61 protein-coding genes and 2 tRNA genes (2 of these 63 running past the window's edge) are annotated in these 54,864 nt (G+C 59.7%); 45 read left to right on the forward strand and 18 right to left on the reverse strand.

Going from position 1 to position 54,864, the window contains the following annotated elements:
- From ACS4NR_RS00275 to recX, 33 genes are all read left to right on the forward strand, one after another.
- Positions 1-1,095, forward strand: the 3' portion of a protein-coding gene (locus tag ACS4NR_RS00275; protein WP_456018824.1) for a phage tail tape measure protein. Its footprint begins 891 nt before the window's first position; only the last 1,095 of its 1,986 coding nucleotides appear in the window; the start codon falls outside the window, past its left edge; it ends in the stop codon at positions 1,093-1,095.
- Positions 1,095-1,478: a phage tail protein gene (locus ACS4NR_RS00280; protein WP_047601251.1), complete on the forward strand. Its 384-nt coding sequence runs from the start codon at positions 1,095-1,097 to the stop codon at positions 1,476-1,478. The genes ACS4NR_RS00275 and ACS4NR_RS00280 overlap by 1 nt, the downstream gene beginning before the upstream one ends.
- Complete coding sequence (locus ACS4NR_RS00285; RefSeq protein ID WP_456018825.1) at positions 1,471-1,683, forward strand: tail protein X; 213 nt, start codon at positions 1,471-1,473, stop codon at positions 1,681-1,683. The genes ACS4NR_RS00280 and ACS4NR_RS00285 overlap by 8 nt, the downstream gene beginning before the upstream one ends.
- 9 nt (positions 1,684-1,692) lie before the next feature.
- Entirely contained in the window at positions 1,693-2,721 is a 1,029-nt protein-coding gene (locus ACS4NR_RS00290; protein ID WP_456018826.1) for a phage late control D family protein, read from the forward strand.
- A 158-nt stretch (positions 2,722-2,879) separates the two neighbouring features.
- Positions 2,880-3,464 carry a phage tail terminator protein gene (locus ACS4NR_RS00295; RefSeq protein ID WP_456018827.1) on the forward strand — a complete coding sequence of 195 codons (585 nt, stop codon included), beginning with the start codon at positions 2,880-2,882 and terminating at the stop codon, positions 3,462-3,464.
- Positions 3,461-3,640: a DUF2635 domain-containing protein gene (locus tag ACS4NR_RS00300; RefSeq protein ID WP_095138390.1), complete on the forward strand. Its 180-nt coding sequence runs from the start codon at positions 3,461-3,463 to the stop codon at positions 3,638-3,640. Before ACS4NR_RS00295 ends, ACS4NR_RS00300 begins: the two co-directional genes overlap by 4 nt.
- Entirely contained in the window at positions 3,640-5,136 is a 1,497-nt protein-coding gene (locus tag ACS4NR_RS00305) for a phage tail sheath subtilisin-like domain-containing protein (RefSeq protein WP_027611067.1), read from the forward strand. The genes ACS4NR_RS00300 and ACS4NR_RS00305 overlap by 1 nt, the downstream gene beginning before the upstream one ends.
- Before the next feature lie 67 nt (positions 5,137-5,203).
- Complete coding sequence (locus ACS4NR_RS00310; RefSeq protein WP_007964335.1) at positions 5,204-5,551, forward strand: phage tail tube protein; 348 nt, start codon at positions 5,204-5,206, stop codon at positions 5,549-5,551.
- Positions 5,548-5,844, forward strand: coding sequence for a phage tail assembly protein (locus ACS4NR_RS00315; protein WP_003222226.1), 297 nt, complete (start codon positions 5,548-5,550; stop codon positions 5,842-5,844). The genes ACS4NR_RS00310 and ACS4NR_RS00315 overlap by 4 nt, the downstream gene beginning before the upstream one ends.
- Positions 5,845-5,974: 130 nt before the next feature.
- Positions 5,975-7,873: a phage tail protein gene (locus tag ACS4NR_RS00320; RefSeq protein ID WP_456018828.1), complete on the forward strand. Its 1,899-nt coding sequence runs from the start codon at positions 5,975-5,977 to the stop codon at positions 7,871-7,873.
- Positions 7,860-9,095, forward strand: a complete 1,236-nt coding sequence (locus ACS4NR_RS00325) for a DNA circularization protein (protein WP_456018829.1) — start codon at positions 7,860-7,862, stop codon at positions 9,093-9,095. Before ACS4NR_RS00320 ends, ACS4NR_RS00325 begins: the two co-directional genes overlap by 14 nt.
- A gap of 3 nt (positions 9,096-9,098) precedes the next feature.
- Entirely contained in the window at positions 9,099-10,142 is a 1,044-nt protein-coding gene (locus tag ACS4NR_RS00330; RefSeq protein ID WP_456018830.1) for a phage baseplate assembly protein, read from the forward strand.
- 143 nt (positions 10,143-10,285) lie between these two features.
- Positions 10,286-10,795, forward strand: coding sequence for a phage baseplate assembly protein V (locus ACS4NR_RS00335; RefSeq protein WP_095138396.1), 510 nt, complete (start codon positions 10,286-10,288; stop codon positions 10,793-10,795).
- Positions 10,795-11,193, forward strand: a complete 399-nt coding sequence (locus ACS4NR_RS00340; RefSeq protein ID WP_095138397.1) for a phage GP46 family protein — start codon at positions 10,795-10,797, stop codon at positions 11,191-11,193. The genes ACS4NR_RS00335 and ACS4NR_RS00340 overlap by 1 nt, the downstream gene beginning before the upstream one ends.
- Positions 11,183-12,229, forward strand: coding sequence for a baseplate J/gp47 family protein (locus ACS4NR_RS00345; RefSeq protein WP_095138398.1), 1,047 nt, complete (start codon positions 11,183-11,185; stop codon positions 12,227-12,229). Before ACS4NR_RS00340 ends, ACS4NR_RS00345 begins: the two co-directional genes overlap by 11 nt.
- Positions 12,217-12,816 (forward strand): YmfQ family protein, encoded by a 600-nt coding sequence (locus tag ACS4NR_RS00350; protein WP_456018831.1) that lies wholly within the window; start codon positions 12,217-12,219, stop codon positions 12,814-12,816. Before ACS4NR_RS00345 ends, ACS4NR_RS00350 begins: the two co-directional genes overlap by 13 nt.
- A gap of 14 nt (positions 12,817-12,830) precedes the next feature.
- A complete protein-coding gene (locus ACS4NR_RS00355) occupies positions 12,831-13,706 on the forward strand; it encodes a gp53-like domain-containing protein (RefSeq protein WP_456018832.1) in 876 nt (291 codons plus the stop codon).
- Between the two features lie 17 nt (positions 13,707-13,723).
- Positions 13,724-14,143: a tail fiber assembly protein gene (locus ACS4NR_RS00360; RefSeq protein ID WP_456018833.1), complete on the forward strand. Its 420-nt coding sequence runs from the start codon at positions 13,724-13,726 to the stop codon at positions 14,141-14,143.
- Positions 14,144-14,214: 71 nt separating this feature from the next.
- Positions 14,215-15,366, forward strand: coding sequence for a phage tail protein (locus ACS4NR_RS00365; protein ID WP_456018834.1), 1,152 nt, complete (start codon positions 14,215-14,217; stop codon positions 15,364-15,366).
- A complete protein-coding gene (locus ACS4NR_RS00370; RefSeq protein WP_456018835.1) occupies positions 15,363-15,878 on the forward strand; it encodes a phage tail protein in 516 nt (171 codons plus the stop codon). Before ACS4NR_RS00365 ends, ACS4NR_RS00370 begins: the two co-directional genes overlap by 4 nt.
- A gap of 137 nt (positions 15,879-16,015) precedes the next feature.
- Entirely contained in the window at positions 16,016-17,110 is a 1,095-nt protein-coding gene (locus ACS4NR_RS00375; protein ID WP_456018836.1) for a phage tail protein, read from the forward strand.
- 8 nt (positions 17,111-17,118) lie between these two features.
- Positions 17,119-17,685: a tail fiber assembly protein gene (locus ACS4NR_RS00380; protein ID WP_456018837.1), complete on the forward strand. Its 567-nt coding sequence runs from the start codon at positions 17,119-17,121 to the stop codon at positions 17,683-17,685.
- Positions 17,686-17,707: 22 nt separating this feature from the next.
- Positions 17,708-18,634: a glycine-rich domain-containing protein gene (locus ACS4NR_RS00385; RefSeq protein WP_253149067.1), complete on the forward strand. Its 927-nt coding sequence runs from the start codon at positions 17,708-17,710 to the stop codon at positions 18,632-18,634.
- Complete coding sequence (locus tag ACS4NR_RS00390) at positions 18,634-19,101, forward strand: phage tail assembly chaperone (RefSeq protein WP_456018838.1); 468 nt, start codon at positions 18,634-18,636, stop codon at positions 19,099-19,101. The genes ACS4NR_RS00385 and ACS4NR_RS00390 overlap by 1 nt, the downstream gene beginning before the upstream one ends.
- Before the next feature lie 39 nt (positions 19,102-19,140).
- A complete protein-coding gene (locus tag ACS4NR_RS00395; RefSeq protein WP_456018839.1) occupies positions 19,141-20,061 on the forward strand; it encodes a gp53-like domain-containing protein in 921 nt (306 codons plus the stop codon).
- 2 nt (positions 20,062-20,063) lie between these two features.
- The gene (locus ACS4NR_RS00400) at positions 20,064-20,504 is read left to right on the forward strand and encodes a phage tail assembly chaperone (protein WP_456018840.1); all 441 of its coding nucleotides are present in this window, start codon (positions 20,064-20,066) and stop codon (positions 20,502-20,504) included.
- Positions 20,505-20,536: 32 nt separating this feature from the next.
- Positions 20,537-21,739, forward strand: coding sequence for a carbohydrate-binding protein CenC (locus ACS4NR_RS00405; RefSeq protein WP_456018842.1), 1,203 nt, complete (start codon positions 20,537-20,539; stop codon positions 21,737-21,739).
- A gap of 10 nt (positions 21,740-21,749) precedes the next feature.
- Positions 21,750-21,968 carry a hypothetical protein gene (locus ACS4NR_RS00410; protein WP_456018843.1) on the forward strand — a complete coding sequence of 73 codons (219 nt, stop codon included), beginning with the start codon at positions 21,750-21,752 and terminating at the stop codon, positions 21,966-21,968.
- A gap of 33 nt (positions 21,969-22,001) precedes the next feature.
- A complete protein-coding gene (locus ACS4NR_RS00415; RefSeq protein WP_204895024.1) occupies positions 22,002-22,568 on the forward strand; it encodes a glycoside hydrolase family 19 protein in 567 nt (188 codons plus the stop codon).
- The gene (locus ACS4NR_RS00420) at positions 22,547-23,065 is read left to right on the forward strand and encodes a lysis system i-spanin subunit Rz (RefSeq protein ID WP_456018844.1); all 519 of its coding nucleotides are present in this window, start codon (positions 22,547-22,549) and stop codon (positions 23,063-23,065) included. Before ACS4NR_RS00415 ends, ACS4NR_RS00420 begins: the two co-directional genes overlap by 22 nt.
- Before the next feature lie 68 nt (positions 23,066-23,133).
- Positions 23,134-23,634: a CinA family protein gene (locus ACS4NR_RS00425; RefSeq protein WP_095138620.1), complete on the forward strand. Its 501-nt coding sequence runs from the start codon at positions 23,134-23,136 to the stop codon at positions 23,632-23,634.
- Between the two features lie 83 nt (positions 23,635-23,717).
- A complete protein-coding gene (gene recA / locus ACS4NR_RS00430; RefSeq protein WP_003222269.1) occupies positions 23,718-24,776 on the forward strand; it encodes a recombinase RecA in 1,059 nt (352 codons plus the stop codon).
- Positions 24,777-24,784: 8 nt separating this feature from the next.
- On the forward strand, positions 24,785-25,255 hold the full coding sequence (gene recX / locus ACS4NR_RS00435; protein ID WP_003222270.1) for a recombination regulator RecX: 471 nt from the start codon (positions 24,785-24,787) through the stop codon (positions 25,253-25,255).
- A gap of 53 nt (positions 25,256-25,308) precedes the next feature.
- Here the strand turns inward: recX and ACS4NR_RS00440 are convergent, their stop codons facing one another.
- The gene (locus tag ACS4NR_RS00440) at positions 25,309-26,427 is read right to left on the reverse strand and encodes an LOG family protein (RefSeq protein ID WP_456018845.1); all 1,119 of its coding nucleotides are present in this window, start codon (positions 26,425-26,427) and stop codon (positions 25,309-25,311) included.
- A gap of 357 nt (positions 26,428-26,784) precedes the next feature.
- Between ACS4NR_RS00440 and ACS4NR_RS00445 the strand changes: the two genes are divergently transcribed.
- Positions 26,785-26,979 carry a hypothetical protein gene (locus tag ACS4NR_RS00445; RefSeq protein ID WP_095138412.1) on the forward strand — a complete coding sequence of 65 codons (195 nt, stop codon included), beginning with the start codon at positions 26,785-26,787 and terminating at the stop codon, positions 26,977-26,979.
- On the opposite strand, the gene ACS4NR_RS00450 is transcribed toward ACS4NR_RS00445, so the two are convergent.
- A complete protein-coding gene (locus ACS4NR_RS00450) occupies positions 26,980-27,405 on the reverse strand; it encodes a PA3611 family quorum-sensing-regulated virulence factor (protein WP_456018846.1) in 426 nt (141 codons plus the stop codon).
- Positions 27,406-27,594: 189 nt separating this feature from the next.
- Here ACS4NR_RS00450 and ACS4NR_RS00455 point away from each other — a divergent pair, with 189 nt between their 5' ends.
- From ACS4NR_RS00455 to ACS4NR_RS00465, 3 genes are all read left to right on the forward strand, one after another.
- A complete protein-coding gene (locus tag ACS4NR_RS00455; protein WP_177440015.1) occupies positions 27,595-28,341 on the forward strand; it encodes a tRNA-uridine aminocarboxypropyltransferase in 747 nt (248 codons plus the stop codon).
- Positions 28,342-28,564: 223 nt separating this feature from the next.
- Entirely contained in the window at positions 28,565-29,215 is a 651-nt protein-coding gene (gene erdR / locus ACS4NR_RS00460; protein ID WP_027611090.1) for a response regulator transcription factor ErdR, read from the forward strand.
- Between the two features lie 74 nt (positions 29,216-29,289).
- Positions 29,290-29,652, forward strand: coding sequence for a diacylglycerol kinase (locus ACS4NR_RS00465; protein ID WP_003222276.1), 363 nt, complete (start codon positions 29,290-29,292; stop codon positions 29,650-29,652).
- Here the strand turns inward: ACS4NR_RS00465 and ACS4NR_RS00470 are convergent.
- Positions 29,649-30,575: a LysR family transcriptional regulator gene (locus ACS4NR_RS00470; RefSeq protein ID WP_007964377.1), complete on the reverse strand. Its 927-nt coding sequence runs from the start codon at positions 30,573-30,575 to the stop codon at positions 29,649-29,651. The two genes, ACS4NR_RS00465 and ACS4NR_RS00470, sit on opposite strands and share 4 nt — an antisense overlap.
- Positions 30,576-30,708: 133 nt before the next feature.
- Here ACS4NR_RS00470 and fpr point away from each other — a divergent pair, with 133 nt between their 5' ends.
- Both fpr and ACS4NR_RS00480 read left to right on the forward strand, forming a co-directional pair.
- The gene (gene fpr, locus ACS4NR_RS00475) at positions 30,709-31,488 is read left to right on the forward strand and encodes a ferredoxin-NADP reductase (protein ID WP_003222277.1); all 780 of its coding nucleotides are present in this window, start codon (positions 30,709-30,711) and stop codon (positions 31,486-31,488) included.
- Between the two features lie 294 nt (positions 31,489-31,782).
- Positions 31,783-32,718 carry an IS110 family transposase gene (locus tag ACS4NR_RS00480; RefSeq protein WP_103369841.1) on the forward strand — a complete coding sequence of 312 codons (936 nt, stop codon included), beginning with the start codon at positions 31,783-31,785 and terminating at the stop codon, positions 32,716-32,718.
- Between the two features lie 106 nt (positions 32,719-32,824).
- Here ACS4NR_RS00480 and tsaA read toward each other — a convergent pair whose 3' ends face one another.
- The 5 genes from tsaA to rimO form a co-directional block, all read right to left on the reverse strand.
- Positions 32,825-33,523, reverse strand: a complete 699-nt coding sequence (gene tsaA / locus ACS4NR_RS00485; RefSeq protein WP_456018847.1) for a tRNA (N6-threonylcarbamoyladenosine(37)-N6)-methyltransferase TrmO — start codon at positions 33,521-33,523, stop codon at positions 32,825-32,827.
- Between the two features lie 202 nt (positions 33,524-33,725).
- Positions 33,726-34,193, reverse strand: coding sequence for a YehS family protein (locus tag ACS4NR_RS00490; RefSeq protein ID WP_027611093.1), 468 nt, complete (start codon positions 34,191-34,193; stop codon positions 33,726-33,728).
- 73 nt (positions 34,194-34,266) lie between these two features.
- Positions 34,267-34,977 carry an rRNA pseudouridine synthase gene (locus ACS4NR_RS00495; protein WP_123587001.1) on the reverse strand — a complete coding sequence of 237 codons (711 nt, stop codon included), beginning with the start codon at positions 34,975-34,977 and terminating at the stop codon, positions 34,267-34,269.
- A 188-nt stretch (positions 34,978-35,165) separates the two neighbouring features.
- Positions 35,166-35,639: a GNAT family N-acetyltransferase gene (locus ACS4NR_RS00500; protein ID WP_115986270.1), complete on the reverse strand. Its 474-nt coding sequence runs from the start codon at positions 35,637-35,639 to the stop codon at positions 35,166-35,168.
- Positions 35,640-35,861: 222 nt separating this feature from the next.
- Positions 35,862-37,199, reverse strand: coding sequence for a 30S ribosomal protein S12 methylthiotransferase RimO (gene rimO / locus ACS4NR_RS00505; protein WP_024011887.1), 1,338 nt, complete (start codon positions 37,197-37,199; stop codon positions 35,862-35,864).
- Positions 37,200-37,548: 349 nt separating this feature from the next.
- On the opposite strand from rimO, the gene ACS4NR_RS00510 reads away from it, so the two are divergent.
- On the forward strand, positions 37,549-39,390 hold the full coding sequence (locus ACS4NR_RS00510) for a potassium transporter Kup (protein ID WP_456020417.1): 1,842 nt from the start codon (positions 37,549-37,551) through the stop codon (positions 39,388-39,390).
- Positions 39,391-39,586: 196 nt separating this feature from the next.
- On the opposite strand, the gene ACS4NR_RS00515 is transcribed toward ACS4NR_RS00510, so the two are convergent.
- Positions 39,587-39,871, reverse strand: a complete 285-nt coding sequence (locus tag ACS4NR_RS00515; RefSeq protein WP_456020418.1) for a DUF3077 domain-containing protein — start codon at positions 39,869-39,871, stop codon at positions 39,587-39,589.
- A 469-nt stretch (positions 39,872-40,340) separates the two neighbouring features.
- Between ACS4NR_RS00515 and ACS4NR_RS00520 the strand changes: the two genes are divergently transcribed.
- The 3 genes from ACS4NR_RS00520 to ACS4NR_RS00530 are packed head-to-tail and all read left to right on the forward strand — an operon-like array spanning position 40,341 to position 42,503.
- Positions 40,341-41,135, forward strand: a complete 795-nt coding sequence (locus tag ACS4NR_RS00520; RefSeq protein ID WP_178083320.1) for a MarR family transcriptional regulator — start codon at positions 40,341-40,343, stop codon at positions 41,133-41,135.
- 1 nt (position 41,136) lies between these two features.
- Positions 41,137-41,835: a hypothetical protein gene (locus tag ACS4NR_RS00525; RefSeq protein ID WP_456018848.1), complete on the forward strand. Its 699-nt coding sequence runs from the start codon at positions 41,137-41,139 to the stop codon at positions 41,833-41,835.
- Complete coding sequence (locus ACS4NR_RS00530) at positions 41,832-42,503, forward strand: PP2C family serine/threonine-protein phosphatase (protein WP_115986266.1); 672 nt, start codon at positions 41,832-41,834, stop codon at positions 42,501-42,503. Before ACS4NR_RS00525 ends, ACS4NR_RS00530 begins: the two co-directional genes overlap by 4 nt.
- 126 nt (positions 42,504-42,629) lie before the next feature.
- Here ACS4NR_RS00530 and ACS4NR_RS00535 read toward each other — a convergent pair whose 3' ends face one another.
- From ACS4NR_RS00535 to ACS4NR_RS00550, 4 genes are all read right to left on the reverse strand, one after another.
- Positions 42,630-43,925: a virulence factor family protein gene (locus ACS4NR_RS00535; protein ID WP_456018849.1), complete on the reverse strand. Its 1,296-nt coding sequence runs from the start codon at positions 43,923-43,925 to the stop codon at positions 42,630-42,632.
- Positions 43,925-46,564, reverse strand: a complete 2,640-nt coding sequence (gene mprF, locus ACS4NR_RS00540) for a bifunctional lysylphosphatidylglycerol flippase/synthetase MprF (protein ID WP_095138422.1) — start codon at positions 46,562-46,564, stop codon at positions 43,925-43,927. The genes ACS4NR_RS00535 and mprF overlap by 1 nt, the downstream gene beginning before the upstream one ends.
- Positions 46,565-46,843: 279 nt before the next feature.
- Positions 46,844-46,920 (reverse strand) — tRNA-Met (locus ACS4NR_RS00545).
- Between the two features lie 220 nt (positions 46,921-47,140).
- Positions 47,141-47,217, reverse strand: a tRNA-Met gene (locus ACS4NR_RS00550).
- A 280-nt stretch (positions 47,218-47,497) separates the two neighbouring features.
- On the opposite strand from ACS4NR_RS00550, the gene dinB reads away from it, so the two are divergent.
- Positions 47,498-48,559: a DNA polymerase IV gene (gene dinB / locus ACS4NR_RS00555; protein WP_253149040.1), complete on the forward strand. Its 1,062-nt coding sequence runs from the start codon at positions 47,498-47,500 to the stop codon at positions 48,557-48,559.
- Positions 48,560-48,679: 120 nt separating this feature from the next.
- On the opposite strand, the gene ACS4NR_RS00560 is transcribed toward dinB, so the two are convergent.
- The 4 genes from ACS4NR_RS00560 to ACS4NR_RS00575 all read right to left on the reverse strand — a co-directional run bounded on the left by ACS4NR_RS00560 (position 48,680) and on the right by ACS4NR_RS00575 (position 53,452).
- On the reverse strand, positions 48,680-49,633 hold the full coding sequence (locus tag ACS4NR_RS00560) for a hypothetical protein (RefSeq protein WP_456018850.1): 954 nt from the start codon (positions 49,631-49,633) through the stop codon (positions 48,680-48,682).
- Between the two features lie 17 nt (positions 49,634-49,650).
- Positions 49,651-51,366, reverse strand: coding sequence for a proline--tRNA ligase (locus tag ACS4NR_RS00565; protein ID WP_095138425.1), 1,716 nt, complete (start codon positions 51,364-51,366; stop codon positions 49,651-49,653).
- A 129-nt stretch (positions 51,367-51,495) separates the two neighbouring features.
- Entirely contained in the window at positions 51,496-53,055 is a 1,560-nt protein-coding gene (locus tag ACS4NR_RS00570; protein ID WP_456018851.1) for an AmpG family muropeptide MFS transporter, read from the reverse strand.
- A 43-nt stretch (positions 53,056-53,098) separates the two neighbouring features.
- Positions 53,099-53,452 carry an MGMT family protein gene (locus tag ACS4NR_RS00575; RefSeq protein WP_456018852.1) on the reverse strand — a complete coding sequence of 118 codons (354 nt, stop codon included), beginning with the start codon at positions 53,450-53,452 and terminating at the stop codon, positions 53,099-53,101.
- A 165-nt stretch (positions 53,453-53,617) separates the two neighbouring features.
- Here ACS4NR_RS00575 and ACS4NR_RS00580 point away from each other — a divergent pair, with 165 nt between their 5' ends.
- Entirely contained in the window at positions 53,618-54,625 is a 1,008-nt protein-coding gene (locus tag ACS4NR_RS00580; protein WP_095138428.1) for a DUF481 domain-containing protein, read from the forward strand.
- Between the two features lie 114 nt (positions 54,626-54,739).
- On the opposite strand, the gene ACS4NR_RS00585 is transcribed toward ACS4NR_RS00580, so the two are convergent.
- Positions 54,740-54,864, reverse strand: partial view of a cold-shock protein gene (locus ACS4NR_RS00585; protein ID WP_002554837.1) — the 3' portion only. It continues 85 nt past the right edge of the window; 125 of the gene's 210 nt are visible here — the last part of the coding sequence; the start codon falls outside the window, past its right edge; the stop codon is at positions 54,740-54,742.

The raw sequence follows: 54,864 nt of genomic DNA on the forward strand, positions 1-54,864 counted from the left end.
CGCGCAGTATTGGCCAGGACGTTGTTCTCCGATGGCGGTGATGCTGCGCAGAAACTCTCGCAAAACCTCGGTGAGGTTAATGAGACGTTCTGGCAGGTCAAGGACAAGCAGCGATACGCAACGTCGGAGCTGGGCGAGAAGGGGTCGGTAAAACAGGCTGCCCTGGCGCTTTCCGGTACTCAGCAAGGACAGCTGAATATTCTGAATGCCCGTAGCGAACGATTGGCCGTCGCCAAAGGCAACGCGTTGGCGCCCTCCAGCGATTCGCTGGCCTCTGCCGGGGTCGACAAGCTCAGTGAACTGACTGAAACCTATCCGAAAACTGCTGGCGTGGTGTTGACGGTGAGCGCGTTTCTCAAACCGTTGTTCGATCAAGCGCTCGATGCCATTGGCAGCGATATCAAAGACCGGGTTGGCAAGAAAGTCGTGGATAAGGGCCTGTCCGTTTTCACCGGTGCCGCCACCGGCACAGCGGGGGCCGCCGCTGCTGGCAGCGGTTTGAAGATCCTCGAGCAAACTTCGCGGGTGCGGGCCCCGCTCCTGGAGTCGACCACCGCTGCCATGCGCCCTCTGTCACGCGCAATGCCCTGGCCTGTAAAAACCGTCACTGCCCTCGCAGGCCTGGCGGCCGGGGTGGCCACTGGTGACGAAACCCAGATAGCTAAAAGCGTCGGCGCAGCGGGCGGTGGAATGGCCGGCGCTCTTGCAGGCTCTGCCTTCGGCGCGTCACTCGGAGCCGTGGGTGGCCCACCCGGCATGGCCATAGGTGGCGTTCTCGGTGGATTGCTTGGCGGTTGGCTGGGCAGTGAGGGCGGTTCCCTTCTGGGTGAAAAACTCGGCAGTACCCCACCGGACAAACTCGCAGCACCGGCTCAGGTCAGTCAGGCGTTGGCCAGCGCCCAGGCGCCCACGGTGCCAGCCCCCTACGCGCCCACCGTTCAGGTGTATTGCAGCGACCCGGGCAGTGTGGAAAAGATTGGTCAGTTGGTCGACTTTCACCTGAGATCTCAATTCAGCAACGAATTCATTCCACTGATGAACACCAACAGCCTCGCCACTCGCCGTGACGCAGCCCTCACCGATGGAGTCGCCTGATGAAACAACAAATGGCGCTGGGCAGTTTCATCTTCGGCCTGTCGCGTAACTTCGCCTACAGCACGCTGGCGCGAAAGTCCGACGGTGGCTGGAGTGACATCCAGATCCTGACCAGCAAACCGAAGTCCAGTCAGACCGGGCAGAAAGCGGAATCGCTGACCATCAGCGGCACCTCGATGTATGCCGTGGCCATGGACCGGCTCGATGAATTACGCGCACTTCAGGCACAGCGGGTGCCGCTGCCGTTGATTGACGGTATCGGGCGCAACTGGGGCCTGTGGCGGATCAACAGCATCGACGAAAACCAGAGCGAGGTCATCGATGACGGCACCGCGATGGTGATCAAGTGGGTGGTCGGGTTAACGGAGTTCAACAATGCGTAAGGTACGAAGCGTGGCCGGTGATTCAGTGAATCTGCTGCTCTACCGCGAAACCGGGCGCAGTGATGGCGCCGCCGAAGAGGCCCTGTGGAAACTCAACCCGACCCTGGCCGAACACGGCCCGATCCTGCCCGCGGGCGTCTGGGTCACGTTGCCGGAACTCGACTTGAAACCGGCCACGATCAAACCGCTCACGGCCTGGGATTAAGGAGGTTGCATGGCACTGGGTTTCACCCCGGCGGTAAGACTCTACGGGGCCCATTCGGCCCTGCTCAATCAACGCCTGATCAGTTGGGAACACATCGATGCAGCCGGTTTCGAGTCCGATCAGCTTACGTTGACGATCGATCTGGAAGGCCTCGAAGGGCTGCCGGATCTGGGCGGGAAAATCGGCCTTGAGGTCGGTTATCTGGAGTCGGGAATGGTCGACAAGGGCCAGTTCAAAGTGACGCGCCTGACGCCGACGCTGTTCCCGTTTCGCCTGACTCTGGTGGCCACGGCGGCGCCGTTCAGCAAGGATGATGAGACGGGCTTCAAGCAACGTCGCACGGCCAGTCATGGCCCGACCACCTTGGGTGCGCTGTTTCGCAAACTGGTGTCGAGCCATGGTTTTTCGCCGCGCGTTGCGCCCGAGGTGTCGATGATCAGAATCGAGCACGTCGACCAGTCCAACGAAACCGACATGAGCTTTCTGACGCGCCTGGCGAAAAAGTACAACGCGGTGACCAAACCCTACAACGACGTTTACGTGCTGGCCCGTCCCGGCCAGACCAAATCATTGTCGGGTCAGGTGCTGGCGGACGTGACCTTGTCGGTCACCAGCAACAACCGTCCCGGCGATCACGCGTTCGTCAGCGCCACGCTGGAGGAGTCTGCCCGCGAGCAGACCAAGGGTTGCAAGACCTGTTTCTGGGATGGCGCCGCGGGTGTGTTGCGCTGGGTTGAAACGGGGCTTGCGCCGTTCAAGACCCTCCGCCAGAAGCAACCCAGCGAAGCCGATGCGATCGCCGTCGGCGAAGGCGAAGTGCGCAAGATGCTCCGGCAGAAGTACAAAGTGAAAATCACCTGTCCCGGTGATCCACGGTTGGCGGCCGAGGGCCTGGTGCTGCTCGATGAGACCTGGCCGGACTTCATGCGCGGGCGCTGGTCGATCGACAAGGTCACCGCCAGTGGCAATCGCGAGAACAGCTATCGCTGCGTGATCGATGCCAGCGGCCTTGATCCCAAGGCTGAAGCCAAGGACTGATTTCACACCCACGAGTCCCCTGTAGGAGTGAGCCTGCTCGCGATAGCGGTGTGTCAGGCACATTGATTGTGAATGTGGCACCGCCATCGCGAGCAGGCTCACTCCTACAGTGGATTCGCGGTGTTTTCTGCAACTCATTTCAACTCTGGAACACCACCATGAAGATCACCCCGATCCTCACGCAGCTGCGTGCGCAATGCCCTGGGCTTGCCAATCACATTGCGGTGGGTGTCGATCTGGCCTTGCTGCAAGGCAATGCCGATCTGCCGACATCCTCGGCCCATGTGCTGCCGTTGGCCGATGTCGCCAGCAACAGCACCGCACAAAACCTCACCGCGCAACCGATCCGCGACCGCTTCGAAATCGTCCTGGCGCTCGACGCCACGGACGCCACAAAAGCGCTGGATCTGTTGCACGACCTGCGCGCCGAACTGTGGCGCGCGCTGGTGGGGTTCAAACCGGGCAATGACTACAGCGCCATCGTCTATGACGGCGGCGAGATGGTCTCGATCAACAGCAGCCGGGCCTTCTATCGGCTGCGCTTTTTTGCCGAGTTCCAGCTCGGCCGCAATCTGCCGAGTCAGCCTGCGGAGAGTTGGCACGAACGTGAACTGGACGGTTTGTCGTCCTTTAGCGGGGTCACCGTGCGGGTCGATGCGATCGACCCGGCCGACCCCAATCTGAAACACCCGGGCCCTGACGGGCGCGTGGAACTGACTTTCTCTGGAGACGTAACCCCATGAGCAATCGCATCACCGTACTGCCGGCCGCTGGCCGTGCCGTGCCTGACCCGGAAGCGGGCGATCTGCTGCCCAAAGAAGGCCGTGAAGTGCTGGACAGCGCCTGGTGGCGCCGACGTCTGGCCGACGGCGATATCACTATCAAAACCGTAAAAGTCAAAGCACAGGGAGCCAAATAATGGCGATCGGATTCAGCAACATCCCCGCGGACATTCGTGTACCGCTGTTCTATGCCGAAATGGACAACTCGGCCGCCAATAGCGCGACCTCGGCCATGCGCCGTCTGATCGTCGCTCAGGTCAACGACAACATCGCCCCGACTGAAGTCGGCAAACTGGTGCTGGTCTCCAGCGTCGCGCTGGCAAAAAGCATCGGCGGTCAGGGCTCGATGCTCGCCTCGATGTACGAGACCTTCCGCAAGGCCGACCCGATCGGCGAGATCTGGTGCCTGCCGCTGCACAACACTGAAGGCGCCATCGCCAAAGGCGTGCTGACCCTGACTGGCACTGCGACTCAGGCTGGCGTGCTCAACCTGTACGTCGCTGGTGTGCGTGTGCAGGCCACCGTGGTCAACGGTGCCACCGCTGCTCAGGCGGCCACCGCACTGGCGCAGAAAATCAACGCCACCGCCGATCTGCCGGTGAGCGCTGCGGCTGCCGAAGGTGTGGTCACCCTGAACGCCAAGTGGACCGGCGACAGCGGTAACGACATCAGCCTGCAGTTCAATCGTCTGGGCAAGAGCAACGGCGAAGAAACCCCGGCCGGCCTGACCACTGCGATCACCGCCATGACCGGCGGCGCCGGTGTGCCGGATCAGGTCGCAGCTGTGGCTGCACTGGGCGACGAGCCGTTCGAGTTCATCGCGCTGCCGTGGTCGGATCTTTCGACCCTCAACACCTGGCAAGCGGTGATGGATGACAGCACTGGTCGCTGGTCCTGGGCCAAGCAACTGTTCGGTCACGTCTACAGCGCCAAGCGCGGCACCGTCGGCACCCTGGTTGCTGCTGGCCAGGCACGTAACGACCAGCACATGACCATTCAGGCGCTGGAGCCGGGCGTACCGCAACCGTTCTGGGTACAGGCGGCAGCACTGGCGGCGCGCACCGCGGTGTTCATCTCTGCCGATGCCAGCCGTCCGACCCAAAGCGGCAGCCTGCCGGGCGTTGATCCGGCGCCGGCCAGCGAGCGTTTCACCCTGACTGAGCGTCAGTCGCTGCTCAATTACGGCATCGCGACCGCTTACTACGAAGGCGGTTACGTGCGCATCCAGCGTTCGATCACCACCTACCAGAAGAACGCTTACGGGCAGGCCGACAACTCCTACCTGGACAGCGAAACCATGCACCAGTCGGCGTTCATCGTGCGTCGTCTGCAAAGCGTGATCACCAGCAAATACGGTCGGCACAAACTGGCTTCCGACGGCACCCGTTTCGGCGCCGGCCAGCCGATCGTGACGCCAGCGACCATTCGCGGCGAGCTGATCGCGCAGTACGCCAAGCTGGAACTGGAAGGCCACGTGGAGAACGCCGAGCTGTTCGCCGAGCACCTGATCGTCGAGCGTGACGTGCAGGACCCGAGCCGCGTGAACGTGCTGTTCCCGCCGGATTACATCAACGGTCTGCGCGTGTTCGCACTGCTCAACCAATTCCGTCTGCAATACGACGACGCGGCCTGATCGCCGCGTTTGGCCGTAAGCATTCAGCCCACTCCGGTGGGCTTTTTTATTTGAAGGGAGTAACACCATGGGTCAAGTGATTGCAGGCACCTGCTACGTCAAAGTCGACGGTGCACAACTGACTATCAACGGCGGCTGCGAAGCCCCGCTGATGGCCGTCAAACGCGAAACCGTCGTACCGGGTTTCTACAAGGAAACCGATGTCGCGCCGTCGTTCAAGGTGACCGCGCTGCACACCGCCGACTTCCCGCTGAAGAAGCTGATCGAAGGCACCGACATCACCGTCACCTGCGAATTCAGCAACGGCAAAGTCTACGTGCTGGCCGGTGCCTATCTGGTTGAGGAGCCGGTTTCCAAGGGCGATGACGCCACCATCGAACTGAAATTCGAAGGCATCAAGGGGACCTGGCAATGAGCGGCGCCGTGAAGCTTCAGGTTGCGATCGAAGCTCACGGCGAGCCCCTGACCGAACTCGTCCTGCGCCGTCCGACGGTGCAGGAAGTGCGAGCGATCAAGGCGCTGCCGTACAAGATCGACAAGAGCGAAGAAGTCAGCCTCGACATGGACGTGGCGGCCAAATACATCGCCGTGTGCGCCGGCATCCCGCCGTCGTCGGTCAACCAGCTCGATCTGGCTGACCTCAACGCGCTGAGCTGGGCCGTTGCGAGTTTTTTCATGAGTGCGGCGTCGGAGCCATCACCGACCTGATCGCAGTCGCCTATGACCTGGCCTGGTTCTGGAAGGTTGACCCCGAACAGATGATGGCCAGGCCACTGGATGTGCTCCGCGAATCGCTGGAGCACGCGCAACGGATCAATGCGATGCAGCAGGTGCAGTGATGGCAGACGAAGAAAAGAAAGTGCAAACACCGGTGCTGATCACGGGCATCGATGAACTGTCGCCCAAACTCGGCGCCCTGCGAGTAAAGGTCGAGAGCTTCAAGAAAAATCTCGAACAGACCGGCCTCGGCAAACTGGATATCAGCGGTCTGTTCAAGGGCGGCAGCGTGATCACGCCGTTCGTGGACGGGATCAAATCGGCGGCAGCGTTTCAGGGCAAATTGACTGAAGTCAGCGAGACGGCGAAAGCCGTCGACCTGCCTGCGGCGCCGAAAGTCGCTGCACAGAACATGAACGTGTTCAGTGCGTCGATGGAAAAGGTTTCCGCTGCTGTTGACGCGGCGCTGGTGCCAGCAGTCGGTGCGTTGGTGGTCGGGCTTGAGCCAATGCTGACTCAGTTCGGCAGCCTGCTTGCCGACAATCCGCAACTGGTTGAAGGGCTGGCGGCGGGGGCCATCGCTTTCTCGGCGATGCAAACTGCGGTCAGCGGTGCGACGCAAGTGTTCGATGTCATGAGCATGGTGCTCAAGACCAATCCGATCATGCTCATCGCCATGGGCATCGCGGTGGCGGCCGGTTTGATCTATGCCAACTGGACGCCGATCAGCGCGTTCTTCAAAGGCATGTGGGAAGGCGTGAAAAACATCGGTGCGAGTGCGATGGCGACGTTGCGCTCGATTCTTGACTGGCGACCACTGGATGCACTGGCGGCGCTGTGGTCACCGGTCGCGGGATTCTTCTCGGGCATGTGGGACGAGGTCAAAGCCGTCACTGCGCCTGTAATCGACTTCTTCAAATCGGTGTTCTCGTGGACGCCCGCCGGCATGATCCTGGAAAACTGGGCGCCGCTGACCGGACTGTTTTCGGCGATCTGGGAACTGCTCAAGGCCTTGAGTGTGCCGGTGATGGCGTTCCTCCGAAACCTGTTCGACTTCTCGCCGATGCAGATGATCAACAGTGCGTGGGGTGGCGTTGTCAGGTTCTTCGAGCCGATGTTCAGCAGCCTGCGAAAAGTCGCGCAACCGGCTAAAGAGTTTCTGGTGTCGTTGTTCGATTTCTCGCCCATGCAGATGATCACCAGCGCGTGGGGCGGTGTTGTTGCGTACTTCCAGCCGCTGTGGGCGACGCTGCAATCGGCCGTGCAAAGCACCCGGGATACATTGCGGGCACTGTTCGATTATTTCCCGATGGAAATGATCACCAGCGCCTGGGGTGGTGTCGTCGGGTACTTCGAACCGATCTGGACGGCACTGCAAACGTCAGTGCAGCGGGTCAAAGGCTTTTTCACCAGTCTGTTCGAGTGGTCGCCGCTGGAACAGATTGCGCAGTACTGGCAGCCGGTCGGCGACGTCTTTTCGGCGCTGTGGGATGTCGTGTTGGCGGCGTCTGCGCCGGTCGTGGACTTCCTGCACACCCTGTTCGAATGGAAACCTCTGGATCAGATCATCGAGAGCTGGGGGCCGATTGTCGGGTGGTTCGGCGAGTTGTGGCAAAAGCTGCAAACCGTCATCGCGCCGATCAAGGAGCTGTTCGACGGTGGTTTCGCCGGGTTGATCGCCAAGGTCACCGGCAAGGTTGAAACGCTGACCCAGGCGCAGCGCCAGACCAATGCCGAAGGCAAGGGTGAGCTGGCGCCGGCGTTCTTTGGCGCAGGTCCCGCGTCTGCTGGAAACGGGGCGTTACAGGGCAGTTCGCTGCCACAAACCTCCAGCGCCCTGATCCAGCAGAGCGCTGCCAACAACCGCACGCAACTCGAAGGCGGCCTGACCGTGCGCTTCGAAAATGCGCCGGCGGGGTTGCGCACCGATCAACCACAAACCAATCAACCGGGCCTGGCGCTGTCTTCGCGCATCGGCTATCGCTCGCTGTCGGCAGGAGGTTCCAATGAACTGGCGTGACCGTTTGTTGCCGGCATCGTTTCGCGGTGTCGGGTTCTGGATCGATCAGGCGAAAACCCCGGTCGGTCGCAAAGGTCAGTTGCACGAGTATCCGCAACGCGACCTGCCGTATTTCGAGGATCTCGGCCAGCAGGCCAAGACCCACGACCTCACGGCGTTCATCATCGGCGCCGATTGCCTGGAGCAGCGCGACAAGCTGCTCAAGGCCCTGGAGGCGGGCAGTGGTGAACTGGTGCATCCGTGGCTCGGACGCCTGCAAGTCAAGGTCGGCGAATGCGACATGACCCACACCCGCCAGGACGGCGGGCTGGTGACGTTCAGTCTGAAGTTCTATCCCGACCGGCCGTTGCCGTTTCCGACCGCCACGGTCAGTACGCAAAAAATCCTCTTGGCCAAGGCTGACACGCTGTTGGGTTCGGCGGTGGCGCGCTTCGAGCAGGCGATGACGTTGATCAAGGCCGCACGGATCGGCATCGCTAATCTGCGCAACAGCCTGACCGGGGTTTACGAGGTGATCAAGGAGCAGCTCAAACCGCTGATCGAGCAGTATCGGCAGATCACCGAACTGGTCAAAGCGGTCAAGGAATTGCCCAAGGAAGTGGCGGCGGAGTTCAAGGGCTTGCTCGGCGATATCAAGGAGCTGAAGGAATTCGCGAAGGAGGGCTACCGTGGCGTGATTGCCGACGTGTCCCAACAACTCGAAGCCATCCGCAAGGCTGATGCGCCGAAGATCACCACCGGCAAGGACACCAACGCGGCGGCGCAAGCCATGGCCGATCTGGTGCAGGACACCCTGCTGGTGAAAGTGGCGCAATGGGTGGCATCGATGCCGGTGGCGACAAGCCCGGTGAAACTGTCATCGACACCTACGGTAGGGCAGCAGGCGACAAGCCCGGTGACCCGCCAGGAAGTCCCGGTCAGTGACGACATGCAGGCACTGCGAGAGGCCGTGGCGGTGGCGATCAATCCGATGCTGGACAAGGCCGGCCCGGTGCACTATCAGGCCATCAGCGATGTGAAAGAGGCGCTGATTGCGCACCTCAAGGCCGTGGCATCGTCGGGTGTACGGCAAGTCAGCAAGTCGTTCCAGGAAAGCTTTCCGGCACTGGTGGTGGCTTACAAGTACCTTGGTGATGCGACGCGAGTCACGGAAATCACTCAACGCAACGGGATCACCCATCCCGGTTTCTCACCCAACGAAGTGAAAGTCTCCGGGGAGTAAACCATGAGCGAGATAGACAACCGCGTCACGCTGACCGTCGACAACATGGAATACGGCGGCTGGAAAAGTGTGGAAATCACGGCTGATCTGGAGCGTCAGTTTCGTACCTTCAAACTCGACATCACCTGGCAGTGGCCGGGGCAGACGGTGGACAAACCGATCAAACCGGGCGATCCGTGCGAAGTGAAGATCGGCCAGGACCTGGTGCTCACCGGTTATGTGTTCAAGGCGCCGATCAGCTACGACGGACGCCAGATCAGCCTGACCATCGAGGGCAGTTCCTGTACTCAGGATCTGGTGGACTGTGCCGCAATCAACCGTCCTAACCAGTGGAAAGACCAGCCGATGCTGGGCATCGTCGAGGCTTTGGCGTCGACTTACAAGGTCAAGGTGGTCAGCGAGATTGCCGAAACCACGCGATTGGGCAGCTACACCCTCGTGCCGGGGGAAACGGTGTTTCAATCGATCGATCGTCTGCTTTCGCTGTTTCGGGTGTTCTCCACCGACGATGCGTCAGGACGGCTGGTACTGGCCAGACCCGGCAGCGCTGGCCGGGCCAGTGATGCGCTGGAGCTGGGCAAGAATATTCTCTCGGCCAATGCGCCGATGGATTACAGCCAGGTGTTCTCTGAATACCGGGTCATTGGCCAGCAGAAAGGCAACGATCAGAAAAGCGGCGCGGCGGTCAGCGAGATTGAATCGATCGCCACGGATCTGGGCTACAAGCGCCGCCGCGTGACCGTGATCAACGAGGGCCTGCAGATCAATCCTGATCTGTCGCTCAAACGGGCGCTCTGGGAAAGCACCACGCGCGTTGGTCGGGCGCAGACCACCACCTATCAGGTGCAGGGCTGGCGCCAGACCAATGGCGATCTGTGGCGCCACAACACACTGGTCAAGGTCACGGATCCGGTGCTCGGCTTCGACGGCGACATGCTGATCTCCAAAGTGACGTATTCGCTGTCGGCGCAAGGCTCGGTGACCACCCTGCAAGTGGCGCCGCCGCAGACCTTTGATCCCGATCCCACACCCCCGAAACAAACCTGAGCCTGACACCCATCCCCTGTGGGAGCGGGCTTGCTCGCGAAAGCGTCGGCAGCTCCAACATCCCATTGACTGACCCACCGCTTTCGCGAGCAAGCCCGCTCCCACATGTTGTTCGTGTCGGGTCTGCTCTCTGAGGACATTTCATGAGCCTACTGACACGCCTGCTGGCGCGCGGCACTGTCGTGCTCGCCCATTCGGCATCCAAGCTGCAATCGCTGCAAATGCGCCTCACCGCCGGTGAAGTGAACGACGACCTGGAGCACTTCGAACCCTACGGTTTCACCAGCAACCCGCTGGCCGGCGCCGAAGGCATCGTCACGTTTCTCGGCGGTGACCGTTCTCACGCCATCGCCCTGGTGGTCGCCGATCGCCGTTATCGCCTGCAGTCGCTGGCCTCGGGCGAAGTGGCGCTCTACACCGACGAAGGCGACAGGATTCACTTCAAGCGCGGGCGAATCATCGACATCGAAACCGCCACCCTGAACATCCGCGCCAGCAGCGCGGTGAACTTCGACACGCCGGTGATCAACCAGACCGGCAAGATCGTTTCCACCGGTGATCAACTCGCCGGTGGCATCAGCCAGATCAAACACGTGCACGTCGGCGTGCAGGCCGGCAGCGGCCAGACCGGTGTGCCGGCAGGAGGCCAATGATGTTTATCAGCCAGAACCTCCACGCCGCACTGACCCGCGCCGTGCTCATCAGCCTGTTCACCTGGCGCCGCGCCGCCGATGACGACGCCCTCGACGACGAGGAGCGCTTCGGCTGGTGGGGCGACAGCTTTCCCAGCGTCGCCGACGATCGCATCGGTTCGCGGCTGTGGCTTTTGCGTCGGGTCAAGCTGACCCGACAGACCCAGATGGACGCCGAGTTCTATGCCCGCGAAGCCTTGCAATGGCTGATCGACGACGGCCACTGCAGCGCCATCGACATCATCAGCGAACGCCTCGACGCCCAGCGCCTGAACCTGCGCACGGTCCTGACCCTGGCCGACGGCGAACGTCTGGACATCAACCCCGATAACAGTTGGCAGGTGATCTATGCCGTTTGAAACCCCTTCGCTGCCGGTGCTGATCAAACGCACCCAAAGCGACCTGGCCGGCGATTCGCTGCGCCAGTCCGATGCGCAAGTGTTGGCCCGCACCCTCGGTGGCGCGGCTTATGGTCTGTACGGTTATCTCGACTGGATTGCCGAGCAGATCCTGCCGGACAAGGCCGACGAATCGACCCTGGAACGCATCGCCGCCCTGCGCCTGAACCAGCCGCGCAAACCGGCGCAAGTCGCCACCGGCAGCGTCAGTTTTACCGCCACTGCCGGCGCGGTGCTGGATGTCGACACGCTGTTGCAAGCGAGCGATGGCCGTACCTACAAAGTCACCGCCGCGCGCACCACCGTCAATGGCAGCAATACCACCACCATCGCGGCGCTCGATGCTGGCAGCCTGGGCAATGCCGATGGCGGTCTGGCGCTGAACCCGGTGCAGCCGATCGCCGGCGTGGTCGGCAACAGTTTTGTGGTGCTCGCGCCCGGCCTCAGTGGCGGCGTGGCGCGAGAAAGCCTGGAGTCGTTGCGCTCGCGGGTGATCCGCTCTTATCGCGTGATCCCCCACGGCGGTTCGGCGAGCGACTACGAGACCTGGGCGCTGGAAGTGCCGGGTGTGACGCGGGCCTGGTGCCGCGGCGGTTTCCTTGGTCCGGGCACGGTGACGGTGTTCATCATGCGTGATGAAGACCCGCAACCGGTGCCCAACGACGAACAACTGGCGGAGGTTCAGGAGTACATCGAACCGCTGCGCCCGGTGACGGCGGAAGTGCATGTGCAGCGGCCGATTCAGGTGCCGGTGGTGTACCGCTTCAAGAGCGTCAATCCAGACACCACTGCGGTGCGCGCCGCCGTTGAAGCGCAATTGCGCGACCTGCACAACCGCGAGGCCGACCTCGGTGTACCGCTGCTGATCAGCCATATCCGCGAAGCCATCAGCAGCGCCGGCGGTGAGTACGACCACACGCTGACCGCACCGGCCGCTGACGTGCCTGCCGGGCAAAGCGAACTGCTGACCTTCGGAGGCTGCGTATGGGGGGCATAAGAACCGCCGCGCAATATCAGGCGCAGCTGCGCGCGTTGCTGCCCAGCGGTCCGGCGTGGGACCCGGAGCGCGTTCCGGAACTCGAGGAAGTGCTGCAAGGCGTGGCCGTCGAACTGGCGCGCCTCGACGCGCGCGCCGCCGACCTGCTCAACGAGATGGACCCGGCCGGTGTCAGCGAACTGGTGCCGGACTGGGAGCGAGTGATGGAGCTGCCCGACCCGTGCCTGGGCGCCACACCGCTGTTCGACGACCGCCGCCTCGCGGTACGCCGACGCTTGCTCGCGGTCGGCAGCCAGGCTGTCGGCTATTACCTCGACATCGCCAAAAGCCAGGGCTACCCCAACGCCAGCATCACCGAACACGAAGCCCCCCGCATGGGTCGCTCGCGTTTTGGCGCAGCGCACTGGGGCACCTGGGAAGCGCAATTCATGTGGACCCTCAACACCGGCGGCCGCCTGCTGCTCGGCCGGCGCTACGGCGCGAGTTACTGGGGCGAGCGCTTTGGTGTGAATCCGGGCTCGGCACTCGAGTGCCTGATCCACCGCAGTGCGCCGGCGCATACCAAGGTGCACATCAACTATGAATAGGGAGGGATGACGGGATGGATTATCCGAAAAGCATGCCGGGTATCGGTCTGGTCAACAGCCGTTTTGTCGATGAAAACCCGATCACCGGAACCCCCGGATCGTTGATTCCCGCGGAGTGGGGCAACGCCCTGACCGAGGAGGTTTTGACGGTTATCAAAGCTGCCGGGATCGAACCCACCGAGGGGCTCAACACGCAATTGCTGGAGGCGTTGCGCGGCAAAAAGCTATATGAAACGCCACCTCAATTCGATGTCAGTCAGAAGGTTGCGACGACAGAATTTGTTCAGCGCGCGCTGGGCAGTCTGGCGGGGCAGACCAACTATGTCGGGGATGTGACGCTGACGGTGGCTGATGTTGGCAAGCTATCAGTCTTCACTGGCCCCTGTACGGTGACTCTGCCTGATTGGTCCAGTGTTTCTCCAGGTGAACTGGTCAGCATTCTGAGCAGCACCGGTAGTTTGACGGTAAAGGCTCGTAGTGGTGAAAGTCTGAGCACCATCAATGGGGTACCCACTACCTCCTTGTCATTTGCAGGGGGGTGTTTCGTAACCTTCAGGCGACTGCTATTGGGTGGGGGGTGGGGACTGGACTCCGGCGATGGCGCGCTCAAATATTCGCCGATGTTCACCGCTTCCCTGGGCGACAACGGCTATCAGCGCCTACCCAGCGGCATGATTTTGCAGTGGGGAACGGCTTCGGGGGGAGGGCTGAGTGAGACCGTCACTTATCCGATCGCATTTCCCAACAAAGTGCTCCTGCTGTCGGGAGGCGATATTTCTCCGGCATTCACCGACCTGCGTTTCTCCTTGTGGAAACTCTCGTCAAGCCAGTTTCAGCGCTTCTCCAATGGCGACCCCGGCGGGTGGAACTGGTTCGCCCTGGGCTTCTGACGATAAAGGTGAGGACGATGAAATACATTCATTTCGATGCCCAGGGCGAACTTCTTGGGCGCTACGACTCGGCTATTCACCTGCAGATTCCTGCCGGCGCGGTGGAGATCTCCGACGAACTGTTCCTGCGCACGATTGATGAGCGCGACGGCATCTGGCGATATACCGACGGCAAGGTCACCAAACATTCTTTGCCGAACGCTTCGCAAGTGGTTGATGGCGAGCGAAGAGCTGCCGCCCTGGCGCGCCGTGATGAGCTGTTGGCTGAAGCCGATCAGCAAACCGTCGGCATGGCGGACGCCTACATCGCGGGCCTGCTCGATGCAGACGATATGCGGCGATTCAAGGCATTCGCGACCTACAAACTGGCGCTGAACAAGATCGACAAGCAGCCGGGCTACCCGCAAAACGTGGCCTGGCCTGTGCTGCCCGCCTGAGACCTGTTCCGGTCGGAAGCCTGAAAACCTGTCTAAAAAATCCATCACTCTGAATAACGGGAGGTCCGTCCGTGGACTATCCAAAAAGTGTGCCCAGCGCCGGTCTGGTGAATGGCAAGTTTATTGATGAAAACCCGCTGACCGGGACGCCGGGATCGCTGATTCCTGCAGATTGGGGCAACGGGGTTACGCAGGAAATTCTCAACGTGATCAAGGCCGGGGATCTGACTCCGGACGAGAAGAAATACGATCAGTTGTTGCAGGCGATTCAGAGCGTTTCGGCCAAGGGCTGGAATCTGGATTCGGCGTTGCCGATCGGGTCTTTGCCGGCCGCGACGGTGGCGACGCCGGACGGTCGTCTGGCGATCACTCCGGCAGCGGTTGCCACCAGTGGCGGGCGAGTCTCGATTCCGGCGGGCGTGCTGATCTGTCTCGGTCAGGAAGTGGTGGCCGGGCAGTTGGGGCGTGCGCGTACGTTTACCACTCAGGCATGGAGCAGCCCCGATTTGCTGCCAAGCACCGGTTACTTCTTGCGGGCCCAGGTGATCGGCGGTGTGCTGATCTTTTACATGCAACGCGGCACGATTTATGACGCTGCACCGGAAGGGTTGAAGGGTACGGTCAATGGTGCGGCGGGCGGTGGTTTCCAGTCTACGCCGCTGGATCTCTGTCTGGCCTGGGTCGTCACGGCAGGACCGGGTTCGATGCCCACTGTCAGAGCGATCTACAACCGTAGTCGGTTGTCGTGGACGCAAACGGTTAACGGCAACGGTGTGGTTTATCTGCCACTTGATCCGCATGCCCGTGCGGCACGGTTGGTGGTGGGGAATCCAACCCCCCATCCGACCGGTATTACCACGGTGGCCTTCGCTCCGGGAGGATGGCTGGGGGGCAACTATTCTTACCTGAATCCGACGGTTACTACTTCCAGCAACTGGGATGGCTGGAGCACCGTCGGTGCTTCGGTAGGAATCTTCACGAGTAACGTTGTCAACGACACGACGGTTTCCACGCTATCGGCCAGTTTCGACCATGCAGAGTTGCGTTCGCTTTGGCAGGTTTATCAAAGCGAACACACCCTCGGCTCGGGAAATGCCTCAAGTGATGAGTTGTTATTTGGTATGGGAATCAAGAGTTTTTCTCAAGCCGATTACGCCAACGGTATTGCGATCAACTTTGCCTCAGCCATCAATGTGCATTTTTCCTGGGAGCTGATCCGATGATCATCATTCAAGAACTTCACCAGTTCGAAGAAGGCTTGCGCCCGGCCCAGCCATCCATTGCCCATGATTGGGATGGAGAAAAATGGCAGCTGAATGCGTCCAGAGTTGCCGAGCTGGAACTTCAGGAAGCCGAACAGCTGTGTTCCAAGGTCGACGCGGCGGCCGACAGTGCTCGTACCGTTTTGGCAGGCGACCCGCTCAAAGCCATGGAGTACGCCCAGGCTGCTGCCGACGCTCAGGCTTATCAAGACGCCGGTTATCCGAAAAAAGAGGTGCCGTTGTCGGTTGCTGCGTGGGTAGTCAAAGGTCGCACTGCCAAACAGGCTGCCGAACAGATTCTGAGCAAGGCCGAGCAACTCACCGACCATTTGCTGACCCTGCGCACCTTGCGCCTGAAGGCCAAACAGCAGATCCGCGCGCACGCCGCCAAAGGCAATCTCGATCTGGCACGAAGTGCGGGCGATGAGGCGTTGGCGGCGATTCGCGAACTGCTCAGCGGCCAGACTTTCTAGTCGCACCGTCTGCGTGCTGCATCACCCAAGCCCACTTCACCGTGGGCTTTTTATTTTCAGAAAACAGACCGCCGCTGGCTCGTACTCGCGATCGCCACGACGCGGTTCATTTGTTATTTCAGAGGAACGAAAAACCTATGGATTATCCAAAAAGCGTCCCCAGCGTCGGCCTCGTCGATGGCCGCTTTGTCGATGAAAACCCGGTGGCAGGCACGCCGGGTTCGTTGATTCCGGCGGTGTGGGGCAACAGCGTGACTCAGGAGATCCTGAGTGTGATCAACGGCGGCGGATTGGTGGCTTCTGAAGCCGACACCGGTCAGTTGTACAAGGCGATTCAGTCGATCATCGGCAGAGCGAGCCCGATGCGTTCGGTCATCACCCGACTGGCCGCATCGAAAACCCTGACCGAGGCCGAGCTTGGCCTGGTGCTGATCGACGGCAGCCCGGGGCCAGTGACCTTGCTGCTGCCACCGGCCAACGCCGCCCTCGGTGTGCGCGACGTGATTATTCGGCGGGTGGACAACAGCGGCAATCGCATGGTCATCCAGGCGTCAGGTACTGACGGGATTCGTTTTCACACCCATCTGTCGGCCAGCGGTTATCCATTCTTCGTCTTGATGGGCGGCGGTGACTGGTGGCATTTGCGCAGTGATGGGGCCGGGAGCTGGTGGCCGGTAGGTCGTTTTGACAACACCCCGTTGGGGCGGCCTTTTTTCGAGACGACCCTGATGCTCAGTCCCGGTGGATACGGTGCATTGAATGGCACCGTGATGAAACGCGCGGAATGGCCGTGGCTGTGGGATCACGCCCAGCAGTCAGGAATGTTGGGAGCCGAAGCCTTACGCGTAGGCACCGAGGGGAAATGGACCACGGGTGACGGTGCGACGACCTTTCGTGGCCCTGAAGGGCGAGGGGAGTTCCTGCGGGTTCTGGATGAAGGTCGTGGTGTGGATGCCGGGCGTGCGATGGGTACTTTTCAGCCTGGATCGACGCATTCGTATGCGCAAGGTGCCAATGGCGGAGGCGCTGTTGGCGCGTACTGGTCAGATAGCCTGACCAACTTTGGCGCGGATACCCGGGAAGAACCGCAATACGTTACGGGATTGATCAATGGTGGTCCGACTTTCCCCGTGAATACCACTTACCAGAGGGATACCGCAGCAACATTGCTCTACGCCTTCAAATCCCGCCCGCGCAACATCGCCTATCCCGGCCGCATCAAACTCATCTGAGGCACTTTATGTTCAATTATCTATTTGATGGTTCGGGCGCTCTGTCCGGGCCCGTCGAGTTCATTGTCACGCCGGGCATTGGCATCCAGTTACCCGGTAATGCTGTTGAGCTGGCGTACGAATTGCCTGAGCCGGAAACCGGCCGTAGCTGGGCACTGATCAACGGCGTACCGCGTGAGGTGATCGATCGCCGTGGCGTGGTTTATCGCAAGGAAGGCGGTGCGCAGCAGATTTGGACCGACCTGGGTGAGTTGCCGGATACCCTGACCGCACAGCCATGGCCAGGTGAATTCCACATCTGGCGCGACAACGCTTGGGTGCTGGATGAGCAGGCTCGTTTGGCGAGCGTCAGACAGCAATGTCTCGGCCAGCGCGATGCACTGCTGCGCGATGCCGTCCTGCGCATCGCGCCGCTGCAATACGCCGAGGATATTGGCGATGCCAACCATGACGAACAACTGCTGCTGATCGAATGGAAGCTCTACAGCGTCGAGCTGAATCGCATCGAAAAGCAGGTCGGATTCCCCGACGAAATTACCTGGCCGGTCGCGCCCGGCGCAGCCGTAGCCGACTGATTTCAGCACAGGGAGCAGTGCAATGGATTATCCAAAAAGTATTCCCGGCGTTGGCCTGGTCAACGGCGGTTTCGTCGATGAAAACCCGATTGCTGGTTCACCGGGATCGTTGATTCCGGCCGCGTGGGGCAACAGCGTCACGCAAGAGATTCTCAACGCGATCAAGGCTGCCGGGCTGACGCCTGATGAAGCCAGAACCGACCAGTTGGCCACGGCCATCGGTGCGCTGGTCGACTTCAGCAAACTGAAAAACACCCCGACCACATTGGCCGGTTACGGCATCACCGATGCGGTGGGGCGGTTGTTGGCGGTGCGGCAGATCGAGACGGTCGGGATCACGGTTTACAAGCCCAATCCCAGGGCCAAACGGATTCGCGTGCGGTTGGTGGGGGCGGGGGGATCGGGTGGCGGTTGCGCATCCGTCGCCGCTAATAATCTTCGCATCGGCGGTGGTGGTGGTTCGGGGGCCTATGGGGAGAGCCTGTATGACGTGACGCCTCAAATGCTTGCCGGCGTGCCTGTTTCTTTGGGAGCCGGTGGCGCGGTGAGCGCGACTATGGGGCTGGCAGGCGGTGGGGCTTCTTTTGGTTCCTACATGAGCGTGGCAGGTGGTGCGGGTGCACAGGTCTTGAACATCGATACGTTGAACTCGACCTCCGGGTACGTTCAGGGCGGCACTGGAGGCCAGGATATCGCAGGCGGCAACCTTGCCAGCGCACGTGGCAATACCGGTGGCTACGCGATGTTCAACGGTAATTGGGGAATGCTCTCCGGTGGTGGCGCAGCTAGCCCGTTCGACGGTGGCGGTCCGTACAAGGGCGTAAACAGCCCCGGAGTCGCGGGCGTTCGAGGCTCAGGAGGCAGTGGATCTTGTTCGAACACTGCATCGGCTGCTGTTCTCAGCGGCGCCGGCGGCAACGCCTTCTGTGAAATCTGGGAGTACGAATAATGGCCCGTTATGCACGAATGGAAAACGGTGTCGCGGTCGAACTGATCGACACCGGCGACTACGCGATAACCCAACTGTTTGCCCCCGTTTTCGTCGAGTCAATGGTGCAAGTGCCGGAGGGCATGCAGATCGAAATCGGCGCGCCCGTCGGCGAACTGCGCCAGGAGATTGCGCCGTTGCCTGTAACGATAAGTCCGGTCGCTGCCCCCGAAATAGTCCCCGATGAGCAAGAGACTCTGGCGGCAGCGCGCCTTTGGCGCCAGTCCAGTCTGTCGGCCACCGAATGGTGGGTGACGCGGCATCGCGATGAGCAGGAACTGGGGCGTGGGACGACGCTCAAGGCTGCGCAATATCTGGAGTTGCTGGAGTACCGCCAGGCGCTGCGCGATTGGCCTGATTCAAGTCAATTTCCTTCGGCAGTTTCCCGGCCTTCGGTCCCCGCGTGGTTAGCCGCATTAATTGGCTGAAACCGGCCCCCAGGTATTTTCAGATTAAGGAGAAAAACCTTGGACTATCCCAAGAGTGTGCCCAGTGTCGGGCTGGTAAATGGACAATTTGTTGATGAAGACCCGATTGCCGGTAAACCGGGTTCGCTGATTCCGGCGACGTGGGGTAATAGCGTCACCCAGGAAATTCTTAATGTCGTGCAAGCGGCTGGCATGACGCCGAATGAGTCATCCAATAATCAGTTGCTCGGTGCGCTGCGCAGTCCGACGCTGTTCAACACTGCACCGCAGTTTGATAGCGGACGCTCGGCGGCAACTGCGGAATTTGTGCAGCGAGCGTTGGGCAGTTGTGCGAGTGCCCGCGGGATATCCGCAGCGACTCAGTTGACGCTGACCGATGTCGGATCCTCGATTGGTCTGGGCGGCACAGCGGCTTATACCGTGACGCTCCCGGATGCAGCCTCGGCGCCGAATGGCGCGACGATCAGCCTGCACTGCCGCAACGCAGGCTCGGTCATAGTGGCCAGCAAAACCGGCTCACAAATCAGCCCTCAAGGGGCTTACGTGGCGTCGATCGTGATGAACGCCGGTGAGAGTGCGAATTTCGTCAGAGAGTCTGGTGTTTGGGTGGTTTACGGCACGGCAGCGTTGAAGTATTGCGCCTCATACGGCGCTCAATTCACCACGCCGGGTTATCAGAAATTCCCCAGCGGATTGATCCTGCAGTGGGTCGTCGGTGCCTCAGACACCAATGGCAATATGACGCTTTCACTGCCGATCAAGTTTCCGTCGGCCATTTTGGGTGGCGTCGCCAATGAGGCGAATCCGGCAGGCTGGAGTGCCGGAAATGCGACCGTCTGGGCGTTTGATCTGGGTGTATCGACCACCACTCAGGTGGTGGCGCGGGTTCGCAACATTGACTCTACGGGGATCAAGCCATCGGCGGGAATTTCGGGGCGCATTCTGGTTTGGGGAGTTTGACCATGGCTGTTTACTTTTACGCACAAACCCTTGGATTTGACCGGGTTGAAAATCCTGGACCCGAACTTCCAGAAGGCGCAGTGGAAATCACTCAGGCCCAATACATTGAGCTATTCGCCGGGCAGGCCGCAGGCAAAGTCATCAGCGCCACTGCCACAGGTCAGCCAGTCCTTAGCGAACCGCTAGTCTCTCCAGTGGCGCTGATTGCCCTTGAGCGCGACTGGCGCAATAACGTACTGCAGAGCACTCAATGGCTGGTTCTTCGCGATGCAGAGGAACTGGAAATGGGCGAGGGCACCACCCTGCGCAGCGAAGAATTCAAACAACTCCTGACGTACCGTCAGGCACTGCGCGACTGGCCTGACAATCCGGATTTCCCGGACACACGTTCGCGGCCGGTTGAACCTGATTGGCTGGAAGGCTTGCTGCAGGCCAATGGTTGAGCCGTTTGCTGAGCAACCGAGGATAAATAAATATGGATTACCCAAAAAGTGTCCCGGGCTCCGGCCTGGTCGACGGAAAATTTGTCGACGAAAACGCCATTGCCGGAACGCCGGGATCGCTGATCCCGGCGAGCTGGGGCAACAGTGTTACTCAGGAAATACTCAACGCCATTACCGCGGCCGGTTTGAAACCTGATGAAGCACAGACCGATCAGCTGGCGCAGGCGATCAGGCTACTATCGAAACCCGATCCACTGCAGCAATTTCCGGTGCAGGTTTATCGCAGGAATGTGCTGATCAATGGCGGGTTCGATATCTGGCAGCGCGGAACGACCAACCAAGGCCCCAATATCGGTGGGTATGTAGCCGATCGTTTTCGTTGCGACTGGAATGGCAATGCTGCCGTGACCATCTCTCGCCAGGATTTTGCTCCTGGCCAGACAGACGTGGCAGGTGAGCCGAGCTATTTCTTGCGCTGGCAGCAAACCACGGCTGGCGTTGGCGCTACCGAGCACAAGATTTCCCAAGGCGTTGAATCTGTCAGGACTCTGGCTGGAAAAACCGCCACCGTGACATTTTGGGCGCGCTCCGACGCCGCGCGCCCGTTGAAGGTAACTATCGGTCAGTACTTCGGCAACGGTGGTTCCGAAGCCGTCGTCAAAGTGGTCGATGTCTTTGCATTGAGCACTGCATGGGCCAAATACAGCGCGACGTTTCAGGTGCCAGTGATCGCGGGAAAAATGCTCGGCACCAATGATTACTTGCGGTTGGCTTTTGATCTGCCACTTAACGTTTTGCAAACCGTGGATCTTGCACGGGTTCAACTCGAGGAGGGACCGGTTTCCACGCCGTTCGAATATCGTCCGGTCGGTGAAGAGCTGATGTTGTGTCAGCGCTACTTCGAGAAGTCCTTTGCCAATCGCTTACAGATTCGTGCAAACAATGGTGTCGGAACCTGCATCGTTACGTTCACTCAGGCTGCGGCCGGGAATATCGGTCAATATGGCATGGTCATAGACATGCAGGCTCAAAAGAGAGTGCAACCTACCGTCGTCCTGTATTGCCCCGGAAATGAAAGCAGTCAGGTCTGGAACTACTCGCAGGGTGTGGCTTGCACGGGGACCACGGTGCAAAGTGTGACACAGCGAAGTTTCGCCATCGGCACCGTGACGCCCGTGAGCAGTCAGCCCGGTAACGGATTGCAGATTGAATGGACAGCGGACGCTGAAATCTAAGGGGAAACTCATGACGTATCAATTGACCGCCTGTGGCGTATTGCGCGTTGAAGATTCTGCGTTTATTCCGCAGGACACGACCAATCGTGACTGGCTTGAGTATCAGCAATGGCTGTTAACCGGTGGGCAAGTGCTGCCACTAAATGAAGCACTCGAAGAATCTGTATCGAATAGCACCCTGACAACTCTGGCAAAAAAATGGCTGGGGGGCGTTGTCCGCCAACCATGATTCAATCGGAGCCTCCAGGGAGGAACACGCATCATGCAAATAACTGAAGACAACCTTAAAACCATCATGCCCAACGCCCGCTCCCAAGCGGGCGTTTTTGTTTCTGCACTTAATAACGCAATGACTCGCCGCCATATCGACTCGCCAAAACGCATCGCCGCGTTCCTGGCGCAAGTCGGCCATGAGTCGGGGCAACTGCAATACGTGCGCGAACTAGGCAACAACCAGTACCTGAGCAAATACGACACTGGCACGCTGGCGTTACGTCTGGGCAACACGCCTGAGGCCGATGGCGACGGACAAAAGTACCGGGGCCGTGGGCTGATTCAGATCACCGGGCGCAGCAACTATCGGCAGTGCAGCCTCGGCCTGTTCGGCGACGAGCGCTTGCTGTCCTTGCCGGAATTGCTTGAGCAACCGCAATGGGCAGCGGAATCGGCGGCATGGTTCTGGGAACAGAACGGCCTGAACGATCTGGCCGATCGCGACCAGTTCAACAGCATCACCCGCCGAATCAACGGCGGGTTGAATGGCCTGCAGGATCGGCTGGATATCTGGGCGCGGGCGAGGGCGGTGCTATGTCCGTCTCCTGGCGCGTAGTCGGCTTTTTGTTGCTGGCGCTGGGAGGCGCCGCGCTGGCCTGGCAGTTTCAGGACTGGCGCTACGGGCGGCAACTGGCAGAGCAGGCGCGGTTAAACGCCGACACTCTCAATCAGCTGAATGTGGCCGCAGCCAGCGCGCAGCAGGTCGAGCAGGATAAACGTTTGGCCCTCGAGCGACGCCTGGCGGCCAGTGAACAAACCCACTATCGAGCCATGAACGATGCCCAACGTGATCAAGATCGCCTGCGCGATCGTCTTGCCACTGCTGATCTGCGGCTGTCAGTCCTCATCGATGCCGGCGATGCTGCCCCAGGCTGTGGGGTGCCAGCCGCCGCCGGCCCCGGCGGCGTGGATCATGCAGCCGTACGCGCCCGACTTGACCCGGCGCATGCTCAACGAATTATCGCCATCACCGACACCGGTGACCGCGGACTGATTGCCTTGCAGGCGTGTCAGGCCTATGTCAGAGCGCTGGCGCCCGAACATTTTGAATGAGTCTGTGTATTGAAAGCGCAGCCGGCTCGTGTACGGTGGTGGTCATTCCACCCGATCCGGAGCGCACCGTGAAAGAGATCACTCAACTGGCTGCCGAACTTGGCCGACGTCTGCAGTTGCTCAACGCCCACGTCACCACGGCCGAGTCGTGTACCGGTGGCGGGATTGCCGAAGCGATCACGCGGATTCCCGGGAGCTCGGCGTGGTTCGAGGCCGGTTACGTGACCTACTCCAACCGGCAGAAGACCCAGCAATTGAATGTACCCGCCGAATTGTTCGGCACGGTGGGCGCGGTCAGTCGCGAAGTCGTCGAGTCGATGGTGCGTGGTGCACAGAAGCACAGCCTGGCGCGGTTTGCCGTGGCAGTCAGCGGCGTCGCCGGGCCCGACGGCGGTACACCGAACAAGCCGGTGGGCACCGTGTGGCTGGCCTGGGGCGTGGGCGATGCGGTTTCCAGCGAGGTTCAGCACTTCTCGGGCAACCGTGATGAAGTGCGCCGACAAACGGTGAAGGCCGCGCTAGAGGGGCTGCTGCGACTAGCGGCACGAGAAATCGAAAATCAGGGGTAGGCGATCCGCGAACGCTGTGGAATAATACTGGCTACTTATACAGGTGTTGGCCGTCAGGCCTTATTGATTACGTGAGGACTTTAATGGACGACAACAAGAAGAAAGCCTTGGCTGCGGCCCTGGGTCAGATCGAACGTCAATTCGGCAAGGGTGCCGTAATGCGTATGGGCGATCAAGACCGTCAGGCGATCCCGGCTATCTCCACCGGCTCTCTGGGTCTGGACATCGCACTCGGCATCGGCGGTCTGCCAAAAGGCCGTATCGTTGAAATCTACGGTCCTGAATCTTCCGGTAAAACCACACTGACACTGTCCGTGATCGCCCAGGCGCAAAAAGCCGGCGCGACCTGCGCCTTCGTCGACGCCGAACACGCCCTCGACCCTGAGTACGCCGGCAAACTGGGCGTCAACGTCGACGACCTGCTGGTTTCCCAGCCGGACACCGGCGAACAGGCGTTGGAAATCACCGACATGCTGGTGCGCTCCAACGCAGTAGACGTGATCATCGTCGACTCCGTGGCGGCACTGGTACCGAAGGCTGAAATCGAAGGCGAAATGGGTGACATGCACGTGGGCCTGCAAGCCCGTCTGATGTCCCAGGCGCTGCGTAAAATTACCGGTAACATCAAGAACGCCAACTGCCTGGTGATCTTCATCAACCAGATCCGCATGAAGATCGGCGTGATGTTCGGCAGCCCGGAAACCACCACCGGTGGTAACGCGCTGAAGTTCTACGCCTCGGTCCGTCTCGACATCCGCCGTACCGGCGCGGTGAAGGAAGGTGACGAAGTGGTCGGCAGCGAAACCCGCGTCAAGGTTGTGAAGAACAAGGTGGCGTCGCCGTTCCGTCAGGCCGAGTTCCAGATCCTTTACGGCAAGGGCATCTACCTCAATGGCGAGATGATCGACCTGGGCGTGCTGCACGGTTTCGTCGAGAAGTCCGGCGCCTGGTATGCCTATGAAGGCACCAAGATCGGTCAGGGCAAGGCCAACTCGGCCAAGTTCCTGGCAGACAACCCGGAAGTCGCTGCCAAGCTCGAGAAGCAGCTGCGTGACAAACTGCTGTCGCCAGCGGTGATTGCCGACTCCAAGGCTTCTGCGGTCAAAGAGACCGAAGACGACTTGGCTGACGCTGATATCTGATCGCAGCGATGACCACCGCTGTACTCGATACCCTCGTCGCGGTGCGGCGAACTGCTATGGATCTGCTCGCTCGACGCGAGCACGGTCGAGTCGAACTGACGCGCAAACTGCGTCAGCGCGGCGCTGAGGCGGAAATGATCGAAACAGCCCTCGACCGGTTGACGGAAGAGGGGCTGCTTTCCGAAGCCCGTTACCTTGAAAGCTTTGTTTCCTACCGTGCCCGCTCCGGCTATGGCCCTTTGCGCATTCGCGAAGAGCTGGGTCAGCGTGGTTTGCAACGCGCCGATATCGAACTCGCCCTGCGTGAAAGCGGTATCGACTGGCAGGAGCAGCTTCGCGAGACGTGGCAACGCAAGTTCTCCGGACACTTGCCGATTGACGCCAAGGAACGCGCCAAACAAGGCCGCTTCCTCGCCTATCGGGGGTTTTCGATGGAGATGATCAACCGCTTGTTCAGCGGCAGAGGCATGGACGATTAAATCGGTTTAAAAAACGGCCCGCTATGAAAATAGCGGGCCGTTTTTTTTTGCCTTCAACTTACCTTTGATGGCTCACGTGCACGTTGGGCGGTCTGCGGTTTGGTTTGAACCCAGTTTTCCGGGAGGTTGATGTAATCCACCAGCTCCCTGAGACGGCCATGATTTCGGGCATTGAACGCGAAGGCCAACCGCACCAGGTGGCTGTACTGCGCTTCGTCATGTTCCTCGCCGCTGTAAGCGTGTTGATGGAACTGGTCACTCAGGCACAGATCGGCGAAAGCTTCTTGCATATGTTCCAGAGCCTGCTCGCTGAGCTTGTGATGCATGCGAATCACGAACTGACGCTTGAGCCAGCGACTGGAGTGGAAGTTGCTGTAGAACTGGTTGATCTGCTCCACGGCTTCATCGACGTTATAGACCAGACGCATCAATTTCAGGTCGGTGGGCAGGATGTAGCGGTTTTCTTCGAGTTGCTGGCGAATGAAATCCAGTGCGCCTTGCCAGAAGGTGCCGCCCGGCGCGTCCAGCAACACCACCGGCACCAATGGACTTTTACCGGTCTGGATCAGCGTCAGTACTTCCAGTGCCTCGTCCAGGGTACCGAACCCGCCAGGGCACAGCACCAGCGCATCGGCTTCCTTGACGAAGAACAGTTTGCGGGTGAAGAAAAAGTGGAACGGCAGCAGATTGCCGGTGCCGTCTACGGTCGGGTTGGCATGTTGTTCGAAGGGCAGGGTGATGTTGAACCCGAGGCTGTGGTCACGCCCGGCGCCTTCGTGCGCGGCAGCCATGATTCCGCCACCAGCACCGGTGATGACCATCATGTTCGAGCGTGTCAGGGCTGCGCCGAGCTCTCGGGCCATTGCATACAGGGGGTGCTCGACCGGCGTGCGCGCCGAGCCGAATACGGTGACTTTGCGTCGTCCCTTGAATTGTTCCAGCACTCGGAACGCCTGCTCCAGTTCGCGCAGGGCCTGCAGGGTGATCTTGGCGTTCCAGCGGTTGTGATCTTCCTGGGCCATACGCAGCACGGTCAGGATCATGTCGCGATAAATCGGCAGATTCGGGCTGTTGGGGGAAATCTGCTTGAGCTGTTCTTCGACCTTGCTGATGAGGTCGGGGCCGCTTTCCTGAAAATGACGGCTGAGCAGGTCATTCGGTTGGTAAGGCATTCAACGTCTCCTTCTGCACAGAGCGGGTGGCCCTGACGTGCGGCGTCAGTGCCGCGCTGCAAAAAACACACACTCGGCAGCTCCTTTTTCTGCCGTGAACAGGTGATCGGGAATACTTTGAATCTAGACCCTCGCGAGCCATTGCGCTGAATTGATCTTTACGCCGCGCAGGCTTTCCTGGCAACCGTTGCGGGTTTATTGGAAATGAGTGTTCACCACTCGTCCGAAGGTACGCCGTAGAGCAATCACTCTGATTTACTAACCTACAGGCACTGTACGACAGCTTTGAGTCAGCAATCGTACGCAGGGTGCGCGCTTTTCAAGGATTCGCGGGTAGCAGGCAAGGAGGCGGAAGAGATGGCCAGAGTGGTTCTGGAGATCGATACGCAGCTGTATCGGATGCTGAAAGCGGCAGCCGAGACCAATCAAGTGAGTCTCGAAGAGGAGTGCTGCCGTCGGTTGGCAGGCGGAGAACGACGGTCTCGCTACTTGCAGGCCCTGGTGGCCGAATTGCGCGCCGAAGATGAACAGCGGCGCGCCAATACTCGATGATTACTTCTTTTTCACCGGGGCGGCTTTCGGGCAATCGGAGTCCTGATAGCTGGCCGAACCGATGGCCTTGTTGGTTTTATATTCACTGAAGTCGTAGCGCATGACCGCGCCCTTGGCCATCAGCTTGCGGTACGACGGGTTGTTGCACACCGAAGCACCCAACTGGAAATACACGGCTTTTGGATCGGCGCGCATCTTTTCGGCGTGGCTGGCCTGCACGCTCAGGTGGTTGATCAGGGTAACGCCTTCAACGGTGTAGCCCTGATCGAGAATGTCTTCGTTGATCGCCCGTGGCGTGCCGACGCTGCTTTGTGCGGCGATGTTGCGCAGTTCTTTGTTCAGATTCTGCTCTTTCAGGGACGCCGCTTGTGCGCTGAAGGACAACGCCAGTGCGATGGCCGCGGTAGGAACGATAAGGCGCAGCATGAAACTCTCCTGATTCAGTGACTGGTGGTTCGACCAGCCCTGTGGCTGTGCGTTCAGTGGCGCCGGATTATAGGGGAGCCGGTCGGGACGGTACAGGTTTGCGCTCGCCGCTCTGGTAAACTGCCGGCCTTTATTGCCTTGCCGAGTGCTGTGCGTGTCGAGTTTTCCTGCCATAAGGCGTTGCCCGTGATCCATCATGCCCCCAACGCCGTAGCCCGCTTGCGTGACCAGCGCGAGGACGAAGGTATCAAGCCGATTCAGGCCCGAGGTTTTCGCTCCGAGCGTTGCCGCGATTGCCGGGTGATCATCAGCCATTGCCTGTGCGCTTGGCGACCGACGGTCGAAACCCGCTCCGGCGTGTGCCTGATCATGACCGGCAAGGAAGTCTTCAAACCCAGCAACACCGGCTGGCTGATTGCCGATGTGGTGCGTGACAACCATGCCTTCATTTGGTCGCGCACCGAACCCGACCCGCAGATGCTGGCGTTGCTCAATGATCCGCAATGGCAGCCGTACCTGGTATTTCCCGGCGAATACGTCGAACCGGCACGCGTGACCAACACTGTCGCTCTCGATAGCAGCAAACGTCCGCTGTTCATTCTGCTGGATGCGACCTGGACCGAAGCGCGCAAGATCTTCCGCAAGAGTCCGTATTTTGACCGCTTGCCGATTCTCAGCCTGCTGCCCGACAGACTCTCGCGCTATCGCTTGCGCCGTTCCACCCGCAGCGAGCACCTGTGCACCGCCGAAGTCGCGGCGTTGTGTCTGGAACTGGCCGGGGACAGCGACGCAGCGTCGGCACTGGACGCTTACTTCGATGTGTTCAGCCAGCATTATCTGGGCGCCAAACAACAGTTGCCGCTCAACGAGTCGACCCCGGCCCACGCCGAGCTGTTGCCTTATATACGAAAGCCGCAAGCCGTGTTGGCCCGATAGTGGCCCATACTTCACCCAGCGGCGGCCGTGCTGCTTGACCACCCCGGCTACGCTGGGCATGCTTGGCGCCGATTGGGGTGCGGCCAAGGTTTGAAACGCCGTGTTTGCTCGTGATTGGTGTTGAACGTGCCCCTGTGGATAGCGCTGTGCGGCGGTATCTCGAGTTGTTTTGGCGAGGCCCGAATGCGTCGGGTCTGCCATCAAAAACAGGATCATTTGAACAATGGCCACATACGACATCCTGATTGCCGATGATCACCCTCTGTTTCGTAGCGCACTGCATCAAGCGGTGACCCTGGGCCTGGGCCCGGATGTACGACTGGTGGAGGTGGCGAGCATCGCCGAGCTGGAAGCGCGCCTGACCGAAAAATCCGACTGGGATCTGGTCCTGCTGGACCTGAACATGCCCGGCGCTTTCGGTTTTTCCGGTCTGGTCATGCTGCGCGGGCAGTACCCGCAGATTCCGGTGGTCATGGTTTCGGCGCAGGAAGAAGCTTCGGTCATGGTCAAGTCCCGCGAGTTTGGCGCCAGCGGCTTCATTCCCAAGTCCAGCGACCTGAACGTGATTCAGCAAGCCGTGCGCAAGGTGCTCGATGGCGATGTGTTCTGGCCCCCGCAGGCGTTCGAAGCCGTCAGTGTCTCTGATGAAGCCAAAGCCGCCAGCGATGGCCTGGCCAGTCTCACCCCGCAGCAGTTCCGCGTACTGACCATGGTCTGTGAAGGCCTGCTGAACAAGCAGATTGCCTACGAGTTGAGCGTGTCCGAAGCGACCATCAAGGCCCACGTCACGGCGATCTTTCGCAAGTTGAATGTGCGCACCCGGACGCAGGCGGCATTACTTCTGCAACAACTTGAGTCAATTCCGAGCCAGTAAAAGCTGGCGCCTTCACGCTTTTTTGACTTTTGTTGCTCTAGCTTTCCCACTCCTTTCTGGTTGGTTTTTACGTTATGTCACCTTTCAAGGGCCAGACCGGCCTGAAACGCATCCTCAACGCTTCCGGTTACTCGCTGGACGGGCTGCGCGCAGCCTTCACCGGCGAAGCCGCATTTCGCCAACTGGTGCTGCTCAATGTGGTGCTGATTCCGCTGACGTTCTTCCTGAATGTCAGTCGCGTCGAACAGGCACTGCTGATCGCTGTGTGCCTGCTGGCGCTGATCGTCGAGTTGCTGAATTCGGCGGTGGAAGCGGCGATTGACCGCATTTCCCTGGAACTGCACCCGCTGTCGAAGAACGCCAAGGACATGGGCAGCGCCGCGCAATTCGTGGCCCTGAGCATGATTGCCCTGGTGTGGGCGGTGATTCTGCTTTAAGCGATACTCGGCAAGACGATCTCGTCGCTGCGCTGCACCCCGGCGGTGAAGGCGCGGCACAGATCGAGAAACTCGCGCATGGCCGACGTCTGGTATTTCTGCTTGTGCCAGATGAAGTAGAACTGCCGGGCCAGATCCAGATCCGGGGTTTCCACAGCCACCAGGCTGCCGCGTCGAAACGCATCACGCAGCGCCAGCCGCGAAATACAGCCAATCCCCAACCCTGATTCCACCGCGCGTTTGATCGCTTCGGTGTGCTCCAGCTCCAGGCGGATATTCAGCGCACTGCGATGGTGACGCATAGCCTGATCAAAGGTCAGGCGCGTGCCGGAACCCTGTTCACGCAGGATCCACGCCTCGTGCGTCAACTCTTCCATGGTCGCGCTGCCACGTTTGGCCAGTGGGTGCTGCGGTGCGCAAAACACCACCAGTTCATCTTCCACCCAGCTCTGCACTTCGATGTCCGGGTGGCTGCAGTCGCCTTCGATTAGACCCAGATCAATTTCGTAATGAGCGACTTGATGCACGATATTGGCAGTGTTCTGTACATGCAGCTTCACCTGGCTCTCCGGATGGCGTTGCATGAAACCGCCGATCAACAGGGTCGCCAGGTAATTGCCGATGGTCAGGGTGGCGCCCACCGACAGTGAGCCGAAACCGGATTTGCCGTTGAGCAGGTCTTCGATTTCCTTGGATTGATCAAGCAGGGCCACCGCTTGCGGCAGCAGCTGTTTGCCGAGGGCGTTGAGGCTCAGCCGTTTGCCGGCGCGATCGAACAGCTGGCAGCTGGACTGGCGCTCCAGTTCGGTGATCGAGGTGCTTGCCGCCGATTGCGAGAGGTTGAGCAGACCCGCAGCACGGGATACGCTCTCCTGCTGGGCGACGGCGACGAAGACTTGCAGTTGACGAAGAGTAAATCGCATATCGATATAACCGATAACCCTTATCTTAATAATCCAGTTAACAGATATTGTCGTCGCTATTAGAATGCGATGCAATTGCGCACTGTTGGCCGCAAAGGCGAGCGCAGACCCAATATCCAGGAGTCCCACGTACATGAGCAACATGAACCACGAGCGTGTCCTCAGTGTTCATCACTGGAACGACACTCTGTTCAGCTTCAAGTGCACCCGCGATCCGGGCCTGCGCTTCGAGAACGGTCAGTTCGTGATGATCGGCCTGCAACAGCCCAACGGCCGCCCGCTTATGCGCGCTTACTCGATTGCCAGCCCGAACTGGGAAGAGCATCTCGAGTTCTTCAGCATCAAGGTGCCTGATGGTCCGCTGACTTCGCAGTTGCAGCACCTGAAGGAAGGCGACGAGATCATCATCTCGAAGAAGCCTACCGGCACCCTGGTGCTCGACGACCTGAACCCGGGCAAGCATCTGTATCTGCTGAGCACTGGCACCGGTCTGGCGCCGTTCATGAGCGTCATTCAAGACCCGGAAACCTACGAGCGCTTTGAAAAAGTGATCCTGGTGCACGGCGTGCGTTACGTCAACGAAGTCGCCTACCGCGAATTCATCACCGAGCACCTGCCGCAGAACGAGTTCTTCGGTGAAGCGCTGCGTGACAAGCTGATCTACTACCCGACCGTGACTCGCGAGCCGTTCGAGAACCAGGGTCGTCTGACCGACCTGATGCGTAGCGGCAAGCTGTTCAGCGACATCGGTCTGCCACCGATCAACCCGCAGGACGACCGCGCGATGATCTGCGGCAGCCCGAGCATGCTCGACGAGACCAGCGAAGTGCTCGACAGCTTCGGCCTGAAGATCTCGGCGCGGATGCGCGAGCCGGGTGATTACTTGATCGAGCGTGCGTTCGTCGAGAAGTAACACGCAATACCTGTGGGAGCGGGCTTGCTCGCGAAGGCGTCGTGTCAGCCAACACACCTGTTAATGACAGACCGCTTTCGCGAGCAAGCTCGCTTGTATGTTTAGACTTGAAGGGGTGGGCGGGACTACAGACTCGATTCTGACTCTGACCAGTACAGACCGTGGGAGACTTCTCGTCCCGCCCCTTCTACCCAAAGCGCCAATAAGGAATTCATCGGTAAACCGACGACAGAGACAAGCCAGCGCAACGGTAGACCCCAACAAGCTCTTAAACCCTAGCTCCGAGGATTCGTCATGACAATCCTTACTTCGCAGACGGTTGTTGGTATCGATATCGCCAAGGCCGAAATCGTTGTCTATCGCGCCGACTTGGAAACTATTGAAGCGGTCAAGAATGATCGTGCCGCCCTCAAACGTTGGCTCAAAACTCTGCCCGCGCAAAGCGCTATCGCTGTCGAAGCCACCAATATCTACCATTTGGAGACTGTTGATCTGGCTCATGCGATGGGACATCAGGTCTATGTGGTGGATGCTTATCGAGTCAGCCACTATCGTCGCGGTGTCGGTCAGCGAGCCAAAAATGATCCCTGCGATGCACGTGTGCTCGCACGCTATCTGACGAATGAACAAAGCAAACTGCGGCTTTGGAATCCGCCTCCTAAAGCCTACACCGTACTGAAAAGCTTGCTGCACAGACGCGCGACGCTGATTCAGAACCATACGGGTCTGATGTTGAGCTGGGCCGATGAACCCTTGCTGAAAAAAGAACGTACGGCTCAGCAAAAGGCATTCGAGCGATCCGACAAGGTCATTCAAAAACTGCTGCGCAAAGTCAGCAAAGAGGCCGGTATTGATGACAATATTGACCGCTGCAAAGCAATCGAGGGCGTGGGAGAGCTGACTGCGACTGGGTTGGCAACGACCTATATGCGCGGTGACTTTGCCAACAGCGACGCGTTCATCGCGTTTTTGGGTATGGATCTGACGGTGGACGATTCGGGGAAAAAGAACGGCCCGAGGTTCCTGAGCAAAAAAGGAGATCCGGAGATCCGTCGATTAGCCTACAACGCCGCAATGGCGGCGTGTCGCTCAACCAAGTGGAAGCCTTTTTACGAGTCTTACCTGGCCAGAGGCTTCTCGAAAACACAGGCATTGGTAGCTCTTGCTCGCAAGCTCTGCCGAGTGGCATTCACCCTGATGAAGAATCAGGGCGAATACCGATCAGTTTGAGATTCTAGGGTTGCTGAGCAACATAGAATCTCCCACAATGATTTTTATTGAATGAAAAAGCCCGCGTTGCCTGAGAAGGCAGCGCGGGCTTTTTCGTTTCCGGGGTTTACGCCGAGGCCGGGATCACTTCCAGCACGCAAATCTGCTCCGGCGTCGGGTAATGCCAGCGCACGTCCAGATCCCAGAACTGCGCACCGTACTCGCGCTCCGGTGCCGGCGTCTGATACGCCGGGCGCGGATCCTGCGCCAGACACTGCTCGATCAACTCGACCAGCGGCTCGCCAAGGCGCTGGGCATGGCCATGCGCCTGTTGCAGCGCGGCGTCCGTCCACCGCACGTCAATCAACTGTGGCGCGGCGCTGGCGATGCTGTTGGAGGCTTCGGGGATGATATCGGCGTAAGGCACATAGGGTTTGATATCGAGGATCGGCGTGCCGTCGAGCAAATCGATGCCCGAAATGAACAGCCGATTGGTATCGACCTTGTCCAGCTTCACCACTGACTGCCCGATGCCATTGGGGCGGTGAGTCGCACGGGTGGCGAACACGCCCATGGATTTGTTACCGCCCAGCCGTGGCGGGCGCACCTTCAGACGCGGCTTTTCTTCTAGCGCCTGATGAAACAGAAACAGCAGCCAGACATGGCTGACCTGCTCCAGCCCTTGCACGGCGTCTCCCTGATCGAACGGCGCCACCAGCTCCAGCACGCCACGGGCGGCGGGGGCCAGTTGCGGCTGGCGCGGGATGGCGAACTTCTCCTTGAAACAGGAGCGCACGAAGCCGATGGGGGAGACGCTGTAAGTCATGTTCGGTAATCAAGGCGGGAGCGGGGCGGGCATGATAACCCGCAGGGCTTCAAGGCAGGTGATGACGGGGCCGACGCCTTCGCGAGCAAGCCCGCTCCCACAGGGATCTCGAGTGGAGTCCGGTTTTGTGTCAGCCACAAAACCTGTGGGAGCGGGCTTGCTCGCGAAGGCCGCGCCACCGATTCAGAGCTTGTGGCGCAGATCAGCCACGAACACGCAGGGTCAGGCCCTTGAGGAAGTTGCGCAGCAACTGGTCGCCGCACGCGCGATAGTTGGTGTGGCCGACCTTGCGGAACAGTGCACTCAGCTCAGGCTTGGACACCGGGAACTCGGCTGCCTTGAGTATCGCGTGCATGTCGTCTTCCTTGAGTTCGAAAGCCACGCGCAGCTTTTTCAGGATGATGTTGTTGGTCACTGGCACTTCGATCGGCTGCGGCGGACGGCTTTCGTCCTTGCCGCGCTTGAACACCACCAGACCGTCGAGGAAGTGCGCCATGACTTCGTCCGGGCAGCGCACGAAGCCTTCTTCGTCTTCTTCTTTCTTGTCGAGGTATGCGACGACGTCTTTCAGCTCCACGTCCAGGCCGCCGAGCTTGATGATCTCGATGACTTTCTTGTCGCTGATGTCGAGCATGTAGCGCACGCTACGCAATACGTCGTTATGAATCATGTGGGTAATCCTGATATTTCGTTGTGGGCAACGCGCAGGCGCGTTGCCGGAGTGTGTGGCGGCAACAGAGGCGTCAGAACTTCTCTTTGCCGGACAGATAGCGCCATTGGCCGACCGGAACCTTGCCGATCGACACACCGCCGATACGGATGCGGCGGATGCCGACGACCTTCAGGCCAACCGCTTCGCAGAACTGCGCGATGATCCCCGGCTGCGGGTTTTTCATGGCGAAGCGCAGGCGGTTTTCGTTCTGCCAGCTGGCCTTGACCGGCGGCAGCTCCTTGCCCTTGTGAGTCAGGCCGTGCTGCAGGCGATTGAGGCCGTGGGCAACCATGTCGCCTTCGACTTCGACCACGTATTCCTGCTCGATCTTGGCGGCATCGGCAGTCAGTTTGCGCAGCACCTTCCAGTCCTGCGTAAACACCAGCAGGCCGCTGGCCTTGGGTTGCAGGTCGGCGCTGGCGGTCAGACGCAGAAAGTGCCCGCGCAACGGACGTTTGCCGTAGCGGTGCTCGTCGCTGAGGGTGTCGGCGCTGAGCGATTGCATGGCGGTGTCGACATCCATGCCCGCTGGCACGTTGAGCAGAATCGTGACCGGCTCCGGCGCGGTGGCCTGAGCGTCCTTGTCGAGCTCGACCTTCTGGTCGCCGACCTTGAATTGCGGTTCGTCGATCACTTCGCCGTCCACGGTGACCCAGCCGCCCTCGATGAACAGCTCGGCCTCCCGGCGGGAGCAACCGACCAGTTCGATGAGGCGTTTGGAGAGGCGAATCGGGTCAGTCATGACAGGGCCGTAACAAAAAAGGGGTGGGCATTGTACCTGCCTGGCGCCGGTTAAGCCCGGTTCCATTTCGGTAGGTGTTTTTTGTAGGAGTGAGCCTGCTCGCGATTGCCGTCTAACATTCAGCATTGATGTCGGCTGGTCCGGCGCTATCGCGAGCAGGCTCACTCCTACAAGGGTTCTTTGGTGTGTCAGGCGTGGCTTGAGCGCTGCTGGTTCTGCCGCAAGCGCATATGCAGCAACGGATACGGCTGGCCCATGCCATCCACTTCCGAGCGGCCGATCACTTCAAAACCCTGCTTGAAATAAAAACCCAGTGCCTGCGGGTTCTGTTCGTTGACGTCGAGTTCATCGGCATTCAGATGCTGCATGGCGTAGTTGAGCAGTTTCTTGCCCAAACCCTGGCCACGGTGGGCGGGATCGATAAACAGCATTTCGATCTTGCCCGCTGCCACTCCGGCGAATCCGGTAATGCGCTGCTGATGATCCCTGGTGCAAATCAGCATCACCGCGTCCAGATAGCGGGTGAGCACCAGATTGCGCAGCAACTCGATGTAGCTGTCCGGCAGGAAATCATGGGTCGCGCGAACCGAGGCCTCCCAGACCCGGGTCAGTTCCTGATAATCGCTGAGTTTCGGCGTGTGGATGACCGAATGCTGACGCATGCCCGTCTGCCTCTTTTCAAATGGATGAGCGGGATTCCTTCCCACTGCAAACGATAGCCGTAAAAAAGCCCCGCATCTCGTAAAAAGAGCGGGGCTTTTGATGACACGACTATCCCCTGTGGGAGCGGGCTTGCTCGCGAAAGCAGTGTATCCGTCGACATATCCAGTGACTGATACACCGCCTTCGCGAGCAAGCCCGCTCCCACAGGTACTGCGTGGTGCTTAGATCTGCTCAGCCCAGAGGTCGTATTCGTCAGCGTCAGTCACCTTGCACCAGACCTTGTCGCCCGGCTTGAGGTTGCTGCCGTTGTCGATGAACACGTTGCCGTCGATTTCCGGGGCATCGAAGAAGCAGCGGCCGACGGCGCCTTGCTCGTCGACTTCGTCCACCAGCACTTCGATCTCGCGGCCGATGCGCATTTGCAAACGGGCCGAGCTGATCGCCTGCTGGTGCGCCATGAAACGCTCCCAACGGTCCTGCTTGACGTCGTCCGGCACCACTTCCAGGTCCAGATCATTGGCCGGGGCGCCATCTACCGGCGAATACTGGAAGCAGCCGACGCGGTCGAGCTGGGCTTCGGTCAGCCAGTTCAGCAGGTACTGGAAGTCTTCTTCGGTTTCGCCCGGGAAGCCGACGATGAAGGTCGAACGGATGATCAGATCCGGGCAGATCTCGCGCCAGTTCTTGATCCGCGCCAGGGTCTTGTCTTCGAACGCCGGGCGTTTCATCGACTTCAGCACTTTCGGGCTGGCATGCTGGAACGGGATGTCCAGGTACGGCAGGATCTTGCCGGCGGCCATCAGCGGGATCAGCTCGTCAACGTGCGGGTACGGGTAAACGTAGTGCAGACGGACCCAGACCCCCAAGGTGCTCAGCGCTTCGCAGAGTTCGGTCATGCGGGTTTTCACCGGCGCGCCGTTCCAGAAACCGGTGCGGTACTTCACGTCGACGCCATAGGCGCTGGTGTCCTGCGAAATCACCAACAGCTCTTTGACACCGGACTTGACCAGGCGCTGAGCCTCGTCGAGCACATCGCCAACCGGACGGCTGACCAGTTTGCCGCGCATCGACGGGATGATGCAGAAGCTGCAGCTGTGGTTGCAGCCTTCGGAAATCTTCAGGTACGCGTAGTGACGCGGGGTCAGCTTGATGCCTTGCGGCGGTACCAGGTCGATCAGCGGGTTGTGATCCTGACGCGGCGGCACCACTTCGTGCACCGCGTTGACTACTTGCTCGTACTGCTGCGGACCGGTCACGGCCAGCACGCTCGGGTGTACGTCGCGGATGTTGCCTTCTTCCACGCCCATGCAACCGGTGACGATCACCTTGCCGTTTTCCTTGATCGCTTCACCAATCACTTCCAGCGACTCAGCCTTGGCCGAATCGATGAAACCGCAGGTGTTGACCACCACCACGTCGGCGTCCTGGTAGGTGGACACCACGTCATAGCCTTCCATGCGCAGCTGGGTCAGGATGCGCTCGGAGTCGACCAGTGCTTTCGGGCAACCCAGAGATACGAAGCCAACCTTTGGATTGGCCGGCGCAGGAGTGGTGGACATGTCTAACCTCGGTATTTTGTGACGTCGCTTGCCGTGTGGGAAAACCGACGGATGGGCGCTTAGGGCACGCCTCTGATCAAAAAGTGCGCAATTCTAGCGATGAGTAACGCACTTGACCAGCTTTATGCAGGGAAATACGACGAGTGCTGCGCTATGCTTCGCGCCGTTGAGCTTTACCGATTTTTTACAGTCAACAAAACGTCTGTAACAATAGGTAAAACAGCGCATGCTGCACCACAAAGCATAGTGCTTCATTCAAAGAAGCCGGTTCGAGAATCAGGAGTGTTGGATGGGTCAGGCAAGTAGTCAGGCGGCGGGCGCCGAGCATTCGGCTGCAAAACCGCTGAGCATGCTGGTCGCGGCAGTCGGGGTGGTTTACGGCGACATCGGCACGAGCCCGTTGTACACCCTCAAAGAAGTTTTCGCTGGTCACTACGGGGTGCCAGTCAACCACGACGGGGTCTTCGGGATTCTGGCGTTGATTTTCTGGTCGTTGATCTGGGTGGTCACGATCAAGTACGTGTTGTTCGTACTGCGCGCCGACAACCAGGGGGAAGGCGGGATCATGGCGCTGACTGCCCTGGCGCGACGTGCATCGAGTCGCTACCCGAAGTTGCAGGCGGTACTGGTGATTCTGGGGCTGATCGGAGCAGCGCTGTTTTATGGCGACAGCATGATTACCCCGGCGATTTCCGTGTTGTCGGCGGTTGAAGGTCTGGAGCTGGCATTCGACGGCCTGGAGCGCTGGGTGGTGCCGATGGCGCTGGTGGTGCTTGTCGCACTGTTCCTGATCCAGAAACACGGCACCGATCGCATCGGCAAGCTGTTTGGCCCGGTGATGGTGGCGTGGTTCCTGGTGCTGGGCGGCCTGGGTATCAGCGGGATCGTCAGGCATCCTGAAGTGTTGAATGCACTGAACCCGATCTGGGGCGTGCGCTTCTTCATCGTGCACCCGGGCATGGGCGTGGCGATTCTCGGCGCGGTGGTGCTGGCATTGACCGGCGCCGAAGCGCTTTACGCCGACATGGGCCACTTCGGGCGCAATCCGATTGCCCGCGCATGGTTGGTTCTGGTGCTGCCGGCGCTGGTGCTGAACTACTTCGGTCAGGGCGCATTGCTGCTGGAAAACCCGGAAGCGGCACGTAACCCGTTCTACCTGTTGGCGCCGAACTGGGCACTGGTGCCGCTGGTCGTGCTGGCGACCCTGGCCACGGTCATTGCTTCGCAGGCGGTGATTTCCGGCGCGTTCTCGTTGACTCGTCAGGCCATTCAGCTCGGCTACATTCCGCGCATGCACATTCAGCACACGTCCAGTGCCGAACAGGGCCAGATTTACATCGGTGCGGTGAACTGGGCGCTGATGGTCGGCGTGATCTTGTTGGTCATCGGCTTCGAATCCTCCGGCGCGCTGGCGTCTGCTTACGGTGTGGCCGTGACTGGCACGATGCTGATCACCAGCATCCTGGTGTCGGCGGTGATCCTGCTGCTGTGGAAATGGCCACCGCTGTTGGCGGTGCCGATTCTGCTCGGGTTCCTGTTGGTCGATGGTTTGTTCTTTGCTGCCAACGTACCGAAGATCATCCAGGGCGGTGCCTTCCCGGTGTTGGCGGGTATTGTGCTGTTTGTCCTGATGACCACCTGGAAGCGCGGCAAGGAGCTGCTGGTCGATCGTCTCGACGAAGGTGCGCTACCGTTGCCGATCTTTATCAGCAGCATCCGCGTGCAACCACCGCACCGCGTGCAGGGCACCGCCGTGTTCCTCACCGCGCGCTCCGACGCCGTGCCCCACGCGCTGTTGCACAACTTGCTGCACAACCAGGTGCTGCACGAGCAAGTGGTGTTGCTGACCGTGGTCTACGAAGACATTCCGCGCGTATCGCCATCGCGACGTTTCGAAGTGGAGGCGCACGGGGAGGGGTTCTTCCGGGTGATCCTGCACTTCGGCTTCACCGACGAGCCGGACGTGCCGCAGGCGCTGAAACTGTGCCACCTGGATGAACTGGACTTCAGTCCGATGCGCACCACCTACTTCCTCAGCCGCGAAACGGTGATCGCCTCGAAACTCGAAGGCATGGCCCGCTGGCGCGAAGCGCTGTTCGCATTCATGTTGAAGAATGCCAATGGCAATTTGAGGTTCTTCAATCTGCCGCTGAACCGGGTGATTGAGTTGGGGACACAGGTGGAGATGTAACCCTGCCTCAACTGAAAAGCCCCTGTCAGCCTTGCGGCTGGCGGGGGCTTTTTTGTGCCTGAACACATTGCTTGAATCCTGTAGCAATCCCCTGTGGGAGCGGGCTTGCTCGCGAACGCGTCGTGTCAGTCGACATCTCCAGCGGCTGATCCACCGCCTTCGCGAGCAAGCCCGCTCCCACAAGGGGTCTGTGGTGCTAGTGGCTTTCAGGCATCTCTGCTTCGGACTCGGTCTTCGTGCGCGCAGGTCGTGGCAGCAGCGCTTGTATCACATCGTCGATCAAGGCCTTGCCCATCACCGTCAGATAGTACGCCGCCCAAGCGTGACGGTCGGTGTCATTGGCGTAGGCAGCGTCTTCTGCGAAGGATTTGGCGAGGTACAGCAGGTCGGAGGATTGGGATAAAGCATCGATGATCGGGATGCCGGAACGAACGTTGAAAAACGCTTCATTCGCGTTGTAGAGGAAGGGGGTGAAGCCGATGGTTTCAGATCAGATTGATTGCTCATGTTCAATTCCCTTGATTTCGAGAGCTGCCGCATCCGATACCAAGCGAATGGGTGGCAGCTGTGCGCAGGTTGGTAAACCGGGGAATCAAGGAAACCGGCACGCCCGAAAGCGTCCCACGCACAGCAGCCATAACACAGGTGCTCGGACGAGATACGCCTGAGTCGTGTCGGGTGCGCTGTTGCGCCTTATTCCACCGGGTTACCAAGCCCGATCGCTGAATGGGTCAGCGACGTCCGGAGAGTATCCCGTCAATAAATAGCGCAACAGGGCGGCAAGGCGCCGCAACACGCGATTCGGAGTTTGCCTACAAGGTCTGTCGGCGTCATCTGATATTGCGAGACGAGAAGTAAACGAGACTAAACGTTGGGGGGCAAATTGCTCAGTTATAAAAGGGCTTGACTCCTGAATATATCCAATGAGACAAGTGTCCACGTTTTATGGAATGTGGACACTTGGAGTTTTTAGCTTCGTGAAGAGTCAAGACATTTTGCTCCTGTTCAAACTCGCCAGCCTTCATGCCCAGGAAGAAAACCTCCTAGGGAGGATGGAGTCCGAGTCAAATTCGAACAAGGTCGAGGAGTTGCTGAAGCCCTATGTGACCAATCAAATGACCGCGGGTGGGCCGGTAGGGCAGCCTCTGGTCACCTATTCGACTGATGGTGAAGATACCGTATTCCGTCGTCAGGACTTCGATTCGCCCTCGGCTGAAGAGGCCGGATGGGAAGGGTGGTCTGAGCCGGTAGCTGTTCCGTCGCTGGCGAGTTGGAGTGAAGGTTATTCGCTGCGTGCGCTGTCTGCGTCTCTTGGGCTGAGCAAAAGCGAAGTTTCAAACTCTATCGCCAGGTGCCGTGGCGCTGGATTGCTCACCAATGACTACGACACCGGGCTCGCGAAGGTTAATCGGCGGGAGCTGCTGAAAATCACCGAGCACGCTCTGAAATACTTTTTTCCCGTTAGGCCGGGGGCGATGGTTCGCGGTATTCCAACTGGCTTTGCAGCGCCAGCGCTCTCTAAAAGCATCAAGAGCGCAGGTGGGTTGGTTCCGGTTTGGCCGGATGCTTTTGGAACTGAGCGCGGTCAGGCAATAGAACCGCTCTACAAGACGGTGCCGGAAGCGGTGAAAAGGGACAGAATCCTTTATCACTATCTGGCGCTTGCTGATGCGATCCGTCTTGGTGGCCCAAGAGAATGCGGTGTGGCAATCAGCATTCTAAAAGCAGGGATGGGGCTGAAATAACATGTCTTCAAACGCTGATCACAACTATGAACTCATAGAATTTGTTGCCGACGGCTTGGGGGAGGAGTTTCTCTCGGAAGTGGCTTTTGTCGGCGGTTGCACCACAGCCATGCTGGTTACGGATGCTGCTGTGCTGGACGACATTCGTTTCACTGACGATGTTGATCTGGTGATCGAATTGGCGGGTATCAGCGCCTGGCATCACCTCACAGAGCGGCTGGCAGCCAAGAACTTCAAGATCACTGGGGAGGACGAAGTCAATTGTCGTTTCCGCTTCAACGACGTCGTCGTTGACGTAATGCCTTCCGAACCCGAAGTTCTCGGATATGCCAATCGCTGGTTCGTGGAGGGACTGGCAAGAGCTGATAAGTTCACGTTGCCGAGCGGGACCGTAATCCAGATATTCAAGCCGACCTACTTCCTTGCGACGAAACTGGAAGCTTTTAGCGGTCGCGGTGAGGGCGATCCGTATCACAAAGATGTTGAAGACATGATCATTCTGATCGATGGGCGTCCAGAGCTTCTGGAGGAGGTTAGTCAGGCAGATTCTGAACTCAGGCAATTCATCACTACCGGAGTTCGACAACTCATAGATCTTGGTGGCATCGAATACGTGATTGAAAGCTCAGGCTCGGTTCAGGCCAATCCGGGTAGAGGGCGAATCATTCATAGGCGTATGAAGGAATTGGCTAACGCATGAGATACAACATCCGATCAGTAAAAGGACGAACCAGGAAAGCTAATCACGACTATGCCGGAGCGATCTGCGACGACGGTAGTGGGTTGTTCGTCATTACGGACGGTACATCGAAGCCCGGCAGTGGCCAACTGGCAGAATGCTTTGTAAAAGGCATTTTAACGGCCTACTCCAAACGCTTGGATCAGGGGCGCGATATTACTGAGAGCGAAGCAGTTGAGCAGTTACTTGGTTCAATGCTGGCCGAGTTTCATACCCTTCTGTTTGCGGATCAGGTGGGGACCATTTGTTATCTGGTTTGTTTAGTTGCCCATGGAAAGCTCACGCTAGCGTATGAGGGGGACTGTTCGTGCGGTGTAGTGACGCCAGCGCAAACAATCGAGTGGATTACGCCGCCTCACTGCATGGCTAATTGGAGACGAAATCGTTCGCATCGTGAGCTCGCGCAAGATCTGGCTCGAAACTCGATTACCCGTTGTTTGAAGATTAATCGTGCTCCGAATCCTGAGTTCGTTTCTCACCAACTGGCCATCGGAGGGCGACTCGTTTTCGCAACAGATGGCTTTTGGGCTGAATTAACGGAAGCGCAGCAAAGTAGCTTGCTGACGACGGCGGATAGCGACTTTAACGCTGTTGAGGATGACGTCACATGGATAGTTGTTCAGCTTTAGTGTTGGAGTCAGTGAGCATCGAAGTAAAATTTGACTGGCTCCCATGTTGGATTTTGGCGGCTGCCGGAATGTAAGAGGCCCCCGGAGCCTTGCGGCTGCGGGGGCTTTTTGTGGGTGCGCTTCAGATCACTCTTCAGCCACCTGACTCGCCGCCTGACGCTTCTCGATCAGATCCACCAATCGCTTCGCCAGCGCCGGGTAGTTCTCGTCGAAGTGGTGGCCGCCGGGCAGTTTCACCGCTTCACCCACTGCCGTTTTGTCGGTGCAGCCGCTTTCATCGGTTTCTTCCGCGCCGTAGATGCAAACGACTTTGGCCGCTGGCAGCTTGGCCATTTCCGGGCCGGTGGCGGCTTCTTTGCCGGCGTTGCCGAGCCAGCCTTCGACTTCGATTTCGAAGCTGCCGGTGCGCGCGAAGGCCAGCAGGATGATGGCGTCGACGCGTTGCTGCTCGGTGTCCGGCAGGCGGTTGTAGATCGCCGGCAGGACGTCGGCACCGAACGAGTAACCGGTCAGGATGAAGCGCTTGGTGCCCCATTTCTGCCGGTAGTGCTGCATCAGTTCGGTCAGGTCCAGCGCGCTTTGCTCAGGGCTCTTGTGCTGCCAGTAGTAGCGCAGGGTGTCGATGCCGACCACTGGATAGCCGATCTTGGCCATCTCGCCTGCCACGTCGCGGTCGAGGTCGCGCCAGCCGCCGTCACCGGAGAGGAACAGGGTCACGGTGTCTTTGGCCTGACCGGCCGGCACTTCCACCACCGGGATTGCCAGACCGCCGTTGGCCTTGTCGCCGCCGACGAGGATCTTGCGCAGCTCGTTGTTCAGCACTTGCGGCAGGTTGATGTCGTAGTCGCTGATGCTGGTTTCGGCGTTCGGTTGATCGCGCACGAAACCGGCGCTGGTGTCGTCCGGGTTGTCGTTCCATGCCACCAGCCAGTGGCCATGAGCCGCGGATTTCGGCAGCAGGTGGGTGCAGCCAGGTTTTTCCAGCGCCAAGTCAACCGAGATCGCCTGGGCCTTGTCGTCCTTCTGCTCGGACAACCAGCGCCAGGCCAGCACGGCGCCAGGGCCGATGCCGCTGACCAGTGTGGTCGGGCCATTCAGTTCGCGCAGGCCGGTTTGCAGGGCGCGGCTCTGTTGCAGGCAGTCCTTGGGCAGAATCACCTGAACGATCTGCGCCGAGGCGCTGCGGCTCAGGGTGCTCAGTTGGTTGTCGGTCAGCTTCTGGTCGTCATTGACCGCGACCAGCACCTGCGCCTTGGGCTGGGTGCCGGGAATGACACGGGTCATGACCGTGCCGTCGGCGGCCGTCAGTGGTTGCAGAGTCGGTTGCGGTGCCGGGCGTTTGAGGTACCAGTAACCGCCGCCGGCAATCACGGCCAGCACGATCAGTGCGGCCAGGATGTACTTCAGGGAGCGTTGAATCATCAGCGTTTCACCAATCCAGTCAAGCCGCCCGCGATCAGGGCAGCAGTATCGGCCAGCGCCACCAGCGGATCGAGTCCGGCGGGCACTGCCATATAACGGGGTTCCCAGTCAGGCTGGAACTTGTCTTTGAAGCGGCGCAAGCCTTGGAAGTTGTACAGCTGCTCACCACGGCGGAAGACCATCGAGCCCAGACGCTGGGTCAGCGGTGCACCACGCCGGGGTTGCAACCCCGACAACGGCACCATGCCCAGGCTGAAGCGCGCGTATCCGTGACTCTTATAGTGTTGAATCAGGCCGACCATCAGGAACTCCATGGTCAGCTTGGGGGCGTCCGGGTGCGAGCGCATCAGATCGAGACTGGCCAGGTCATGGCTGTAAGTCTCGAGCAGGTTGGCGAACGCCACCGGGCGGCCTTCGAAGCGAATCACCGCAATGCGGAAATGCTTCAGGTAATCGTCGCTGAATCGACCGAGGGAGAAGCCTTTCTCGCGCACGTTCTTGCCGGTCAGCCACGCATCGGAAATCACTTTCAGCTCGTCCATCGGCGCCTGGCCTGGCTCATGGATCTCCAGCGACAGACCGTCGCGGGTGCCACGGTTCCAGGTGTAGCGCAGGTCCTTCATCTCTTTGCCCTTGGCTTCCAGGTCAAAGCGCTGCAGATCGACCCGGGCTTCTTCGCCGAGCTTGATCGCGGTCAGGCCGATGTCCATGTAGTACGGCAGGTTTTCCGCACGTACCTGATAGAACACCGGACGGGCGTGATGGATGTCGCAAAGGTCGCGGAACTGCCAGATCATCTCGGCGCGTTGCTGGCTTGGGCCGATCGGGTCGTACAGTGCCACCAGGCTGCGGCCACGGCGGGCGTACATCAGGAATGCTTCGTCGTTCTGGTGAAACAGCAACGCCTTGTCGCCGGTCAGCGCGAGGCCACCATCGGGTTGCGACGAAGCCATCAGGATTTTCGCGGCGCGATCCAGTTCGTCCGGGGTCGGCAGATGGATGACCGGGCGCGCGGTACGCAGCAGCCAGGTCAGGGCGATCACCAGCAACAGCACGGCGGCGCCGAGCAACGAACGCAGGCCGCGCGGGGCGTCAGCGTCGAGGGTGAACTGCCACCAAAGTTGATGGCTGTACGGCACGTCCTGGTAGGCGAACAGCAGCAACCAGGTCGAAGCGCCCAGAACGCAGAGGCTGGCCACCAGATACAGCGGCGAGAACGGCAGTTCGGTCAGGCGACTCGGGCGATAGAACGAACGGCGGAACACCCCGAGCAGCGCGGCGGTGAGCGTCATCAGCGTGGCTTCTTCCCAGTCGAAGCCTTTGAGCAGCGAGAGCAGCGCGCCGACCAGCAACAGAATGGTGGTGAGCATCCACGCCGCTGACAGGCGACGGCGCAGGCCCTGTGCGAGCAGCAGACACAACACGCCGATCAGGCTGGCGCCGAAGTGCGAGGCGTCGACCAGTCGATGCGGGATCAGGAAACCGATGTGTTCAAGACGCGTGTCGATCTCCGGGGTGGCACCGGAAAACAGCAGCACCACGCCGGACAGGAACACCAGCACCGCCAGAATCGGCGCTGCCAGACCGGATGCGGCGCGCATGGTCTGGGTCTGGAACAGGCGCTGGCCTTCGTTGATCAGCAAAAACAGGCAGGCCACCAGCAGCGGCAGCACCACATAGATCAGGCGATAGAGCAGCAGGGCGGCGGCCAGCGGCGCGGCACCGAGGGTGTCGGCAAACGCGGCGAGCAGGATCGCTTCGAAGACCCCGACACCCCCCGGCACATGGCTGAGGACGCCGGCGGCCAGGGCCAGCAGGTACACCAGCAGGAACGCGCCGAACGGCGGGGCTTCCGGCAGCAGCAGATAAAGCACGGTGGCCGCTGCGGCAACGTCAAGGGCGGTGATGATCAATTGCAGGAAGGTCAGGCGTCGGCCCGGCAGGCGCAATGTCCGGCGACCGGCCCTGACCAGCAGGTTGTCGCGGTAGGGTTGCTCCGGCAGGCGGCGGCGATAGATGCCGATCGCCAGAATCGCGCCCAGACCCAGCACCACCATGGCAATCGTGCCGAGCAAGCCTTCTGACAGGCCCAGTGCGGCGGAGGCGGCGGGCAGGTCGCTCAGGGTCGCGAGAGCCGCCAGCGGTGGCAGGGCGCAACCCAGCGACAGGCTGGCGAACAGCGTCATGTGCGCGACTTCGGAGGCGCCCAGCCCATGGCGTGCATATAAGCGGTAGCGCACCGAGCCGCCAGACAGCAGCGACAGGCCGATGGCGTTGCCAATCGCAAACGCGGTGAAGCCGCCCAACGCCAGAGTACGCGGCGGCAGTGTCACGCCAGCATAGCGGCTGGCCGACCATTCATAGCCGAGCAATATGATGAAGCCGACCACCGTTGCAGCCACTGCGCCGAGCAGGGCCGGTTTCGGCACCGCCAGGATCGAGTCATGCAGGGCATACAGATCGAGTTCGCTCAGCAGATGGCGGCAGGCAATCAGCGCAATGGCAAACAGCAGCAACGTGACTGCCAGACCGATCGGCTGACGGTACTTGCTTAACCGATCCAGCAAGCGCAGGCGCTCGGGTTTGATCGGATGTTCTGCTGTGACGGTGTCTTGTGGATCAGACGAGTTGGCGCGCATCAATCACCTCTTGGATTGTGCGCGACAGGATGGAGGTATCCAGCCAAGTTACCAATCCCTGTAGAAAAAAATAATCACAAAATACTACGCCTCTCATCCGGGATCGGCGAGGGCGGGTCATGGATTGCAGACGTCTTGCCTGCGACTCAAGCATAGTCGCAACTCGGTCGGTCTGATGATCCTGAGCGTTTCACTGCAGCGTGACAGATCATTGTTGCGAAAGGACTTTTTCCACAGATACAAAAAAGGCCACTCTTTCGAGTAGCCTTTTTTGATGTTTGGTTGCGGGAGCCGGATTTGAACCGACGACCTTCGGGTTATGAGCCCGACGAGCTACCAGACTGCTCCATCCCGCGTCTGTGTGGCGGCATTCTACAGGCGAACGGCGAGGTGTCAACCGCTAATCCCGTAAAGGGTCAAATAAGTGTGAATTTGCGTCAAACGGTCGCAGCGGGGCGGTAAGTTTCGGAAATGCAAAGACTTCCTGTTCGCTCAGGTGCGCTTGGCACAGTGACTCATTGGTAAAACAGGCGCGCACAAAAAAGGCCACTCTTTCGAGTAGCCTTTTTTGATGTTTGGTTGCGGGAGCCGGATTTGAACCGACGACCTTCGGGTTATGAGCCCGACGAGCTACCAGACTGCTCCATCCCGCGTCTGTGTGTCGGCATTCTACAGAGGATCGCCGGGCTGTCAACCTTGAATCTGGATAAATCTGTTCCTGTTCAATCGGTTAGCGCTTTTTGCGGTGTGGACGAATGGAGTGCAGGGCAGATAGGGCAAGGCTTTCAGCTCTATCGAGCGGTGATTTTCGATTGAGAAAATAAATTTATGGTTGTTTTCCTACAGTCTGAAAAGAACCTTCGTACCACTGGTGCTATATACAGGTGTCAGTGAGATACTGCGGATCCGGCTCGCCATGTTTCCTTTTCCGTCATGACCCAGCGAAAAATCATCCACGTCGACTGTGACTGTTTCTACGCCGCCATCGAGATGCGCGACGACCCGAACCTGGCCGGCAAGCCACTGGCGGTGGGTGGGTCGGCGGATCGGCGTGGGGTGATTGCCACCTGCAACTATGAAGCGCGGGCGTACGGCGTGCGTTCGGCGATGTCATCCGGGCATGCCTTGAAGCTGTGCCCCGACCTGACCATCGTCAAGCCGCGCATGGATGCCTATCGCGAAGCCTCGAAGGAAATCCATACGATTTTTCGCGATTACACCGACCTGATCGAGCCACTGTCGCTGGACGAGGCCTATCTCGATGTTTCCGACAGCGCGCATTTTGGCGGCAGCGCCACGCGCATCGCGCAGGATATCCGGCGGCGGGTCTCCAATCAGTTGCACATTACTGTGTCTGCCGGCGTAGCCCCGAACAAGTTTCTGGCCAAGATCGCCAGTGACTGGAAGAAACCCAACGGGCTGTTCGTCATTACCCCGGATCAGGTCGAGGATTTTGTCAGTGGCTTGCCGGTGAGCAAGTTGCACGGCGTCGGCAAAGTCACTGCCGACAAACTGGGCAAGTTCGGCATCGTCGATTGCCTGCAACTGCGCGAGTGGGACAAGTTGGCGCTGGTGCGTGAATTCGGCAGTTTCGGTGAGCGACTGTGGAGTCTGGCCCGTGGGATTGATGACCGGCTGGTGCACAACGACAGTCGCCGTCAGTCAATCAGTGTGGAAAATACCTACGACGTCGATCTGCCGGATCTGCGCAGTTGCCTCGACAAACTGCCGGAGCTGCTGGAAACCCTGAAAACACGCATGGCGAGGATCGACAGCAGTTATCGACCGGGCAAGCCGTTCGTCAAAGTGAAGTTTCATGACTTTACCCAGACCACACTGGAACAGGCCGGGGCAGGGCGTGATCTGGGCAGTTATCAGTTGATGCTGACACAGGCGTTCAACCGCGGCGGGAAACCGGTGCGGTTGTTGGGGGTAGGGGTGAGGCTGGAGGATTTGCGTGGCGGGTTTGAGCAGATGGAGTTGTTCGAGCGCTGAACTTATCAGTGATTTTAAGGGCACCTTCGCGAGCAAGCCCGCTCCCACATTTGACTGCATTCCCTCTGAAGGAACTCGATCAAAATGTGGGAGCGGGCTTGCTCGCGAAGCTTTTCAGGCTCAATTCGGTCCAGGATCAGCGACCAGACGCCCGGCATCCTTGGTCAGCGACTTGAGAAACTCAGCCTGCAACTCCGGATCATTACGTGTCAGTTCGATCAGGCTTTGCTCCAGCTCGCTGGCTTCTTCCTCCAGACCCAGCTCCGACAGACGCTTGACCCGGTGGACCCACTGGCTCACTTCGTCGTCTTCCAGATCGTCGTAAATCAACCCGTGCGCTTCCAGCAACTTGCTGCGCAAATGGCTGCTGATCGCCAGGGATGAATCGTTGTGCACGTCATCCTTGCCGTCTTCGACGCTGATCTGCAGTTTGCCGATATGGTTGAGGTCATTTTCGGCAAACGGACTGTCCAGCAGGTTCAGGCGCAGTACACCGTTGCGGTCGGTGGTCATGTCGAAGGTCTGCTTGCCGGCCTTGACCTGCACCGGGCGCTCGCTCCATGGCAGGCTGGAATACTCCGTGCGCTTATCGCGCTGGACTTCATCGATACCGGCCAGGTTCTGTTGCGCACGACCGTGAGACTGCACGTTCATGAACGGGTTGACCCCGGCAATGCCGTAGTTCAACCAGTCCTTGGTCACGCTGTCCGGCAGATTGCCCAAAGCGAACACGTTGACCACATTGGCGCCGATACCGGCGACCACAGCCACCGCGCCCAGCGGAATCTCGTAGATTTCGCGCCAGGGCTGGTATGGCGTGTAGCGATCGTAGCGACGAGTGACTTCGAACTCGGTGACTTCGAAGGACTTCTGTTCGTTGATCTTCACGCGTCGTTGCGGCAGTTCGAGCACCTTAGGCTCACCGACATCGATCTGCAGGCTGTGATCGAGCAGTTTGCGCTCGACCCGCTCTTCGTGCTCGCTGCGCTGTGACATCTGATTGGCACAGCCGCTGACCAGCAGGGCGCCGCACAAGGCGGCGCCACCGAGGCCCAAGGTGTTTCGCTTGAACATGAGGTCTCTATCTGGATTCAGCGGCGGATACGGGCCTGAAGGAAGGACACCACGTCGGCGACCGGCAGCGCTTGCGCTTCGGCCTCGGTGCGGCTCTTGTATTCCAGGTTGCCTTCGGCGAGGCCGCGGTCGCTGACCACGATCCGGTGAGGAATGCCGATCAGCTCCATGTCCGCGAACTTGATGCCCGGGCTGGTTTTCTTGTCGCGATCGTCCAGCAGCACTTCGAAACCGGCCGCAGTCAGTTCTGCGTACAGTTTGTCGGTGGCTTCGCGCACCTGCTCGGTTTCATAACGCAGCGGCACCAGGGCGATCTGGAAAGGCGCCAGGGTGTCGCTCCAGATGATGCCTTTCTCGTCGTTGTTCTGCTCGATGGCGGCAGCGACCACGCGGGATACGCCGATACCGTAGCAACCCATTTCCAGGGTGACCGGCTTGCCGTTCTCGCCCAGCACTTCGCACTTCATCGCCTTGCTGTACTTGTTGCCCAGCTGGAAGATGTGCCCGACTTCGATGCCGCGTTTGATTTCCAGGGTGCCTTTGCCGTCCGGGCTCGGGTCACCGGCGACCACGTTACGCAGGTCAGCCACGGTCGGAACCGGCAGGTCACGCTCCCAGTTCACGCCGAAGTAGTGCTTGTCGTCGATGTTCGCACCGATGCCGAAGTCGCTCATCAGCTCGACCGAGCGGTCGATGATGATCGGCAGTGGCAGATTCAGCGGGCCGAGCGAGCCGGCGCCGGCGCCAATGGCGTCACGCAGCTCGGCATCGGAAGCCATCACCAGCGGGCTGGCAACGCCTGGCTGGTTGGCGGCCTTGATTTCGTTGAGCTCGTGATCGCCACGGATGATCAGGGCAATCAGCTTGCCTTCTTCTTCGGCGTGGACGATCAGGGTCTTGATGGTCTTTTCAATCGGCAGATTGAATTTTTCCACCAGCGCGGCAATGGTCTTGGTATCTGGGGTATCGACCAGACGCAGCTCTTCGGCCGGCGCTGGACGCGAGGTTTCGCGTGGCACGGCTTCGGCTTTCTCGATGTTCGCCGCGTAGTCGGAACCGTTGCTGAAGACGATGTCGTCTTCGCCGGACTCGGCCAGTACGTGGAACTCGTGGGAGCCCGCGCCACCGATCGAGCCGTTGTCGGCTTCAACCGGGCGGAACTTCAGGCCCAGACGGGTGAACACGTTGCAGTACGCCTCGTGCATGCGGTCATAGGTGACCTGCAGCGAAGCCTGATCGGCGTGGAACGAGTAGGCGTCCTTCATGATGAATTCGCGGCCGCGCATCAAACCGAAGCGTGGGCGGATTTCGTCACGGAATTTGGTCTGGATCTGGTACAGGTTGATCGGCAGCTGCTTGTAGCTGCTCAACTCGTTGCGCATCAGATCGGTGATCACTTCTTCGTGGGTCGGGCCCGCGCAGAAATCGCGACCATGGCGGTCTTTGATGCGCAGCAGCTCAGGGCCGTATTCTTCCCAGCGCCCCGATTCCTGCCACAGCTCGGCCGGTTGGGTGCTCGGCATCAACACTTCCAGAGAGCCGGCAGCGTTCATTTCTTCGCGAACGATGGCTTCAACCTTGCGCATTACCCGCAAGCCCATCGGCAGCCAGGTGTACAGGCCCGAAGCGAGTTTGCGGATCATGCCGGCGCGCAGCATCAGCTGGTGGCTGACGACGACCGCATCGGAAGGCGTTTCTTTCTGTGTGGCGAGCAAAAATTGACTGGTGCGCATGGTTGGCCGTTGTCGGTTGCTATGACTGGAAATGACGGAGCAGTGTACCGGCGAGATTTGCCGACGTACAGGATTGCGCTCGGCGGTGAGGCTCGACGGCGGGAATCCTCCCGCCGTCGCTGAAATGTCCTACGACTCTTCGACGACGGAGGTCGGTGCAGGCTCGGGCGTTGGCGTCGGGCCCGCGCGGCGGTTTTCCTGGAACCAGTGCAGGGCAATCAACAGCAGCGTCGGCACGCCGAGCAGCGCGGTTATCAAGAAGAAGTTGTGGTAGCCGAACTTCTCGACCATTACCCCGGAATAACCGCCCATCAGGCGCGGCAGCAACAGCATGATCGAACTGAGCAGGGCGTACTGGGTGGCCGAGAACTTGAGGTTGGTCAGGCTCGACAGGTAGGCGACGAACGCCGAGGTCGCGAGGCCGGAACTGAAGTTGTCGAGGGAGATGGTCACCACCAGCATCTGCAGGTTCGGGCCCATGTCCGCCAGCATCACGAACAGCAGGTTGGTCGCCGCCGAAGCCGCGCCGCCGATGAACAGGATCGGCAGGATGCCGAAGCGCACGATCAGCAGGCCGCCCATGCCGGCACCGACGAGGGTCATGATCAGGCCAAAGATCTTGCTGACGCTGGCGATCTGATCCTTGGTGAAGCCCTGGTCGATGTAGAACACGTTGGCCATCACGCCCATCACCGTGTCGGACATGCGGTAGGTGGCGATCAGCCCGAGTAACAACAATGCCTGCCAGCGGTAGCGCAGGATGAAGTCGTTGACCGGGGTCAGTACCGGCGCCAGGCCGCGACGGCCCATGGTCGACAGGCACAGACCGGTGAGCAGGGTATAGAGGATCGCGCGCAGGAAGGCGCGGTCTTCGAGCAACAGGTCGAGCGGACTCATCTCACCGAACAGCACGCTGGCGAAATCAGTGTTGTAGAGCTGGGTAAACATCGCCGGAACCGACACCAGCAGCACGATCAGCACGAATACCGAGGCCAGTTGATGCACGAAGCTGTAACGGCCAGCCTGCAGCTGCGTGCGCAGGGGCACTGGCGGTTCGCGCATCAGCAGCGACGTCAGCAGGGCAGGGACCATCAATACGCCGAACAGCGCGTAGGTGCCGGTCCAGGCCGAATGTTTGTAGTTGAAGCCGGTGGAGCCGAAGCCTTCAGCGAAGAACAGTGCACCGGCCGTGGCCAACAGGGCGGCAACGCGATAGCCGGACATGTAACTGGCGGCCAGCGCGGCTTGGCGGCTGTCGTCGGCGATCTCCAGGCGATAGGCGTCGACCGCGATGTCCTGGGTAGCGGAGGCGAAGGCGACAACGACGGCAATGGCGATCAGCCAGGACAGGTGTTTCTGCGGATCACAGAAACCCATGCCGATCAGGCCCAGAATCACCAGGGTTTGCGAGAGCACCAGCCATGATCGGCGGCGGCCAAGTTTGCCCAATAAAGGCAGGCGCCATTGGTCGAGCAGCGGTGACCAGACCCATTTGAACGCGTAGGCCAGGCCGATCAGGCTGGCGTAGCCGATGGTTTCACGGGCAACGCCGGCTTCCCGCAGCCAGACGGACAGCGTCGAAAACACCAGCATGTACGGCAGGCCGGCAGCAAAACCGAGCAACAACAGCACGAGCGTCGAAGGACTGGCATAGGCGGCGAGCGCGGCGCGCCAGGTTTTACGGGGCATGGGCTGAAGTCTGCCTCAAGATTGCGAAAACAAAGCGCGCACTCTAACCGCTGTGCTCTATCGGACGCCAGCCATGGCGCCGAATATCCACACGATTGTTCAGGACGGTGACGCCTTCAGAACGCAATCGTGCCCGCTGCTCGTCCCCTGAGGGGCTGCCCGGCGGCAGGCTGATCCGACCACCGGCGCCCACCACCCGGTGCCATGGCAACCGGGTATCGTCGGGTAACTGGCTCAAGGTGCGGCCAACCCAGCGGGCGGCACGCCCCAGTCCCGCGAGGTCAGCCAGTTGACCATAGCTGACCACCTTGCCCTCAGGCACCTGGGCAAGGGTGGAATAAAGCGCCGTGCGTCGGATTTGCGCTTCACTTTCATCGGGAGGGTTCGGCTCTTTCACCTGCGCGGTTCCTGAACAATAGACGTATCGATGGGCTCAAGCGTAATCGCTGGTTGGCCAGATGAGAAATGAACTCAATGGAAATCGTTCGGTCAGTCCTTGTCAGGGTCTTATTCCCACGGATAATGCCGACCTTTTTCGCAAACTTGAGCCCTCGATCTGCTTATGTTGTCCAGAACCTTGCTGTGCCTTGCTGTTTTCAGTGCGTCCACGCCCTTGCTTGCCGACACCGTCTGGTTGAAGAACGGTGACAAATTGAGCGGCAAGATCTCCCTTTTCGACGGCGGCAAATTGTTGATTCAGACCCAGTACGCGGGTGCGGTCACCATCGACTGGAAAGAGGTCAAGACCCTGGAGAGTGATCAGGAGCTACTGGTCAAGCAGGATGCCTACTCCGGCGAGAAGGCCAAGTCGTTGAGCGCCGCCGATGACGGCAAGGTCACCCTGGCCAACGGCGAGGCGCCAAAAACCGTCGAGCTGGCGAGCATCCAGCAGATTCTCAAACCCAAACCGGTGGTCGAGGATCTGGTGTGGAAGGGCAACGTCGATCTGGCGCTGGATTATCAGCGTGCGGAAAAGGATACCGACGACTACGACATCGGCTTCAAGACTACGGCGCGTCACGGGCGCTGGCGGCACATCGCCGAAGGCGAATACAACCGCGAAGTGCAGGATGAAGTGACCACCACTGACAACTGGCGCGCCGAGTACTCCCTTGATCGCTTCCTGACCGATCAGTGGTTCTGGCAGGGGCGTCTGAACTACAAGCGCGATCATATCGAAGAGCTCTCGCGCCAGCGCGTAGTCGGTACCGGTCCGGGCTATCAGTTCTGGGATGACGAATTGGGGGCGTTCTCGTTGGGTTCGTTGCTGAACCGCACCGACTACGAATACAGCGATGGCAGTAAGGATAACTTCTATTCCGTCGCCATGAAGTGGGACTACAACCGCTACCTGATCGGCAAGAAGGTTGAGTTCTTCACCAACGGCGAAGTCGGCAAGCCATTGTCCGGTGTCGCGGACTATGCGCTGGATGCCGAGATGGGCCTGCGCTACAAGGTGACCGAGTGGGCTTCGCTGAACCTCAAGGCTGAGCGAGACATCATCAGCGGCACCAACGACGCGGATTTGAACAAGACCCGTTATACCGCAGGGTTTGGCGTGGCCTGGTAAGGCGAAGTCAAAACAAGGCAGCCGCGAGGCTGCTTTTTTTTGGCCGCGAAAAACACGCGCCCACAAAAAAGCCCCGCTTTTGAGGGCGGGGCTCTTTTCTAAAGAAGCTACAAGTTAGATAACTTGTACTTCTTCAGCTTGCATGCCTTTCTGACCGCGGGTAGCGATGAAAGAAACCTGTTGGCCTTCTTTCAGGCTTTTGAAGCCGTCGGATTGGATAGCTTTGAAGTGAACGAACA

The organism is Pseudomonas sp. JQ36, from assembly GCF_053851495.1.

Bases quoted from the DNA above. Each gene is read 5' to 3' on its own strand.
- ACS4NR_RS00530 (WP_115986266.1), top strand. From the start codon at position 41,832: ATGAGATACAACATCCGATCAGTAAAAGGACGAACCAGGAAAGCTAAT.
- ACS4NR_RS00560 (WP_456018850.1), bottom strand. From the start codon at position 49,633: ATGTTCAAGCGAAACACCTTGGGCCTCGGTGGCGCCGCCTTGTGCGGC.
- ACS4NR_RS00565 (WP_095138425.1), bottom strand. From the start codon at position 51,366: ATGCGCACCAGTCAATTTTTGCTCGCCACACAGAAAGAAACGCCTTCC.
- ACS4NR_RS00310 (WP_007964335.1), top strand. From the start codon at position 5,204: ATGGGTCAAGTGATTGCAGGCACCTGCTACGTCAAAGTCGACGGTGCA.
- ACS4NR_RS00345 (WP_095138398.1), top strand. From the start codon at position 11,183: ATGCCGTTTGAAACCCCTTCGCTGCCGGTGCTGATCAAACGCACCCAA.
- ACS4NR_RS00470 (WP_007964377.1), bottom strand. From the start codon at position 30,575: ATGCGATTTACTCTTCGTCAACTGCAAGTCTTCGTCGCCGTCGCCCAG.
- ACS4NR_RS00480 (WP_103369841.1), top strand. From the start codon at position 31,783: ATGACAATCCTTACTTCGCAGACGGTTGTTGGTATCGATATCGCCAAG.
- ACS4NR_RS00535 (WP_456018849.1), bottom strand. From the start codon at position 43,925: ATGATTCAACGCTCCCTGAAGTACATCCTGGCCGCACTGATCGTGCTG.
- ACS4NR_RS00375 (WP_456018836.1), top strand. From the start codon at position 16,016: ATGGATTATCCAAAAAGCGTCCCCAGCGTCGGCCTCGTCGATGGCCGC.
- ACS4NR_RS00340 (WP_095138397.1), top strand. From the start codon at position 10,795: ATGTTTATCAGCCAGAACCTCCACGCCGCACTGACCCGCGCCGTGCTC.
- ACS4NR_RS00465 (WP_003222276.1), top strand. From the start codon at position 29,290: ATGTCACCTTTCAAGGGCCAGACCGGCCTGAAACGCATCCTCAACGCT.
- recX (WP_003222270.1), top strand. From the start codon at position 24,785: ATGACCACCGCTGTACTCGATACCCTCGTCGCGGTGCGGCGAACTGCT.
- mprF (WP_095138422.1), bottom strand. From the start codon at position 46,564: ATGCGCGCCAACTCGTCTGATCCACAAGACACCGTCACAGCAGAACAT.
- ACS4NR_RS00300 (WP_095138390.1), top strand. From the start codon at position 3,461: ATGAGCAATCGCATCACCGTACTGCCGGCCGCTGGCCGTGCCGTGCCT.
- ACS4NR_RS00335 (WP_095138396.1), top strand. From the start codon at position 10,286: ATGAGCCTACTGACACGCCTGCTGGCGCGCGGCACTGTCGTGCTCGCC.
- ACS4NR_RS00320 (WP_456018828.1), top strand. From the start codon at position 5,975: ATGGCAGACGAAGAAAAGAAAGTGCAAACACCGGTGCTGATCACGGGC.
- recA (WP_003222269.1), top strand. From the start codon at position 23,718: ATGGACGACAACAAGAAGAAAGCCTTGGCTGCGGCCCTGGGTCAGATC.
- ACS4NR_RS00305 (WP_027611067.1), top strand. From the start codon at position 3,640: ATGGCGATCGGATTCAGCAACATCCCCGCGGACATTCGTGTACCGCTG.
- ACS4NR_RS00580 (WP_095138428.1), top strand. From the start codon at position 53,618: ATGTTGTCCAGAACCTTGCTGTGCCTTGCTGTTTTCAGTGCGTCCACG.
- ACS4NR_RS00405 (WP_456018842.1), top strand. From the start codon at position 20,537: ATGGATTACCCAAAAAGTGTCCCGGGCTCCGGCCTGGTCGACGGAAAA.
- fpr (WP_003222277.1), top strand. From the start codon at position 30,709: ATGAGCAACATGAACCACGAGCGTGTCCTCAGTGTTCATCACTGGAAC.
- ACS4NR_RS00495 (WP_123587001.1), bottom strand. From the start codon at position 34,977: ATGACTGACCCGATTCGCCTCTCCAAACGCCTCATCGAACTGGTCGGT.
- dinB (WP_253149040.1), top strand. From the start codon at position 47,498: ATGACCCAGCGAAAAATCATCCACGTCGACTGTGACTGTTTCTACGCC.
- ACS4NR_RS00490 (WP_027611093.1), bottom strand. From the start codon at position 34,193: ATGATTCATAACGACGTATTGCGTAGCGTGCGCTACATGCTCGACATC.
- ACS4NR_RS00510 (WP_456020417.1), top strand. From the start codon at position 37,549: ATGCTGGTCGCGGCAGTCGGGGTGGTTTACGGCGACATCGGCACGAGC.
- ACS4NR_RS00285 (WP_456018825.1), top strand. From the start codon at position 1,471: ATGCGTAAGGTACGAAGCGTGGCCGGTGATTCAGTGAATCTGCTGCTC.
- tsaA (WP_456018847.1), bottom strand. From the start codon at position 33,523: ATGACTTACAGCGTCTCCCCCATCGGCTTCGTGCGCTCCTGTTTCAAG.
- ACS4NR_RS00445 (WP_095138412.1), top strand. From the start codon at position 26,785: ATGGCCAGAGTGGTTCTGGAGATCGATACGCAGCTGTATCGGATGCTG.
- rimO (WP_024011887.1), bottom strand. From the start codon at position 37,199: ATGTCCACCACTCCTGCGCCGGCCAATCCAAAGGTTGGCTTCGTATCT.
- ACS4NR_RS00415 (WP_204895024.1), top strand. From the start codon at position 22,002: ATGCAAATAACTGAAGACAACCTTAAAACCATCATGCCCAACGCCCGC.
- ACS4NR_RS00350 (WP_456018831.1), top strand. From the start codon at position 12,217: ATGGGGGGCATAAGAACCGCCGCGCAATATCAGGCGCAGCTGCGCGCG.
- ACS4NR_RS00450 (WP_456018846.1), bottom strand. From the start codon at position 27,405: ATGCTGCGCCTTATCGTTCCTACCGCGGCCATCGCACTGGCGTTGTCC.
- ACS4NR_RS00355 (WP_456018832.1), top strand. From the start codon at position 12,831: ATGGATTATCCGAAAAGCATGCCGGGTATCGGTCTGGTCAACAGCCGT.
- ACS4NR_RS00400 (WP_456018840.1), top strand. From the start codon at position 20,064: ATGGCTGTTTACTTTTACGCACAAACCCTTGGATTTGACCGGGTTGAA.
- ACS4NR_RS00325 (WP_456018829.1), top strand. From the start codon at position 7,860: ATGAACTGGCGTGACCGTTTGTTGCCGGCATCGTTTCGCGGTGTCGGG.
- ACS4NR_RS00520 (WP_178083320.1), top strand. From the start codon at position 40,341: ATGTGGACACTTGGAGTTTTTAGCTTCGTGAAGAGTCAAGACATTTTG.
- ACS4NR_RS00295 (WP_456018827.1), top strand. From the start codon at position 2,880: ATGAAGATCACCCCGATCCTCACGCAGCTGCGTGCGCAATGCCCTGGG.
- erdR (WP_027611090.1), top strand. From the start codon at position 28,565: ATGGCCACATACGACATCCTGATTGCCGATGATCACCCTCTGTTTCGT.
- ACS4NR_RS00290 (WP_456018826.1), top strand. From the start codon at position 1,693: ATGGCACTGGGTTTCACCCCGGCGGTAAGACTCTACGGGGCCCATTCG.
- ACS4NR_RS00280 (WP_047601251.1), top strand. From the start codon at position 1,095: ATGAAACAACAAATGGCGCTGGGCAGTTTCATCTTCGGCCTGTCGCGT.
- ACS4NR_RS00390 (WP_456018838.1), top strand. From the start codon at position 18,634: ATGGCCCGTTATGCACGAATGGAAAACGGTGTCGCGGTCGAACTGATC.
- ACS4NR_RS00525 (WP_456018848.1), top strand. From the start codon at position 41,137: ATGTCTTCAAACGCTGATCACAACTATGAACTCATAGAATTTGTTGCC.
- ACS4NR_RS00330 (WP_456018830.1), top strand. From the start codon at position 9,099: ATGAGCGAGATAGACAACCGCGTCACGCTGACCGTCGACAACATGGAA.
- ACS4NR_RS00380 (WP_456018837.1), top strand. From the start codon at position 17,119: ATGTTCAATTATCTATTTGATGGTTCGGGCGCTCTGTCCGGGCCCGTC.
- ACS4NR_RS00420 (WP_456018844.1), top strand. From the start codon at position 22,547: ATGTCCGTCTCCTGGCGCGTAGTCGGCTTTTTGTTGCTGGCGCTGGGA.
- ACS4NR_RS00360 (WP_456018833.1), top strand. From the start codon at position 13,724: ATGAAATACATTCATTTCGATGCCCAGGGCGAACTTCTTGGGCGCTAC.
- ACS4NR_RS00410 (WP_456018843.1), top strand. From the start codon at position 21,750: ATGACGTATCAATTGACCGCCTGTGGCGTATTGCGCGTTGAAGATTCT.
- ACS4NR_RS00385 (WP_253149067.1), top strand. From the start codon at position 17,708: ATGGATTATCCAAAAAGTATTCCCGGCGTTGGCCTGGTCAACGGCGGT.
- ACS4NR_RS00500 (WP_115986270.1), bottom strand. From the start codon at position 35,639: ATGCGTCAGCATTCGGTCATCCACACGCCGAAACTCAGCGATTATCAG.
- ACS4NR_RS00315 (WP_003222226.1), top strand. From the start codon at position 5,548: ATGAGCGGCGCCGTGAAGCTTCAGGTTGCGATCGAAGCTCACGGCGAG.
- ACS4NR_RS00370 (WP_456018835.1), top strand. From the start codon at position 15,363: ATGATCATCATTCAAGAACTTCACCAGTTCGAAGAAGGCTTGCGCCCG.
- ACS4NR_RS00570 (WP_456018851.1), bottom strand. From the start codon at position 53,055: ATGCCCCGTAAAACCTGGCGCGCCGCGCTCGCCGCCTATGCCAGTCCT.
- ACS4NR_RS00440 (WP_456018845.1), bottom strand. From the start codon at position 26,427: ATGCCTTACCAACCGAATGACCTGCTCAGCCGTCATTTTCAGGAAAGC.